57 protein-coding genes (2 of these 57 cut by a window edge) are annotated in these 55,165 nt (G+C 67.1%); 34 read left to right on the top strand and 23 right to left on the bottom strand.

Annotated elements, in window-relative coordinates; all coding sequences use genetic code 11:
- Both purN and purM read right to left on the bottom strand, forming a co-directional pair.
- On the bottom strand, window positions 1-170 hold the 5' portion of the coding sequence (gene purN, locus ACZLZY_RS00800; RefSeq protein WP_472931502.1) for a phosphoribosylglycinamide formyltransferase. It extends 448 nt beyond the left edge of the window; the window shows 170 of its 618 coding nt (coding positions 1-170); its start codon is at window positions 168-170; its stop codon lies beyond the left edge, outside the window.
- A gap of 25 nt (window positions 171-195) precedes the next feature.
- Window positions 196-1,263 (bottom strand): phosphoribosylformylglycinamidine cyclo-ligase, encoded by a 1,068-nt coding sequence (gene purM, locus ACZLZY_RS00805; RefSeq protein WP_472931503.1) that lies wholly within the window; start codon window positions 1,261-1,263, stop codon window positions 196-198.
- Between the two features lie 226 nt (window positions 1,264-1,489).
- Between purM and ACZLZY_RS00810 the strand changes: the two genes are divergently transcribed.
- The 5 genes from ACZLZY_RS00810 to ACZLZY_RS00830 all read left to right on the top strand — a co-directional run bounded on the left by ACZLZY_RS00810 (window position 1,490) and on the right by ACZLZY_RS00830 (window position 7,905).
- Window positions 1,490-2,659, top strand: a complete 1,170-nt coding sequence (locus ACZLZY_RS00810; RefSeq protein WP_472931504.1) for an AI-2E family transporter — start codon at window positions 1,490-1,492, stop codon at window positions 2,657-2,659.
- Window positions 2,660-2,823: 164 nt separating this feature from the next.
- Window positions 2,824-3,570: a P-loop NTPase family protein gene (locus ACZLZY_RS00815; protein ID WP_472931505.1), complete on the top strand. Its 747-nt coding sequence runs from the start codon at window positions 2,824-2,826 to the stop codon at window positions 3,568-3,570.
- 393 nt (window positions 3,571-3,963) lie between these two features.
- Window positions 3,964-6,135 carry an RNA degradosome polyphosphate kinase gene (locus tag ACZLZY_RS00820; protein ID WP_472931934.1) on the top strand — a complete coding sequence of 724 codons (2,172 nt, stop codon included), beginning with the start codon at window positions 3,964-3,966 and terminating at the stop codon, window positions 6,133-6,135.
- On the top strand, window positions 6,128-7,645 hold the full coding sequence (locus ACZLZY_RS00825; RefSeq protein ID WP_472931506.1) for a Ppx/GppA family phosphatase: 1,518 nt from the start codon (window positions 6,128-6,130) through the stop codon (window positions 7,643-7,645). Before ACZLZY_RS00820 ends, ACZLZY_RS00825 begins: the two co-directional genes overlap by 8 nt.
- Window positions 7,646-7,662: 17 nt before the next feature.
- Complete coding sequence (locus tag ACZLZY_RS00830) at window positions 7,663-7,905, top strand: hypothetical protein (protein ID WP_472931508.1); 243 nt, start codon at window positions 7,663-7,665, stop codon at window positions 7,903-7,905.
- Between the two features lie 213 nt (window positions 7,906-8,118).
- Here ACZLZY_RS00830 and rnd read toward each other — a convergent pair whose 3' ends face one another.
- Window positions 8,119-9,273: a ribonuclease D gene (gene rnd, locus ACZLZY_RS00835; RefSeq protein ID WP_472931509.1), complete on the bottom strand. Its 1,155-nt coding sequence runs from the start codon at window positions 9,271-9,273 to the stop codon at window positions 8,119-8,121.
- 196 nt (window positions 9,274-9,469) lie between these two features.
- On the opposite strand from rnd, the gene aspS reads away from it, so the two are divergent.
- Both aspS and ACZLZY_RS00845 read left to right on the top strand, forming a co-directional pair.
- Window positions 9,470-11,254, top strand: a complete 1,785-nt coding sequence (aspS, locus tag ACZLZY_RS00840; RefSeq protein ID WP_472931510.1) for an aspartate--tRNA ligase — start codon at window positions 9,470-9,472, stop codon at window positions 11,252-11,254.
- Between the two features lie 137 nt (window positions 11,255-11,391).
- On the top strand, window positions 11,392-12,909 hold the full coding sequence (locus ACZLZY_RS00845) for a sensor domain-containing diguanylate cyclase (RefSeq protein WP_472931511.1): 1,518 nt from the start codon (window positions 11,392-11,394) through the stop codon (window positions 12,907-12,909).
- Window positions 12,910-13,000: 91 nt separating this feature from the next.
- On the opposite strand, the gene ACZLZY_RS00850 is transcribed toward ACZLZY_RS00845, so the two are convergent.
- Window positions 13,001-14,191, bottom strand: a complete 1,191-nt coding sequence (locus tag ACZLZY_RS00850) for an aq_1923 C-terminal domain (RefSeq protein WP_472931512.1) — start codon at window positions 14,189-14,191, stop codon at window positions 13,001-13,003.
- Between the two features lie 320 nt (window positions 14,192-14,511).
- Between ACZLZY_RS00850 and parC the strand changes: the two genes are divergently transcribed.
- Window positions 14,512-16,758 (top strand): DNA topoisomerase IV subunit A, encoded by a 2,247-nt coding sequence (gene parC / locus ACZLZY_RS00855; RefSeq protein ID WP_472931514.1) that lies wholly within the window; start codon window positions 14,512-14,514, stop codon window positions 16,756-16,758.
- A gap of 172 nt (window positions 16,759-16,930) precedes the next feature.
- On the opposite strand, the gene ACZLZY_RS00860 is transcribed toward parC, so the two are convergent.
- Window positions 16,931-19,114: a lytic transglycosylase domain-containing protein gene (locus tag ACZLZY_RS00860; protein WP_472931515.1), complete on the bottom strand. Its 2,184-nt coding sequence runs from the start codon at window positions 19,112-19,114 to the stop codon at window positions 16,931-16,933.
- A 314-nt stretch (window positions 19,115-19,428) separates the two neighbouring features.
- On the opposite strand from ACZLZY_RS00860, the gene dapA reads away from it, so the two are divergent.
- From dapA to ACZLZY_RS00875, 3 genes are all read left to right on the top strand, one after another.
- Entirely contained in the window at window positions 19,429-20,310 is an 882-nt protein-coding gene (gene dapA, locus ACZLZY_RS00865; RefSeq protein WP_472931516.1) for a 4-hydroxy-tetrahydrodipicolinate synthase, read from the top strand.
- Window positions 20,311-20,448: 138 nt separating this feature from the next.
- Complete coding sequence (gene smpB, locus ACZLZY_RS00870; protein ID WP_472931517.1) at window positions 20,449-20,925, top strand: SsrA-binding protein SmpB; 477 nt, start codon at window positions 20,449-20,451, stop codon at window positions 20,923-20,925.
- Window positions 20,926-21,043: 118 nt separating this feature from the next.
- Window positions 21,044-21,607 carry a peroxiredoxin gene (locus tag ACZLZY_RS00875; RefSeq protein WP_472931518.1) on the top strand — a complete coding sequence of 188 codons (564 nt, stop codon included), beginning with the start codon at window positions 21,044-21,046 and terminating at the stop codon, window positions 21,605-21,607.
- A gap of 68 nt (window positions 21,608-21,675) precedes the next feature.
- Here the strand turns inward: ACZLZY_RS00875 and ACZLZY_RS00880 are convergent, their stop codons facing one another.
- Window positions 21,676-22,335: a uracil-DNA glycosylase gene (locus ACZLZY_RS00880; RefSeq protein WP_472931519.1), complete on the bottom strand. Its 660-nt coding sequence runs from the start codon at window positions 22,333-22,335 to the stop codon at window positions 21,676-21,678.
- A complete protein-coding gene (locus ACZLZY_RS00885) occupies window positions 22,310-22,906 on the bottom strand; it encodes a LabA-like NYN domain-containing protein (RefSeq protein ID WP_472931520.1) in 597 nt (198 codons plus the stop codon). The genes ACZLZY_RS00880 and ACZLZY_RS00885 overlap by 26 nt, the downstream gene beginning before the upstream one ends.
- A 301-nt stretch (window positions 22,907-23,207) precedes the next feature.
- On the opposite strand from ACZLZY_RS00885, the gene rpoZ reads away from it, so the two are divergent.
- The 11 genes from rpoZ to panB all read left to right on the top strand — a co-directional run bounded on the left by rpoZ (window position 23,208) and on the right by panB (window position 33,310).
- Window positions 23,208-23,594, top strand: coding sequence for a DNA-directed RNA polymerase subunit omega (gene rpoZ / locus ACZLZY_RS00890; protein WP_472931522.1), 387 nt, complete (start codon window positions 23,208-23,210; stop codon window positions 23,592-23,594).
- 125 nt (window positions 23,595-23,719) lie between these two features.
- Complete coding sequence (locus tag ACZLZY_RS00895) at window positions 23,720-25,942, top strand: RelA/SpoT family protein (protein WP_472931523.1); 2,223 nt, start codon at window positions 23,720-23,722, stop codon at window positions 25,940-25,942.
- 49 nt (window positions 25,943-25,991) lie between these two features.
- Window positions 25,992-26,570, top strand: a complete 579-nt coding sequence (gene pyrE / locus ACZLZY_RS00900) for an orotate phosphoribosyltransferase (RefSeq protein WP_472931935.1) — start codon at window positions 25,992-25,994, stop codon at window positions 26,568-26,570.
- A 117-nt stretch (window positions 26,571-26,687) separates the two neighbouring features.
- Entirely contained in the window at window positions 26,688-27,278 is a 591-nt protein-coding gene (locus ACZLZY_RS00905) for a DUF2062 domain-containing protein (protein ID WP_472931524.1), read from the top strand.
- Window positions 27,275-27,700 carry a holo-ACP synthase gene (acpS, locus tag ACZLZY_RS00910; RefSeq protein WP_472931525.1) on the top strand — a complete coding sequence of 142 codons (426 nt, stop codon included), beginning with the start codon at window positions 27,275-27,277 and terminating at the stop codon, window positions 27,698-27,700. Before ACZLZY_RS00905 ends, acpS begins: the two co-directional genes overlap by 4 nt.
- Before the next feature lie 153 nt (window positions 27,701-27,853).
- The gene (gene lepB, locus ACZLZY_RS00915; RefSeq protein WP_472931526.1) at window positions 27,854-28,603 is read left to right on the top strand and encodes a signal peptidase I; all 750 of its coding nucleotides are present in this window, start codon (window positions 27,854-27,856) and stop codon (window positions 28,601-28,603) included.
- The gene (gene rnc, locus ACZLZY_RS00920) at window positions 28,591-29,298 is read left to right on the top strand and encodes a ribonuclease III (protein WP_472931528.1); all 708 of its coding nucleotides are present in this window, start codon (window positions 28,591-28,593) and stop codon (window positions 29,296-29,298) included. Before lepB ends, rnc begins: the two co-directional genes overlap by 13 nt.
- Complete coding sequence (era, locus tag ACZLZY_RS00925; protein WP_472931529.1) at window positions 29,295-30,335, top strand: GTPase Era; 1,041 nt, start codon at window positions 29,295-29,297, stop codon at window positions 30,333-30,335. The genes rnc and era overlap by 4 nt, the downstream gene beginning before the upstream one ends.
- A gap of 75 nt (window positions 30,336-30,410) precedes the next feature.
- Window positions 30,411-31,151: a DNA repair protein RecO gene (gene recO / locus ACZLZY_RS00930; RefSeq protein WP_472931530.1), complete on the top strand. Its 741-nt coding sequence runs from the start codon at window positions 30,411-30,413 to the stop codon at window positions 31,149-31,151.
- Between the two features lie 453 nt (window positions 31,152-31,604).
- Window positions 31,605-32,495, top strand: a complete 891-nt coding sequence (gene panC / locus ACZLZY_RS00935) for a pantoate--beta-alanine ligase (RefSeq protein WP_472931531.1) — start codon at window positions 31,605-31,607, stop codon at window positions 32,493-32,495.
- Entirely contained in the window at window positions 32,492-33,310 is an 819-nt protein-coding gene (panB, locus tag ACZLZY_RS00940; protein ID WP_472931532.1) for a 3-methyl-2-oxobutanoate hydroxymethyltransferase, read from the top strand. The genes panC and panB overlap by 4 nt, the downstream gene beginning before the upstream one ends.
- Before the next feature lie 240 nt (window positions 33,311-33,550).
- Here the strand turns inward: panB and ACZLZY_RS00945 are convergent, their stop codons facing one another.
- Genes ACZLZY_RS00945 through ygfZ form a run of 3 tightly spaced genes read right to left on the bottom strand, consistent with a single transcriptional unit; the run spans window position 33,551 to window position 35,609 of the window.
- Window positions 33,551-34,105: a tyrosine phosphatase family protein gene (locus ACZLZY_RS00945; protein WP_472931533.1), complete on the bottom strand. Its 555-nt coding sequence runs from the start codon at window positions 34,103-34,105 to the stop codon at window positions 33,551-33,553.
- A complete protein-coding gene (locus ACZLZY_RS00950) occupies window positions 34,102-34,746 on the bottom strand; it encodes an HD domain-containing protein (protein ID WP_472931534.1) in 645 nt (214 codons plus the stop codon). Before ACZLZY_RS00950 ends, ACZLZY_RS00945 begins: the two co-directional genes overlap by 4 nt.
- Complete coding sequence (gene ygfZ, locus ACZLZY_RS00955) at window positions 34,743-35,609, bottom strand: CAF17-like 4Fe-4S cluster assembly/insertion protein YgfZ (protein ID WP_472931535.1); 867 nt, start codon at window positions 35,607-35,609, stop codon at window positions 34,743-34,745. Before ygfZ ends, ACZLZY_RS00950 begins: the two co-directional genes overlap by 4 nt.
- Window positions 35,610-35,691: 82 nt before the next feature.
- On the opposite strand from ygfZ, the gene ACZLZY_RS00960 reads away from it, so the two are divergent.
- The gene (locus tag ACZLZY_RS00960) at window positions 35,692-37,032 is read left to right on the top strand and encodes a dihydroorotase (RefSeq protein WP_472931536.1); all 1,341 of its coding nucleotides are present in this window, start codon (window positions 35,692-35,694) and stop codon (window positions 37,030-37,032) included.
- A 324-nt stretch (window positions 37,033-37,356) separates the two neighbouring features.
- Here the strand turns inward: ACZLZY_RS00960 and cysS are convergent, their stop codons facing one another.
- Entirely contained in the window at window positions 37,357-38,787 is a 1,431-nt protein-coding gene (gene cysS, locus ACZLZY_RS00965; protein ID WP_472931537.1) for a cysteine--tRNA ligase, read from the bottom strand.
- A 275-nt stretch (window positions 38,788-39,062) separates the two neighbouring features.
- Between cysS and ACZLZY_RS00970 the strand changes: the two genes are divergently transcribed.
- A complete protein-coding gene (locus ACZLZY_RS00970; protein WP_472931538.1) occupies window positions 39,063-39,239 on the top strand; it encodes a hypothetical protein in 177 nt (58 codons plus the stop codon).
- 57 nt (window positions 39,240-39,296) lie between these two features.
- Here ACZLZY_RS00970 and ACZLZY_RS00975 read toward each other — a convergent pair whose 3' ends face one another.
- The 3 genes from ACZLZY_RS00975 to ACZLZY_RS00985 form a co-directional block, all read right to left on the bottom strand.
- Window positions 39,297-39,908 (bottom strand): LysE/ArgO family amino acid transporter, encoded by a 612-nt coding sequence (locus ACZLZY_RS00975; protein WP_472931539.1) that lies wholly within the window; start codon window positions 39,906-39,908, stop codon window positions 39,297-39,299.
- A gap of 212 nt (window positions 39,909-40,120) precedes the next feature.
- Window positions 40,121-41,158, bottom strand: coding sequence for a M42 family metallopeptidase (locus ACZLZY_RS00980; RefSeq protein WP_472931540.1), 1,038 nt, complete (start codon window positions 41,156-41,158; stop codon window positions 40,121-40,123).
- A gap of 21 nt (window positions 41,159-41,179) precedes the next feature.
- The gene (locus ACZLZY_RS00985; protein ID WP_472931936.1) at window positions 41,180-41,962 is read right to left on the bottom strand and encodes an SOS response-associated peptidase; all 783 of its coding nucleotides are present in this window, start codon (window positions 41,960-41,962) and stop codon (window positions 41,180-41,182) included.
- Window positions 41,963-42,121: 159 nt separating this feature from the next.
- On the opposite strand from ACZLZY_RS00985, the gene ACZLZY_RS00990 reads away from it, so the two are divergent.
- Entirely contained in the window at window positions 42,122-42,550 is a 429-nt protein-coding gene (locus ACZLZY_RS00990) for an NUDIX hydrolase (protein WP_472931541.1), read from the top strand.
- A gap of 6 nt (window positions 42,551-42,556) precedes the next feature.
- Here ACZLZY_RS00990 and ACZLZY_RS00995 read toward each other — a convergent pair whose 3' ends face one another.
- A complete protein-coding gene (locus tag ACZLZY_RS00995) occupies window positions 42,557-42,946 on the bottom strand; it encodes a hypothetical protein (protein WP_472931953.1) in 390 nt (129 codons plus the stop codon).
- Here ACZLZY_RS00995 and ACZLZY_RS01000 point away from each other — a divergent pair.
- The 7 genes from ACZLZY_RS01000 to rarD all read left to right on the top strand — a co-directional run bounded on the left by ACZLZY_RS01000 (window position 42,852) and on the right by rarD (window position 48,096).
- Window positions 42,852-43,142: a TIGR02301 family protein gene (locus ACZLZY_RS01000; RefSeq protein WP_472931937.1), complete on the top strand. Its 291-nt coding sequence runs from the start codon at window positions 42,852-42,854 to the stop codon at window positions 43,140-43,142. The genes ACZLZY_RS00995 and ACZLZY_RS01000 overlap by 95 nt on opposite strands.
- A gap of 103 nt (window positions 43,143-43,245) precedes the next feature.
- Window positions 43,246-43,506, top strand: coding sequence for a hypothetical protein (locus tag ACZLZY_RS01005; protein WP_472931542.1), 261 nt, complete (start codon window positions 43,246-43,248; stop codon window positions 43,504-43,506).
- Window positions 43,507-43,554: 48 nt separating this feature from the next.
- Window positions 43,555-44,580, top strand: a complete 1,026-nt coding sequence (locus ACZLZY_RS01010) for a hypothetical protein (protein ID WP_472931543.1) — start codon at window positions 43,555-43,557, stop codon at window positions 44,578-44,580.
- 87 nt (window positions 44,581-44,667) lie between these two features.
- Window positions 44,668-45,618, top strand: a complete 951-nt coding sequence (gene pip, locus ACZLZY_RS01015; protein ID WP_472931544.1) for a prolyl aminopeptidase — start codon at window positions 44,668-44,670, stop codon at window positions 45,616-45,618.
- 1 nt (window position 45,619) lies between these two features.
- Window positions 45,620-46,117, top strand: coding sequence for a GFA family protein (locus ACZLZY_RS01020; RefSeq protein ID WP_472931545.1), 498 nt, complete (start codon window positions 45,620-45,622; stop codon window positions 46,115-46,117).
- The gene (gene pip, locus ACZLZY_RS01025) at window positions 46,114-47,079 is read left to right on the top strand and encodes a prolyl aminopeptidase (protein WP_472931546.1); all 966 of its coding nucleotides are present in this window, start codon (window positions 46,114-46,116) and stop codon (window positions 47,077-47,079) included. Before ACZLZY_RS01020 ends, pip (ACZLZY_RS01025) begins: the two co-directional genes overlap by 4 nt.
- A gap of 84 nt (window positions 47,080-47,163) precedes the next feature.
- Window positions 47,164-48,096 (top strand): EamA family transporter RarD, encoded by a 933-nt coding sequence (rarD, locus tag ACZLZY_RS01030; RefSeq protein WP_472931547.1) that lies wholly within the window; start codon window positions 47,164-47,166, stop codon window positions 48,094-48,096.
- Between the two features lie 53 nt (window positions 48,097-48,149).
- Here the strand turns inward: rarD and ACZLZY_RS01035 are convergent, their stop codons facing one another.
- Window positions 48,150-48,755 carry an LOG family protein gene (locus tag ACZLZY_RS01035; RefSeq protein WP_472931548.1) on the bottom strand — a complete coding sequence of 202 codons (606 nt, stop codon included), beginning with the start codon at window positions 48,753-48,755 and terminating at the stop codon, window positions 48,150-48,152.
- A 294-nt stretch (window positions 48,756-49,049) separates the two neighbouring features.
- Between ACZLZY_RS01035 and ACZLZY_RS01040 the strand changes: the two genes are divergently transcribed.
- Window positions 49,050-49,649, top strand: a complete 600-nt coding sequence (locus ACZLZY_RS01040; protein WP_472931549.1) for an LGFP repeat-containing protein — start codon at window positions 49,050-49,052, stop codon at window positions 49,647-49,649.
- Window positions 49,625-49,882 (top strand): hypothetical protein, encoded by a 258-nt coding sequence (locus ACZLZY_RS01045; RefSeq protein ID WP_472931550.1) that lies wholly within the window; start codon window positions 49,625-49,627, stop codon window positions 49,880-49,882. Before ACZLZY_RS01040 ends, ACZLZY_RS01045 begins: the two co-directional genes overlap by 25 nt.
- 74 nt (window positions 49,883-49,956) lie before the next feature.
- Here the strand turns inward: ACZLZY_RS01045 and ACZLZY_RS01050 are convergent, their stop codons facing one another.
- The 7 genes from ACZLZY_RS01050 to glpK all read right to left on the bottom strand — a co-directional run.
- Window positions 49,957-50,673, bottom strand: a complete 717-nt coding sequence (locus ACZLZY_RS01050) for an ABC transporter ATP-binding protein (protein WP_472931551.1) — start codon at window positions 50,671-50,673, stop codon at window positions 49,957-49,959.
- Window positions 50,666-51,448 (bottom strand): ABC transporter permease, encoded by a 783-nt coding sequence (locus ACZLZY_RS01055; protein WP_472931552.1) that lies wholly within the window; start codon window positions 51,446-51,448, stop codon window positions 50,666-50,668. Before ACZLZY_RS01055 ends, ACZLZY_RS01050 begins: the two co-directional genes overlap by 8 nt.
- Before the next feature lies 1 nt (window position 51,449).
- Window positions 51,450-52,436, bottom strand: a complete 987-nt coding sequence (locus tag ACZLZY_RS01060; protein WP_472931553.1) for an ABC transporter substrate-binding protein — start codon at window positions 52,434-52,436, stop codon at window positions 51,450-51,452.
- A gap of 88 nt (window positions 52,437-52,524) precedes the next feature.
- Window positions 52,525-53,115, bottom strand: a complete 591-nt coding sequence (locus ACZLZY_RS01065; protein ID WP_472931554.1) for an energy-coupling factor transporter transmembrane component T family protein — start codon at window positions 53,113-53,115, stop codon at window positions 52,525-52,527.
- The gene (locus tag ACZLZY_RS01070; protein WP_472931555.1) at window positions 53,112-53,786 is read right to left on the bottom strand and encodes an energy-coupling factor ABC transporter ATP-binding protein; all 675 of its coding nucleotides are present in this window, start codon (window positions 53,784-53,786) and stop codon (window positions 53,112-53,114) included. Before ACZLZY_RS01070 ends, ACZLZY_RS01065 begins: the two co-directional genes overlap by 4 nt.
- 28 nt (window positions 53,787-53,814) lie before the next feature.
- Complete coding sequence (locus tag ACZLZY_RS01075) at window positions 53,815-54,396, bottom strand: biotin transporter BioY (RefSeq protein WP_472931556.1); 582 nt, start codon at window positions 54,394-54,396, stop codon at window positions 53,815-53,817.
- Between the two features lie 94 nt (window positions 54,397-54,490).
- Window positions 54,491-55,165, bottom strand: partial view of a glycerol kinase GlpK gene (glpK, locus tag ACZLZY_RS01080; RefSeq protein ID WP_472931557.1) — the final stretch only. The gene runs 816 nt beyond the window's last position; 675 of the gene's 1,491 nt are visible here — the last part of the coding sequence; its start codon lies off the right edge, out of view; the stop codon is at window positions 54,491-54,493.

Consider the following 55,165-nt stretch of genomic DNA (forward strand, 5'->3'; position numbering starts at 1 on the left):
TAAATGCCGGCAGCGCGCGCCGTCTCGAGGCCGCCAGCATCGGCGCGGTCGGAGAGGACGGCGACGATCTCGCCGGGATAGTTTTCCGCCTTCGTCGCCGCGAGAAGGGCGCCCATGTTGGAGCCGCGGCCGGACAGGAGGACAACGACGCGCTTGCGGGTCTGGCTCATTGCGGCATCACAGCGCGCGCCAGCCTCACAGCGCGAGGTCGCCATTGAAGGTCACGGCGGCGCCGTCGCGGGAGAGGATGCGGCCGAGCGGCACGACCTCTTCGCCCTCGCTCTGCAGGATCGCCGACACCATCGCCGCCTCCGCCTCCGAGACGACGACGATCATGCCGATGCCGCAGTTGAAAGTCCGCAGCATTTCGTGCGCCTCAACGCCGCCGGCCTTGGCGAGCCAGCGGAACACCGGCGGGGTGTCGATGGCGAACAGGTCGATGTCGGCGGCGAGATGCTCCGGCAGGACGCGCGGAATGTTCTCGACGAAGCCGCCGCCGGTGATGTGCGCCAGCGCCTTGATGCCGCCGGACTGGCGGATCGCGGCGAGGAGCGGCTTCACGTAGATGCGGGTCGGGGCGATCAGCGCCTCGGCGAGGCTCGCCTTGTCGGTATCGAACGGGGCGGGGGCGTTGTAGGTGGCGCCCGAGAGCTCGACGATCCGCCGCACCAGCGAATAGCCGTTGGAATGGACGCCGGAGGAGGCAAGGCCGAGGATCATGTCGCCGACCGCGAGCTCCGCGCTCGGCAGCAGCTGGCCGCGCTCGGCAGCGCCGACGGCGAAGCCCGCGAGGTCGTAGTCCTTCTCGGCGTAGAGGCCGGGCATTTCGGCGGTCTCGCCGCCGATCAGCGCGCAGCCGGCCTGGCGGCAGCCCTCGGCGATGCCCTTGACGATGGCCTCGCCTTGCGCCGGGTCGAGCTTGCCGGTGGCGAAGTAGTCGAGGAAGAACAGCGGCTCGGCGCCCTGCACAACGAGATCGTTGACGCACATGGCGACGAGGTCGATGCCGATGGTGTCGTGGATGCCGGTGTCGATGGCGATCTTCAGCTTGGTGCCGACGCCGTCGTTTGCCGCCACCAGCACCGGGTCGGTGAAGCCCGCGGCCTTGAGGTCGAACAGGCCGCCGAAGCCGCCGATCTCGCCGTCGGCGCCGGGCCGGCGGGTCGAGCGCACGTGCGGCTTGATCCGCTGCACCAGCTCATTGCCCGCATCGATGTCGACGCCGGCATCGCGGTAGGTCAGGTTGTTGGTCTTGTCGCTCATCGCCGTCATTCCCCTGGAAGCCCGCGAACTGACACGGATCGCCCCAAGCGGGCAAGGGGGAGCCCCGCCATTTGGCGGATGGCGGGGGAGCCGTCGCGTCCCTGGCGGCCGCCATCGGGTGCTGTGCGCGGAACCCTTGACCGCAAGGTGTTCGGCTGACTATCTCCCTTGCTGCCGCCGCGTGCGACAGGCCTGTAACTGATGAATAGCAGCGGAGTCGCCTGAGATGACAACGGATCGGGGCCGGCTGCTGCGACGTCAGATCATGTTCTGGGGCCTGGCCTTTCTCTTCGCCATCGCCTTGCTGGTGGTGTTTTCCAGCATTCTCCTGCCGTTCGTCTTCGGCATGTCCATCGCCTATTTCCTCGACCCCGTCGCCGACTGGTTGGAGCGGCGCGGCCTGTCGCGGATGATGGCGAGCGTCGTCATCCTCGTGCTCTTCGTCGTCGTCTTCACCGCGGTCATCCTGATCGTGGTACCGGTCGTCGGCGGGCAGATCGGGTCCTTCCTGCAGCGTCTGCCGGAATATCTCGACAAGCTGCAGTCGCTCGCCGCGCAGGCGCGGAGCGGGCCGCTCGCCTGGATGTTCGCCGGAGACGAGCAGTCGATGCGCGACGATTTCGGCAAGCTGGTGAGCCAGGGCTCGGCCTTCCTCACCACGCTCGCCGGCTCGCTGTGGACGTCGAGCCTTGCGGTGGTGAACTTCATCTCGATCTTCGTGGTGACGCCGGTGGTCGCCTTCTACCTGCTGCTCGACTGGGACCGGATGATCAGCAGGATCGACGAGTGGACGCCGCGCCAGCACGTCGACACCGTCAGGCGCCTCGCCCGCGAAATCGACCGCGCAGTCGCCGGCTTCATCCGCGGGCAGGGGAGCCTCTGCCTGATCCTCGGCAGCTATTATGCCATCGGCCTGTCGCTGATCGGGCTGAATTTCGGCCTGCTGATCGGCCTGTTCGCCGGGCTGATCTCGTTCATCCCCTATGTCGGCTCGACGCTCGGCCTCGTGCTCGCGGTTGGCGTAGCGCTGGTCCAGTTCTGGCCGGACTATGGCTGGATCATCGCGACCGTCGCGGTGTTCATGACCGGCCAGTTCATCGAGGGCAACATCCTGCAGCCCAAGCTCGTCGGCGCCTCGGTTGGCTTGCACCCGGTCTGGCTGATGTTCGCGCTCTTTGCCTTCGGCGCACTGTTCGGCTTTGTCGGCTTGCTGATTGCGGTCCCTGCGGCGGCCGCCATCGGCGTCCTCGTCCGCTTCGCCATCACCAAGTACCTGCAGAGCGAGCTCTATTACGGCCGCACCATCGGCCAGCCCGGCACCCGGATCGAGACGGTCGAGGGCAAGCCGATGCAGGAAATGCTGGAATCGGGTTTCCGTCCGGCGCCGAAGGAATAGCGGGCAAATCGCCGGTTCTGCGCTTGGCGGTGGCGGCGCCGACGGTTAGCCTTGCGATGCTGCCCAATGAATGAGCGCACGGGATGCGCTTTTTTGTGACAAAGGGCCGTGTTAGCCAAGCCTTCGCCGCGAGCCCGCCGCGAGTCCCAAGGATCGACCCCCGCGTGAACCCCGCCCAGCTTCCCTTCGATCTGCCGCACCGCGCCTCGCTGGCCCGGGACGATCTCATCGTCACCGACGCCAACCGGCTGGCCGTCGCCGCGATCGACAGCTGGCCGAACTGGCATCATCCGGTGCTGCTTGTCGTCGGCCCGCCCGGCTCGGGCAAGTCGCATCTGGCCGCCGCCTGGCAGGAGATGACGGGCGCGGTGCCGTTGCCGACGGAACTGTCGCGCCGCTTTGCCGTGGTGATCGACGATATCGACAGCGGCGCGCTGCCGGAGATCGAGATCTTCAAGGCGGTCAATGCCGCCCGCCTCGGCGGCGGCACGGTGCTGGCAACGGCGCGCACGCTGGCGCCGGCCATGGACCTCAAGCTTGCCGATCTCCGCTCGCGTCTGCGGGCCGCCACCACCGTGATGACCGGCACGCCCGACGAGGCGCTTCTTTCTGGCGTCCTGACCAAGCTGTTCTCCGACCGGCAGATCGCCGTCGATCCGCGTCTGGTGCAGTTCCTGGTGCTGCGGATGGAGCGCTCGCTGGAGGCGGCGAGCCGCCTGGTGGCCGCGATCGACCGCGAGGCGCTGGCGTCGCGCGAGAAGATCTCGCGGGTTCTGGTGCAGCGGGTGCTCGACCGGGCGGAGTTTGCCGCAGGCCAGCGCTACATCGCCGAAACGCCGTTGGACCGGGCGAGCGAAGGCGGGCACGATGCCGTGGCGCTGCCCCGCGACATTCCGCGAATGGAGGACTGAGCCTTGGACGATCCCGTGACGCCCCCTGTCCCCAGACCCCGCATCCGTCGCCCGAGGGCTGCGACGCCCACCGTGAAACCAATAGCGGCCAAGCCGGCGCTCGGCGTCAAGCCGCGCGCCGCCGCGCGCGCCAAGGCCAAGGTGGTCGCCACCGCCAAGCGCGTCGCAGCCGCGCCGAAGGCGCCGAAAGCCGAGAAGCCAGCCGCGCCGCCCCTGACGGCCTCCGCCGAGATCCGTCCGGAGGATGACGCGACCGAGACGCCGAGCCCGATCGAGGTGCTGGCCGCCGTGACGGTGCCGGAGCCGGAGAAGGCGGCAGCCGAGCGGCCGCGCGCCAAGCCCAACTCGGTCGCGCGGATTGCCGAGCGGCTGGAAGCCAATTCTGCCGACGCGCTGCCGCTGATTGAGACCATCGTCTCGGCGCAGGACGAGGCGCTGCCGGCCGACCGTTTCATCAACCGCGAGATCTCCTGGTTGCAGTTCAACCGGCGGGTGCTCGACGAGTCGCAGAACACGGCCCATCCGCTGCTGGAGCGCGTGCGCTTCCTGTCGATCTCGGCCGGCAATCTCGACGAGTTCTTCATGGTGCGCGTCGCCGCGATCGCCGCCCAGGTGCGCGAGAAGATCACGCTGCGCAGCGACGACGGCCTGACCCCGCAGGAGCAGCTCGACCATATCCTGCAGGAGGTCGGCCGGCTGCAGGAGGAGCAGCAGGCCTCGCTCGCCGATCTCGTCAAGGAACTGCGCGCCGAGAAGATCCTGATCGTCGGGGCGGGTGATCTGAAGAAGGACGACCGCGCCTGGCTGGAACAGCACTTCGCCGACTCCATCTTCCCGGTGCTGACGCCGCTGTCGATCGACCCGGCGCACCCGTTCCCCTTCATTCCGAACCTCGGCTTCTCGATCGCCCTGGCGCTGGTGCGCGAGCGCGACTCGCAGCGGATGAATGCGCTGCTGCGCCTGCCGGTCGCGCTGCCGCGCTTCGTCGAGCTGCCGCCGAACGATCTCGGCCTGCGCTTCGTGCCGCTGGAAAGCGTCGTGGCGCTGTTCATCGGCCGGCTCTTCCCGGGCTACCGCGTGCGCGGCGCCGGCACCTTCCGGCTGATCCGCGACAGCGACATCGAGGTCGAGGAGGAGGCGGAAGACCTCGTGCGGCTGTTCGAATCCGCTCTGAAGCGCCGCCGCCGCGGCCAGGTGATCCGCATCGAGTTCGACTCGATCATGCCGGAGGACCTGCGCGCCTTCGTCGCCAACCAGCTGGAGGTTCCGGACAACCGCGTCTCGGTGATGGACGGCATGCTGGCGCTGGATTCGGTGTCGCAGATCGTCCGCTGCCCGCGCGAGGACCTGAAGTTCACGCCCTACATCCCGCGCTTTCCCGAGCGCATCCGCGAGCACAATGGCGACTGCTTCGCGGCCATCCGCGAGAAGGACATCATCGTCCACCACCCCTACGAGTCCTTCGACGTGGTGGCGCAGTTCCTGCGGCAGGCGGCGCTCGACCCGAACGTCATCGCCATCAAGCAGACGCTCTACCGCACCTCGAACGACAGCCCGATCGTGCGGGCGCTGATCGATGCGGCCGAGTCCGGCAAGTCGGTGACGGCGCTGGTCGAGCTGAAGGCGCGCTTCGACGAGGAGGCCAACATCAAGTGGGCGCGCGATCTCGAACGCGCCGGCGTCCAGGTCGTCTTCGGCTTCATCGAGAAGAAGACGCACGCGAAGCTCTCGCTCGTCGTGCGGCGCGAGGAGGGCAAGCTCGTCAACTTCGTCCACATCGGCACCGGCAACTACCACCCGATCACGGCGAAGATCTACACCGACCTCTCCTACTTCACGACCGACGCCGACATCGCGCACGACGTCCTTCTCGTGTTCAACTACATCACCGGCTATGCCGAGCCGCAGGACCTGCACAAGCTCGCGGTCTCGCCGCTCAACATGCGCAAGCGCATCCTCGACGGCATTGCCGCGGAGGTCGCGCATGTGAAGGCGGGGCGGACCGGCCAAATCTGGATGAAGATGAACTCGCTGGTCGATGCCAAGATCATCGACGCGCTCTACCGGGCGAGCCAGGCCGGCGTCGAGATCGACCTCATCGTGCGCGGCATCTGTTGCCTGCGGCCGCGCGTGCCGGGCCTCTCCGACAACATCCGCGTCAAGTCGATCGTCGGCCGTTTCCTCGAGCACAGCCGCATCTTTTGCTTCGGCAACGGCTTCGGCTTGCCGTCCGAACAGGCCCTCGTCTATATGGGCTCGGCCGACATGATGCCGCGCAACCTCGACCGGCGGGTCGAGACCATGGTGCCGATCACCAATCCAACGGTGCACAGCCAGATCCTGTCGCAGATCATGCTGGGCAACATCCTTGACAACCAGCAGAGCTGGTCGGTCCTGTCCGATGGAACCTCCCGCCGCATCGCCGTCGCCGATGGCGAGCAGCCCTTCAACACCCAGCGTTACTTCATGACCAATCCGAGCCTGTCCGGGCGCGGCAAGGCCTTGAAGTCGGACGCCCCGAGATTGATTGCCAGACAGCGTGCGGAACATTCCCGATTTGACTGATACCCCCGTCCAGGGCCGGCTTGCAGGGCGTGAGCCCGTGGGCGTGGTCGACATCGGCTCGAACTCCGTTCGCCTCGTGATCTACGAGGGCAACACCCGCTCGCTGACCGTGCTGTTCAACGAGAAGGTGCTTTCGGGGCTCGGCAAGGGCCTGGCGCAGAGCAAGCGGCTCGACGAGAAGTCGGTCGCGAGCGCCCTGTCGGCGCTGTCGCGCTTCCGCGCGCTGGCGGCACAGGCGGGCGTCACCGCGCTCTATCCGATCGCCACCGCCGCGGCGCGCGAGGCGACCAATGGGCCGGACTTCATCGCCGCGGCGGAGGCGGCGATCGGCTGCCCGATCCGCATCCTCTCGGGTGCCGACGAGGCGCATTTCGCCGCCGAGGGCGTTATCGCCGGCTTCCACGCGCCGGATGGCATTGCCGGCGATCTTGGCGGCGGCAGCCTCGAACTCGTCGACGTCGCCAATGGCGCGATCGGCAAGGGCCTGACGCTGCCGCTCGGCGGCCTTCGCCTGCAGGACCTCTCGGGCAACGACATCGCCAAGGCCCGCCGCATCGCCGACAAGGAGGTCGGCAACTCTGCGCTGGCCGGGGCCGGTGAGGGGCGTCCGTTCTTCGCCGTCGGCGGGACCTGGCGCAACCTCGCGAAACTCCACATGGAGCAGGCCCGCTATCCGCTGCACGTCATGCACGGCTACGAGATTCCGAGCGCCGACTGGACCAGCTTCCTCGAGGCCGTCGCCAAGGGAGACCCGGAGGCGCTGCCGGGCATCGCCGCCGTCTCGCGCAGCCGCCGCGCGCTGCTCGCTTTCGGCGCGGTGACGCTGCAGAGCGTCATCAAATACGTGAAGCCGTCGAGCATCATCCTGTCGGCGCTCGGCGTGCGCGAGGGTTTTCTGCATTCGCTGCTGCCGGATGCCGAGCGTTCCAAGGATCCGCTGATCGAGGCGGCGCTGGAGCTCGCGATCCTGCGCTCTCGCTCGCCGCGCCATTCCGTCGAGCTCGTCGAATGGAGCCGTCGCAGCTTCGAGACGCTCGGCATCGACGAGACGCCGCAGGAGGAACGCTTGCGCGAGGCGGCGTGCCTCCTCGCCGACATCGGCTGGCGGGCGCATCCCGACTACCGCGGCAAGCAGAGCCTGTCGATCATCGCCCACGCCGCCTTTCCGGCGATCGACCACCAGGGCCGCGCCTTCCTCGGCCTCACCAACTACTACCGCCACGAGGGCAATTTCGGCCCGCCCGGCATGCAGGAAATCGAGAACCTCCTGACGCCGCGGCTGCTGCAGCGCGCCCGCGTCCTCGCCGCGCTGTTCCGCGTGACCTACCTCCTCACCGCCTCGATGCCGGGCCTCCTGCCACGGCTGAACTGGACCCAGGATCCGCGTGGCGGCTTCGCGCTGATGCTGCCGGAAGACCTTGCCGGCCTGACCGGCGAGCGTCCTGAAGCGCGCCTCGATCACTTCGCCAAGGTCGTCGAGCGCACGCTCCGGCTCGACGTCCTGCGCTAGATCAGGGGGAGGGCGACGTGCTGAAGTTCCTGTCGCTAGCCGTCGGGGTGGGGATCGGCGTCGCGGTGTTCATGACCGCGCAGTGGTACTGGTACGTCACGCGCGGCGCGAACCCGCACGACGATACCGGAACGATGCTGAACGAGCTGATGCCGGGGCCGATGAACGAATGGGGGTGCGCGCAGCTGCAGCTGCGGTTTCCGCAGACGACGGCGCCGAAGGGGTGCCGGGCGGGTGATGGGGTGAGCTGGCGGGGGTAGTCTCGCGACGGCTTTCACGGTGAAGTTCGTCATCCTCGGCCGCAGGCCGGGGGCCCATGCCGCAACTTTATTTGAGCCTCGTTCGGAGCCGGAATTGCCTTCACCATCGCATCGGCATGGGTCCCCGCGCTGCGCGCGAGGATGACGACGGGAGGGGCCTTGGCACCTCAAAGGTCAGCGTGGTGCCCCAAAGCCCAACCGTAAGTCCGCATTCTACCTCAGCGCGACCACCGCCACCTTGCGGTCCCGGAAGCAAAGCGCGGCCTTGCCATCCAGCAGCTCGAGCGCGCGATCGCCGAAGATCTTGCGGCGCCAGCCGGACATGGCGGGGATGTCGGCGTCGGCGCCCTTGGCAGCGAGATGCTCGAGGTCGTCGCCCGAGGCGATCATCTTGCCGGCCACGCCCTCCTGCTCGACGACGATTTTCAGCAGCACTTTCAGGAACTCGACCGCGGCGGCTGTGCCTTCCGGCAGGTTCGGCATCTTCGGCAGCGGCGGCAGGTCGGCTTTCGGGATCGCCATCGCCCGCTCGATCGCGGCGAGGATTTCCTTGCCGTTCGACGAGCGCTCGAAGCCTTTCGGGATGGTGCGCAAGCGGGCGAGCGTCTGCTCGTCGCGAGGCTGCTGCTGCGCGATCTCGAAGATCGTGTCGTCCTTCAGGATTCGCCCGCGCGGCTGGTCGCGGTTGCGCGCCTCGCGCTCGCGCCAGGCGGCAACTTCCTTCAGCACCGCGAGCTCGATCGGCTTGCGGACCCGTAGCTTCAGGCGGCGCCAGGCGTCGTCCGGGTGGAGGTCGTAGGTCTCGGGGTTCGACAGCACCGCCATTTCCTCGTCGGCCCAGCGCTCGCGCCCTTCGGCGGTGATGCGGGCGACCAGCACCTTGTAGACGTCGCGGAGATAGGTGACGTCGGCCAGGGCATAGTGCAGTTGCTGCTCGGACAGCGGCCGGCGGCGCCAGTCGGTGAAGCGGGAAGTCTTGTCGATCCGCCCGTCGCTGGTGCGCGCCACCAGCTGGTCGTAGGCGATCGATTCGCCGAAGCCGCAGACCATGGCGGCGATCTGGGTGTCGAACAGCGGCTTCGGCAGGAGGCCGCCGAGCTTGTAGACGATTTCCAGATCCTGCCGCGCGGCGTGGAACACCTTGATGACGCGCTCGTCCCGCATCAGATCGAAGAACGGCGCGAGATCGATGCCGGGCGCCAGGGGGTCGACGATCACGGCCAGCGTGTCGGACGCCATCTGGATCAGGCAGAGCTCCGGCCAGAACGTCGTCTCCCGGATGAACTCGGTGTCGACGGTGACGAAGGGGGCTTCGGCAAGGATGCGGCAGGCCTCAGCAAGGCCCTCGGTCGTGGTAATAGGCTCCATGATCCTTGCATAGCCGAAGTGCGGGCAAAGGCGAACCGATTCCGCGCGGTCATCCCGCCGCATGCCGGCGGCGCAAATCTTGACAGCGCGGGGGTGCCGTGCGCTTTTCCGCCGAAATCAGGACAAGCCCCCGATCGGGTCCGCCAGCGGCGGCGCAATGGCGCCCCCGTTCGGCAAAAGCCAGGAAGAACACGCCATGCACCGCTACCGCAGCCACACCTGCGCCGCCCTCCGCGAGGAGAATGTCGGCCAGACGGTCCGGCTCTCCGGCTGGGCTCACCGCGTCCGCGACCATGGCGGCCTGCTGTTCATCGACCTGCGCGACCATTACGGCCTGACCCAGATCGTCATTGATCCCGATTCGCCGGCCTTCGCCGTTGCCGAGACGATTCGCGCCGAATGGGTGGTGCGGGTGACCGGCACGGTGATGGCGCGCAGCCCGGAGACGGCCAACGCGAAACTCCCGACCGGCCAGGTCGAGCTCTTCGCCGAGGACATCGAGGTGCTGTCGACCTCGAAGGAACTGCCGCTGCCGGTGTTCGGCGACCAGGATTACCCGGAAGACGTGCGCCTGAAGTACCGCTTCCTCGACCTCCGCCGCGAGACGCTGCACCGGAACATCATGCGCCGGACCCAGATCATCGCCGCCATGCGCCGGCGGATGACGGAGCAGGCTTTCACCGAATTCTCGACGCCGATCCTCACGGCCTCCTCGCCGGAGGGCGCGCGCGATTTCCTGGTGCCGAGCCGTATCCACCAGGGCAAGTTCTACGCGCTGCCGCAGGCACCGCAGCAGTACAAGCAGCTTATCATGATGTCGGGCTTCGACCGCTACTTCCAGATCGCCCCGTGCTTCCGCGACGAGGACCCGCGCGCCGACCGTCTGCCGGGCGAGTTCTACCAGCTCGACGTCGAGATGAGCTTCGTCGAGCAGGAGGACATCTTCCAGACCATGGAGCCGGTGATCCGCGGCGTGTTCGAGGATTTCGCCGACGGCAAGCCGGTGACCCAGACCTTCGAGCGCATCCCCTATGCCGAGGCCATCCGCAAATACGGCTCCGACAAGCCGGACCTGCGCAACCCGATCGAGATGTCGGCCGTCACCGAGCATTTCGCCGGCTCCGGCTTCAAGGTGTTCGCCGGCATGATCGCCGCCGATCCGGAAGTCGAGATCTGGGCGATCCCGGCCAAGACCGGCGGCAGCCGCGCCTTCTGCGACCGGATGAACTCCTGGGCGCAGGGCCAGGGCCAGCCGGGCCTCGGCTACATCTTCTGGCGCGAGGAAGAAGGCAAGATCAACGGCGCCGGCCCGCTCGCCAAGAACATCGGCGAGGAGCGCACCGAGGCGCTGCGCGTCCAGCTCGGCCTTGGCGCAGGCGACGCCTGCTTCTTCGTTGCCGGCAAGCCGAAGACCTTTGCAAGTTTTGCGGGCGCGGCGCGCACGCAGGTTGGCGAAGAGCTGAACCTTGTCGACCGCGACCAGTTCAAGCTCGCCTGGATCATCGACTTCCCGTTCTACGAATGGGACGAGGAGCTGAAGAAGGTCGACTTTGCGCACAACCCGTTCTCGATGCCGCAGGGCGGCATGGAGGCGCTGGAGACGCAGGAGCCGCTGAGCCTGAAAGCCTTCCAGTACGATATCGTCTGCAACGGCTTCGAGATCGCGTCGGGCGGCATCCGCAACCAGCAGACCGAGACCATGGTCAAGGCTTTCGAGATCGCCGGCTACAGCAGGGCCGAGGTCGAGGAGCGCTTCGGCGGCCTCTACCGCGCCTTCCAGTACGGCGCCCCGCCGCATGGCGGCATGGCGGCCGGTGTCGACCGCATTGTCATGCTGCTCTGCGGGGTCAAGAACCTTCGCGAGATCACCATGTTCCCGATGAATCAGCAGGCCTACGACCTCCTGATGAACGCGCCGAACGAAGCCTCGCCCACCCAATTGCGCGAGCTCGGCCTGCGTGTGACGGCGCCGGCGAAGTAGGCATCGACGGCGCCACCGTGAGAGAGGTTCAGCGACCGGAAAGGGTGTGACCGCTTCCTTAACAATAAGGATGATAGTTGTTCAGTGCGCCTTGCTGCGGCGCACAACGGCGACAACAGCGGGTGATGGACAGGGGCATGACGGCATTCCGGCAGGATGAAGGACAGGTGGTGCCCGAGGCACCCGACCTCAGCTTCATGGACATGACGCCGGTGCCCCTGTGGCTGGAGGACTTCTCCAAGGTCCGCGCGCTGTTCGACACCTGGCGCGCGGAGGGCGTCGAGGATCTCGCGGCCTTCCTCGCCGAGGATCTCGACCGTGTCCGGCGCTGCATGGGGCTGATCGAGGTCGTCACCGTGAACCGGCGCACGCTCCAGTTGTTCGGCGCGCGGGATCTGCCGCACCTTGTCGAGAACCTTGCGAAAGTCTTTGCCGACGAGCATCCGGAGGTCCACATCCAGGAGCTTCAGCAACTCTGGAGCGGCGAGACCGACTTCATCAGCCGGGCCGTCAACTACACGCTCTCGGGACGGCGCCTGGACATCCAGCTGAAGGGGCAGATCCTCTCCGGTCACGAACGCGACTGGCGCCGCATCCTCATTGCCACCGAGGACGTCACCGAGCGGGAAGAGGCGCGCCGTCTCGCCGACCTCAGCAAGAATTACGCGCGCGGCCTGTTCGATCATTCGCCGGTGTCGCTCTGGGTCGAGGACTTCTCCTCGGTGAAGAGCCTGATCGAGGGCGTGCGCGACCAGGGCGTCACCGACTTCCGCACCTTCGTCGACGTGCACCCGGAATTCATCACCCGCTGCCTCAGCGAAATCCGCGTCATCGACGTCAACCGCCACACGCTCGAGCTGTTTCGCGCGCCCGACAGGGCAACGCTCTACAAGCGCCTCGGCGACGTCTTTCGCGACGCGATGACGCAACACTTCAAGGAGCAGCTGGTCGACCTCTGGCAAGGCAAGCTGTTCCAGCAGCGCGAGGTGGTGGACTACTCGCTGGATGGCGATGAGCTCTACCTCCACATGCAGTTCTCGGTGCTGCCGGGGCGCGAGCGCGACTGGTCGCAGGTGCAGGTGGCGCTGACCGACATCACCGCGCGCAAGAAGGCCGAGGCCTATCTCGAATATCTCGGCAAGCACGAGGTGCTGACGAAGCTCTTTAACCGCTCCTTCTTCGTCGACGAGATGAACCGTCTCGAGCGCATCGGGCCCTATCCCGTGACCGTCCTCATCGCCGACATGAACGGGCTGAAGACGGTGAACGACGAGCTCGGGCACGCCGCCGGCGACGCCATGCTGCGCCGCGCCGGCGAGGTGCTGAACGAACTGGTGAAGAAGCCGCAGCATGCCTGCCGCATCGGCGGCGACGAGTTCGCCATTCTCATGCCGGGCTGCGACGAGAATGATGGGCAGACGATGATCGAGAACATCGAGAAGCTCGTTGCCGTCAACAACCAGTTCTATACCGGTGGCACGCTCTCCTTCGCCATCGGCGCGGCGACCGCCAAGGCCGGCGAGCGGCTGGAGGAGGCGGTCAAGCGCGCCGATCTCGAAATGTACCGGCAGAAGCGCGAATTCTATTCCACCGAGGCAAGTGACCGGCGGAGCGGGGACGCGCCGAGAAGCCCGGGCATCGGTCTCATCCCCTGACGGTTGGCCGTCCTGTCGGACCCATCAGAATGAAGAAGGCCGCCGCGGATCACCGCGGCGGCCTTCTTCGTTTCAGGTCTGCGTCGGACCTTTACTCGTCGACGCCGTTGGCGACGACGCCGAGCGACAGCACGGTCGGCAGCGTCTGCGGCGCGCCCATGGCGGCACCCATGATCTGCGTGGCGGGGACCGGTGCATCCGGATCGACCGAGATCGTCAGCGACTTCGGATCCTTCAAGAAGGTCGTGACGGCGGTCGTCACCTCGTTCTGGAATTCCGGGTTCTGCAGCGAGGCGAGCACGGCCGGCATCATGCCGCTGATCCCGTCGATCAGCTGCTCCTTGGTCTGCCCGTTCTGCTTGGCGTAGTAGTCGAGCAGCTTGTTGGTCAGCGAATCATCGGTGAAATCGAGCTGCATCGAGGCGATGCTGAGTTGCGAGACGAGGCCGATGATCGCCATGCCGGAGTTCTGGGCGCCGGCCGGATCGGCCGCCATCTGCTCCTGGATCTGCTGCAGCGACTTCGAAAAGGCCGAGGTGTAGCCGTTCAGCTGGAAGGCGAAGGACAGCTTGCCGGCATTCTCGACGGTCAGCTCGAACGGGTCGAGGCTCAGCTCGCCGGTCTTCGGATCCCAGGAGCTGTCGGTCGAGCCATTGCCGCTGAGCTGCGAATAGCCGATCGCCTGCATCGTGCGGGTCGTATCGTCCGCCGGCATTCCGGCGAAGTCGATCATGAAGTCGCCGAGGGTGAACGACGAGGCGATCTCGCCGCTGCCCGCGGTCACCGAATTGGTGATGTCGGTGCCGCTCAGCGAGAACAGGTTGTTGCCGCCCTCGGTGACCTTGACCGACTGGATCGACGCGCTGTCGAAATAGTACTGCGCTTCGCCCGGCAGCTTCGAAACACCCTCGCTGCCGGCGAGCTGCAGGCCCTCGACCACCATGCCGGTGACCGCTGCTTCCTTGCTGCCCTCGGCCTTCTTGAAGTCGGCGAAGGGAACGCGCGCGACGGTCCAGCCCTCGGCGGAAGAGCCGGTGACGCTCTCGAAGGTGATGTCGCCGACATTGGCGGCGTCCGCGCCGGCGCCGAGCGTCACGCCCTTCAAGACGACATTCTCGCCGACCGACTCTGCCCCGGCGAAGTTGATCGGCGCACCGGTCTTGGCGGCGATCGCCTGAAGCCGGTCGGCGAAGGCCTGCGCGTCGGCGGCCAGAACGCTGGTCGAGCCCGCGAGCACGAGCGCGAGGCTGGCGATGAGCCGCTTGGAATGGGTGGCGATCATGGAAAACCTCTACATCGTTTGGGTTGGATGGGCTTCTGGGCGCCGATCGTGTCGGAGTGGCGGCATTGGCACGGCAAATGGCCGTCTGCGGGCAGGCGGCAAGGTTGTAAGGCGAAATCGCCGTCCTGACCATCGCGGCCACTGCGGCTATCGTGGGTTGTCGAACTCCGGAACTGCTGCTTCACCGGACCACCCTCGAACCGTCAAGGCGCGATCCGTCTGCATGGCTAATTCTTTCAAACCGACTTGGCAGCAACCGACGGTGGATATTCGCTGTTCCGTTCTTGTTCTTGTCCGGCCGCTGCTCTAAAGGCGATGGCATGGGCAAGGCAGCGGATCCGCCAGCGGGCGGCGGCGATATCGAACCGGTCGACCTGAAGGTCGCTCTCGAGGAGCGGTACCTCGCCTATGCGCTGTCGACCATCATGGGCCGCGCGCTGCCGGACGTGCGCGATGGGCTGAAGCCGGTGCACCGCCGCATCGTCCACGCCATGCGCGTTCTGCGGCTCGACCCAGGCCAAGGCTACAAGAAGTCGGCGCGCATCGTCGGCGACGTCATGGGCAAGTTCCACCCGCACGGCGACGCCTCGATCTACGACGCGCTGGTGCGGCTCAGCCAGGATTTCGCGATCCGCTACCCGCTGATCGACGGTCAGGGCAATTTCGGCAATATCGACGGCGATAGCGCGGCGGCCATGCGCTACACCGAGGCGCGGATGACCGACGTTGCGATGCTGCTGCTGCGTGGCATCGACGAGAACGCCGTCGACTTCCGCCCGACCTACAACGAGGAGGACCAGGAGCCGATCGTGCTGCCGGGCGCCTTCCCGAACCTCCTCGCCAACGGCTCGGCCGGCATCGCCGTCGGCATGGCGACCTCGATCCCGCCGCATAACGCCGCCGAACTCTGCGAGGCGGCGCTGCGGCTGATCGACAAGCCCGATAGCGACATCGACGATCTCATGCGCTTTGTCGAGGGGCCGGACTTCCCGACCGGCGGCATCATCGTCGACAGCCGGGCCTCGATCCGTGAGGCCTACGCCACCGGTCGCGGCTCGTTCCGGGTGCGCGCCCGCTGGGAGAAGGAAGACCAGGGCAGGGGCGGCTACGTCATCGTCGTCACCGAGATCCCCTACCAGGTGCAGAAGTCGCGGCTGATCGAGAAGATCGCCGACCTCCTGATGGCCAAGAAACTGCCGCTCCTCGGCGACATCCGCGACGAGTCGGCAGAAGATGTGCGCGTCGTCATCGAGCCGAAGAGCCGCGGCGTGCCGCCCGAGCTTCTGATGGAATCGCTGTTCCGCCTCACCGATCTCGAGGCGCGCATTCCGCTGAACATGAACGTCCTCTCCGGCGGCAAGATTCCGCGGGTGATGAGTCTCCGCGACGTCTTGGTCGAGTGGCTGGCGCACCAGCGCGAGGTGCTGCTACGGCGCGCGCGCTTCCGGCTGGACCAGATCGAGCGGCGGCTGGAGATCCTCTCCGGCTACCTCATCGCCTTCCTCAACCTCGACGAGGTCATCCGCATCATCCGGACCGAGGACGAGCCGAAGCCGGTGCTGATCCAGACGTTCACGCTGACCGAGGTACAGGCCGAGGCGATCCTCAACATGCGCCTGCGCTCGCTGCGCAAGCTCGAGGAGTTCGAGCTGAAGCGCGAATACGACGTGCTGGCCGAGGAGAAGGCGGCGAAGGAAGCGCTGCTCGCCTCGCCCGAGCAGCAGTGGTCGGCGATCGCCGGGGAAGTGCGCGAGGTCGGCAAGACCTTCTCGAAGCGCACCAAGCTCGGCAAGCGCCGCACCACCTTCGCCGACGCGCCGGTCCACAATCTCGATGACCTCAACGTCGCCTTCATCGAGCGCGAGCCGGTGACCGTCGTCCTCTCGAAGAAGGGCTTTCTGCGCAGCCTGAAGGGGCACGTCAGCGATCTGTCGACGCTGACCTTCAAGGAAGGCGACGGGCTGAAGCTCGGCTTCCCTGCGCAGACGACGGACAAGATCGTGTTCCTGTCGACCGACGGGCGCGCCTACACGATCGGCGCCGACAAGCTCGCCGGCGGCCGCGGACAGGGCGAGCCGATCCGCCTCGCGTTCGAGCTGGAGGATGCCGCCGACATCGCCCTCGGCTTCGTCTCCGTCGCCAACCGCAACCGCTTGATGGTCTCGTCCGACGGCTACGGCTTCGTGGTGGCGGAGGGCGACATGCTGTCCTCGACCCGCAAGGGCAAGCAGCTCCTGAACCTCGCCGCGCCCGCGACCCTGGTGATGGCGCCGCCGGCCGAGGGCGACACGGTCGCGGTCGTCGGCGAGAACCGCAAGATGATCGTCTTCCCGTTGATCCAGGTGCCGGCCATGGTCCGCGGCAAGGGCGTCCGGCTACAGCGCTACAAGGAGGGCGGCCTCTCGGACCTGCGCGTCTTTACCCTCGCCGACGGCCTCACCTGGCAAGGTGCCGGCGGCCGCAGCTTCACCCGCACGGCGGAAGAGCTGTTCGAATGGCGCACCGACCGGGCGCTGGCGGGGCGGCTGGTGCCGAACGGGTTCCCGAAGAGCAATAAGTTCGGGTAGGCTTCCAAACGTCATTTTCGCGAAGGCTGGCGAGGCCCACCCCCCTCTGCCTGCCGGCATCTCCCCCTCAAGGGGGGAGATCGAGCACGTCACGGTTTCCGGTCACCGATCTCCCCACTTGAGGGGGAGATGCCCGGCAGGGCAGAGGGGGGCAGCTACCCCCGCTGCCTGCTTACCCCCGCCGTCCCATCACAAGATCCCGCTCGATGCTGGCATCGGCACCGAGCCGCATCTTGTAGACCTGGTAGTTCTCCATCACGCGCTGGACGTAGTTGCGTGTCTCGGTGAAGGGGATGCGCTCGACCCAGTCGACGACCTCGTCGATCGACTTGCCGCGGGGGTCGCCGAAGCGCTCGACCCATTCGCGGGCTCGCCGTGGGCCGGCATTGTAGGCGATGAAGGTGAGGACGTAGGAGCCGGAGAAGTTGTCGATCTGCTCGCCGAGGAAGCGCGCGCCGAGCGTTGCGTTGTAGCCGGGGTCGGAGGTCAGCCGGGCGAGCGAGAAGCCGAGGCCGGCCTTGGCGGCAACGGACTTCGCCGTTCCCGGCATCAGCTGGAGGAGGCCGAGCGCGCCGGCGCCGGACCGGGCACCGGGGTTGAACTCGCTCTCCTGCCGCGCGATCGCATAGGCCAGCGCCTTGCCGGAGGCCGAGATGTTGGCGGTCTGCGGGATGACGCCGATCGGGAAGGCGAGCGCCGGCGCATCGACGCCGCGGTTGTTGGCTTGCTTGCCGACCTTCAGCGCCATGTAGTAGTCGCCGCGGCGCTCTGCCATCGCGGCCAGCATCGCCAGCTCGCCCGGGCTGTCCAGCTCGTCGGCAAGCGCGCGGTAGAGGACGTTGGCGCGGCTCTCGAGGTCGAGCTGCTCCAGCCGCTTGATCGCCCGCACCGGCTCGCGGCTCTCGAAGCGCTGGCGCTCGGCGCCGGACGGCTTGGGATAGGACACCTGCTGCGGGCGCGCGCCGATCTTGGCGGTGGCGAGCTGGCCGTAATAGGTGCTGGGGTAGCTCGCCGCACGGCCGTAATACTTCGCGGCATTGCCGGAGCCGGCGGCTTCGGCGGTGCGGCCGAGCCAGTAATAGGCGCGCGACTGCGACAGCGGCCGATTGGACATTTCGGCGATGCGGGCGAAATGCTTGCCGGCGGTGCGGGTGTCTTTCAGGAAGCTGAGGGCGATCCAGCCGGCGTGGAACTCGGCTTCCGCCGCATCGGCGGGATTCTCGGCCGAATGCGCCGAGGCAACGCGGTAGGCGTCCTTGGTGCGGCCGAGGTCGAGGAGATCGCGGGCGACGATGCGCCGCTCGTTCCACCAGGCGTCGGGATCAACCAGCGAGGCACTGTCCTGCGGTGCCGACAGCATGGTCGCGGCAGCCTGCTCGACCTTGCCTTGCTTCCGCAGCACCTCGACCAGGGCGTAGATATAGCCGGGATCGGAGCGCTGGCCGGCGGGAACTGCGGCCAGGAGCTTGCTGGCATTGGCGTCGCCGCGCACCGCAGCGGCGCGGGCGGCGAACAGCCGCTCGGAATTGGCCAGCGTCTTCATTCGCTCGGCGTCGGAGATCCACTCCTTGTAGAGCAGCATGTCCATGCGGCGCTTGTGGTCGGTCCGCGTCAGCAGCGGCCCGAACTGCGTCATGATCCGCCCTTCGAGGTTGCGGTCGAGACGCTCGGTCTGCCAGACGCGGGCGATGATCTTCTTGGCGTCGCCCGGACGGCCGGTCTCGATCAGCGCGCGGGCGATCGCCATGGCGCCTTCCGGCGTCTCCGGCTGGCTGCCGGCGAAGGCGTTGATGACGTTCGAGGCGGGGGGCTGCTCGCGGTAGAGCGCGCGCTCGGAATTGGCGCGCAGCTTCTTCATGCCCGGCCAGCCCTTGAGCTCGGCCGAGGCACGGGCGATGTCGGCGGCCGGCACGTCCTTGCCGCCGTTCAGCGCGATCGCCCAGGTCAGGATCTGGCGGTCGAGCGCGCGGGCGGGCATGCCCTCGCGGATCGAACGCGCCTTGCGCAGATCGCCCGACGAGACCGCCGTGAGGCCGTCCTTCAGCTCGCCATTGATGGCACGGATGTCGCTCGGGCGGGCCGAGATCGCGGAGATCGAGGCCGTGAAGGCGCTGGCGCTGGTGTCGACGTTCTCCGGTGTCGCCGAGGGACGCGGCGCCAGCACTGGGTTGGGCGCGCGGGCCGGGGTTCCGCCAAAGCGGGACGGATCCATCGCGACGCCGCTGTCGCGCCCCATCGGGCGCAGCGTCGGCATCGGACCGGCCGGCGGCAAGGTCTGGGCGACCGCCGCCTCGCAGAGCAGCGTGAGCATCAGCCCCTTGAGGATCAAGCTCTTGGCGAATGCCTGCGCGGTCATGGCAACCTTTCGAAGGGCGATCCTGTCAGGATCGGCCCCATCCCCGGGGGAGTAATGTTATGGTTGGTAAATCTCTCACGGACACGATGAAACAATCGTAAAGGCTTAGATCAAACGAAGGACGGTTTTCCTCGGCCGTCCGCGCGTCGGCTTGTCTCCCCAACGCCCGTTCACTATGATACCGGGCTTCGTGCGGGCGGATGCAGCCTATTTCGTGGCCGATTGGCCGACCGCACGATGACGTTATCTCAGCGACAAACGGGCAGGACGTCCGGCGCGGCGAAAAGCCGACATGACGGACGGCGGGAGTGGGAATGTTCAAGGGTTCAATGCCGGCGTTGGTCACGCCCTTCACTGCTGACGGGTCGCTCGACGAGGCGGCGTTCCGCGCTTTCGTCGAATGGCAGATCGGCGAGGGCTCGCATGGCCTCGTGCCGGTCGGCACCACCGGCGAGAGCCCGACGCTGACGCATGCCGAGCACAAGCATATCGTCGAGCTCTGCGTCGAGGTGTCCAACAAGCGCGTGCCAGTGATCGCCGGCGCTGGCTCGAACAACACGGCCGAGGCGATCGACCTCGCGCAGTTCGCCGAGAAGGCCGGGGCCGACGGCCTGCTGGTGGTCACGCCCTACTACAACAAGCCAAGCCAGAAGGGCCTCTACGCCCATTATTCGGCGATCGCCCAAGCGGTGTCGCTGCCGATCTTCATCTACAACATCCCGCCGCGCTCGGTGATCGACATGTCAGTCGAGACCATGGCGCGGCTGGCGGCGGACTTTCCGAACATCGTCGGCGTCAAGGATGCGACGGCCAAGCTCGACCGCGTCTCGGAGCAGCGCATGCTCTGCGGCAAGGACTTCATTCAGCTTTCCGGCGAGGACGCCACCGCGCTCGGCTTCAACGCGCATGGCGGGTCCGGTTGCATCTCTGTGACGGCCAACGTCGCGCCGCGCCTCTGCGCCGACTTCCAGGCCGCCAGCCTCTCCGGCGATTTCGCCGCGGCGCTGGAAATTCAGGACCGCTTGATGCCGCTGCACAAGGCGATGTTCATCGAGCCGAACCCGGGCGGCCCGAAATACGCGCTGTCGCGCCTCGGGCATATGGCGAACCACCTGCGCTCGCCACTGACGACCATCGACAAGTCGACCGAGGAGGCGATCGACAGCGCGCTTCGCCATGCCGGCCTGCTGAACTAGGTCGGGCCTTTCCGCAAGCGGCCGGTGAGGTTTCGCCGGCCGGGCGCTTGAACTGACGCGCACAATCCTCATTTCGGGGATCACCACAGCCGATGCCCGCCGCCCATGATGGCGGGCGCACAGGATCGTCCGACCCCGATGGCATCGATACCCCTCAGAACCAATTCCGGCATCGTCGCGGAAAACCGCAAGGCGCGGCACAATTACGCGATCATCGACACGCTGGAGACCGGCATCGTCCTGACCGGCACCGAGGTGAAGGCGCTCCGGCTCGGCCGCTCGACCATTGCCGAATCCTACGCGACGGAGGAGGGGGGCGAGCTCTGGCTGATCAACTCCTACGTCCCGGAATATCTGCAGGCCAACCGCAACAACCATGAGCCGCGTCGCCGCCGGAAACTTCTGGTGCGTGCGACGCAGCTGAACCGGCTGGCAGGCGCCATCCAGCGCGACGGCATGACGCTGGTGCCGCTGAAGATCTATTTCAACGATCGCGGCATGGCCAAGCTCGAGCTCGCGGTCGCCAAGGGCAAGAACGCGCCGGACAAGCGCGAGGCCGAGAAGCAGAAGGACTGGAACCGCCAGAAGGAGCGGCTCCTCAAGGACAACCGCTAGCGCAGACTGTCTGCCAGCGGCGTGACGGAAGCCGGCAAGGTCAATCTCGAACGATTGCCGGCTTGCGTTTGCCGGTCTTTTTGCGTTCCATGGAACGAGCGATGCTGGGAGGCTTGCGATGTCCTTTGAAAACACACGACTGCCGGAAGGACTGCCGCCGGCGCAGGATGATGGTGGCGCGCAGCATCTGACGGGGATGCGCCTGCCGCATGTCGTCTTGCCCGCGACGCAAGGCGGCGCCGTCGATCTCGCCCAGCTGCGGGGGACCCTGGTGGTCTTCGCCTATCCCATGACCGGCCGGCCCGGCCATCCCCTGCCTGGCGGATGGGACGAGATTCCCGGTGCCCGCGGGTGCACCCCGCAAGCCTGCGGTTTTCGCGATCTCTTCGCCGAGCTTCGGGCTCTCGGTGTGGCTGGTGTCTTCGGCGTTTCCACCCAGACCACCGCCTACCAGAAGGAGGCGGCCGAACGCCTGCATCTGCCGTTCCCCTTGCTGTCGGATGCGAAGGGCGAGCTGACCGAGATGCTGGATCTTCCGACCTTCGAAGCCGATGGCGACTTGCTGCTCAAGCGGCTGACGCTCGTGGCGCGGGACGGGATGATCGAGAAGGTGTTCTATCCCGTCTTCCCGCCGGACCGGAATGCGGCGGACGTTTCGGACTATCTCGCCAGCCGCCGATAGCCGAGCCGCCGCCGATCACGCCGCTGGCACTGTTCAGCGGCCGAGATGCTCGGCGCCGCTGGCCGCTTTCAGCGGCCGAGGTGCTCGGCGACGCCGCGGAAGACGTCGACGAACATCGCCTCCGTCAGGACCCCGGTATTGGTGTTGTAGCGCGAGCAGTGATAGCTCGACGTCACCCGGATGCCGCCGATCTCGTGCGTACCGCCATGCGAGAACGGCGCGGCTTTCAGCTTCAACCCGAGCGCCCGCACGGTCGACTCATGCGCGATGCGGCCAAGGGTGACGATCGCACGCAGGTTTGGCAGGCCGGAAAGGGTCGGCGTCAGGAACTGCCGGCAGGTGTTGATCTCGAGCGGCACCGGCTTGTTTTGCGGCGGCACGCAGCGAACGGCGTTGATGATCGCCGTCCCGAAGAGCTCTAGCCCGTCGTCCGGGCGGGCCGCGAAACGGTCGTTGGCGAAGCCGAAGCTGTTCAGCGTCTTGTAGAGGAGGTCGCCGGCGAAATCGCCGGTGAACGGCCGTCCGGTCCTGTTGGCACCGCGCACGCCGGGCGCCAGCCCGACGACGAGAAGCTCCACCGCATCGGGGCCGCCGGCGGGAAAGAAGGTGGGGACGGGCGCGTTGTGCCAGCCGGGCTCACGCAGCCGCCACTCCTCACGGAAGGCGACGAGGCGGGGGCAGAGCGGGCAGTCGCGCGACGGCTCAATAATCTTCGTCGGCATCCGCATCCGTATCCGCCTCGGCGCGCCGGGCGAGCCGTGCCTCGCGCTCGGCCGGGCTGCGGCCGATCTCGGTGCGCAGGCTGACGAGATCGATGAAATGATCCGCTTGGCGGCGCAGGTCGTCGGCGATCATCGGCGGGTTGGTCGACAGCGTCGACACCACCGACACCTTCCGGCCCTTGCGCTGCAAAGCCTCGACCAGCGAGCGGAAGTCGCCATCGCCGGAAAACAGCACGAAGTGGTCGACCGTGTCGGACAGCTCCATCGCATCGACTGCCAGCTCGATGTCCATGTTGCCCTTCACCTTGCGCCGACCGCTGGCGTCGGTGAACTCCTTCGCCGGCTTGGTGACGAGGGTGTAGCCGTTATAGTCGAGCCAATCGATCAGCGGGCGGATCGACGAGTATTCCTGATCCTCGAGCAGCGCCGTGTAGTAGTAGGCCCGCAAGAGGTAGCCGCGCTTCTGGAAGGCGGAGAGCAGCTTCTTGTAGTCGATGTCGAAGCCGAGGCTGCGGGAGGCGGCGTAGAGATTGGCGCCGTCAATGAAGAGCGCGATCTTTTCGCGGGAATCGAACATGAACCTCTTTCGAACGGGGACTGAAAAGAGCTGCTTGAAAATCTGTCGCCCGCAGTCGTCCGCTGCAATGCTGGCTCGTTCGGGGCTTGGCCTACGATACGTGCCCGCCAGGCAATTGCCAACGGTGCATATGACGACAGGAAGAACGGTGCGGTAGCGGTGGATAAGCTTTCCAGACCCGCTTTTTGTTTCCAAAGCCGCAGCTCTTTCAAAACCTTCCGCGTTGTGCCCTTGTGCCAGTGGGATGAAACGGTTATGGAGCGCACTTCATAGCTTGCAAAGTCGTTGTTAGGAGACAGGCATGGCCCGCGTCACCGTGGAAGATTGCGTCGATAAGATCGAAAACCGTTTCGAGCTTGTCCTGCTTGCCAGTCATCGCGCCCGCCAGATCGCGCAGGGCCAGCAGATCACCATCGATCGCGACAACGACAAGAATCCCGTCGTCGCGCTGCGCGAGATCGCCGACGAGACGCTGTCGCCGGGCGACCTCAAGGAAGACCTGATCCACTCGCTGCAGAAGCATGTCGAGGTCGACGAGCCGGAGCCGCAGGCACCGCCCGCCGGCGCCATCGACGACAAGAGCGGCGACGACAGCGACGACAACGTCTCGTTCGACCGGATGAACGAGGACGAACTCCTCGCCGGCATCGAAGGCCTCATCGCCCCGGAAAAGAACGACGATTTCTGATGCCGCATCGCAGTCCGGCCTTTCGGTCGGACGCTTTACGTACTTATATGCAAAGGGCGCTTCGCAAGCTGCGAGGCGCCCTTTCTTTTGGCCGATGATCTCCCGAGAGGCCGGTTCCTGATCCCATGATGCGACAATATGAACTCGTCGAGCGCGTGGCGAGCTACAAGCCCGATGTCGATGAGGCGCTTCTCAACCGCGCCTATGTCTACGCCATGCAGAAGCATGGTGCGCAGAAGCGCGCCTCGGGCGACCCCTACTTCTCGCATCCGCTCGAAGTGGCGGCGATCCTCACCAACATGCGCCTCGACGAGGCAACCATCGCCGTCGCGCTGCTACACGACACGATCGAGGACACCGACGCTACCCGCAAGGAGATCGACCACCTCTTCGGCGCCAAGATCGGCCAGCTGGTCGAGGGCCTGACCAAGCTGAAGCGGCTCGACCTTGTCTCGAAGAAGGCCGAGCAGGCGGAGAACCTGCGCAAGCTGCTGCTGGCCATCGCCGACGATATTCGTGTGCTCCTCGTCAAGCTCGCCGACCGGCTGCACAACATGCGCACGCTTGGCCACATGCGCTCCGACAAGCAGGAGCGCATCGCCCAGGAGACGATGGACATCTATGCGCCGCTCGCCGGGCGCATGGGCATGCAGGACATGCGCGAGGAGCTGGAGGACCTGTCCTTCCGCTATGTCAACGGCGAGGCCTACCAGACCATCACCATGCGTCTTGCCGAACTGCGCGACAAACATGCCGGCACCATCGCCAAGATCGAGAGCGATCTGGCCGACCGGCTGCGCGAAAAGGGCATCGACGCCATCGTCAAGGGACGGCAGAAGAAGCCCTATTCGGTGTTCTCCAAGATGCAGCGCAAGGCGCTCTCGCTGGAGCAGCTGTCCGACATCTTCGGCTTCCGGGTGCTCGTGCCCACCGAGGACGACTGCTACCGCACGCTCGGCATCGTCCACCGCACCTGGCCGCTCGTGCCCGGCCGGTTCAAGGACTACATCTCGATCCCCAAGCAGAACGACTACCGCTCGATCCACACCACGATAGTCGGACCGTCCCGCCAGCGCGTCGAGCTGCAGATCCGCACCAAGGAAATGCACCAGATCGCCGAGCAAGGCGTCGCCGCGCACGCGCTCTACAAAGACGGCGCCTTCGCCGAGGAGGGGCATGACGGGCGGGTGGTGCTTTCGGCCGAAAGCAATGCCTATGGCTGGCTCCGGCGCACCATCGATCTTCTGGCCGAGGGCGACAATCCCGAAGAGTTCCTCGAGCACACCAAGCTTGAGCTATTCCAGGACCAGGTGTTCTGCTTCACCCCGAAAGGCCGCCTGATCGCCTTGCCGCGCGGCGCGACGCCGATCGACTTTGCCTATGCCGTGCACACCGACGTCGGCGATACCTGCGTCGGCGCCAAGATCGACGGCCGCATCATGCCGGTGGTGACCGAGCTGACCAATGGCGACGAGGTCGAGATCATCCGCTCCAAGGGCGCGACGCCGCCGGCGTCCTGGGAGACGGTCGCCGTCACCGGCAAGGCGCGCTCGGCGATCCGGCGTGCCACCCGCCTCGCCATCCGCCGGCAGTATGCAGGTCTCGGCCAGCAGATGCTGGCACGCAGCTTCACCCGCTCCGGCAAGACCTTCAGCCGCGAGGGTCTGAAGCCCTATCTCGGCAAGCTCGGGCAGAAGGACGTCGACGATGCGATGGCCGCCGTCGGGCGCGGCGAGCTTGCGGCCGCCGACGTGCTGAAGGCGGTGCATCCGGACTTCCAGGACAGCCGGGTCACCAAGATCTCCAAGCGGACCGACGAGGAGGGCTGGTTCAACCTGCGCACCGGCATCGGCATGATGTTCCGCATTCCGAGCATCGCCGAAGCCGAGAAGCGCGGCCTTGCCATCCCCATCCGCGGCGCCGGCATCGACACGCCCGTGCAGTTCGGGCCGGATGGCGCTGTGCCGGGCGACCGAATCGTCGGCATCCTCGAGCCGGGCAAGGGCATCACCATTTACCCGATTCAGGCGCCAGCGCTGATGGCCTTCGACGACGAGCCGGATCGCTGGGTCGACGTGCGCTGGGAGATCGACGCGGAGATGAACGTCCGCTTTCCCGCCCGCATCCTCGTCGCCGTCTCGAACGAGCCCGGCACGCTTGCCGAGATTGCCGAGACGATCGCCGCGAACGACGCCAATATCCACAGCCTTTCGACCGTCAAGACGGCGCCGGACATCACCACCATGGTCATCGACCTCGAGGTGTGGGACCTCCAGCACCTGACCCGCATCCTCAACCAGCTGCGCGCCAAGACCTGCGTGTCCGAAGCCGTGCGGATGAACGGCTGAGCTTTTCCCCCTTCCGGCCCCGATGGATCCCGAGATGACCGACACCGCGATGACCAGCCAGGACGTGCTCGACGTGTTCCGCGAGGCCGGCGCCTATCTCGAAGGCCATTTCATCCTGACCTCCGGCCTGCGCAGCCCGATCTTCCTGCAGAAGGCGCGCGTCTTCATGCATGCGGACCTGACCGAGAAGCTCTGCCGCGCGCTGGCGGCGCGGATCGCGGCCGAGGTGCCGGGGGACATCGACTACGTCGTCGGCCCTGCCGTCGGCGGGCTGATCCCGGCCTACGAGACGTCGCGCCACCTCAAGGTGCCGGCGATCTGGGTCGAGCGCGAGAACGGCCAGTTCCGCTTGCGCCGCTTCGAGGTGGAGCCGGGCGCGCGCGTCGTGATCGTCGAGGACATCGTCACCACCGGCCTGTCGATCCGCGAGACCATCGTCTGCATGCGCGAGCTCGGCGCCGAGGTCGTGGCGGCGGCTTGCCTGATCGACCGCTCGGCGGGGAAGGCCGATGTCGGCGTGCCGCTGATTGCGCTGGCGGAAGTCGCGGTTCCCGCCTATCCCGCCGACGCCTTGCCACCGGAGCTCGCCGCAATTCCGCCGATCAAACCGGGTAGCCGCTCTCTCTGATCGGGCTGCCGTTTTCTCCGCGAGTCATAGTGGCCCCGAACGTCTTCCGCACGGCGCCGGGACGTCCCATTTACCGAGCATGCAACCCCCGCCGGGCCGGCGCACTGAAGGATCGACATGCTGTTTCGCCGGCGGGAAAAGCTCGGCTTCATCGCCCGGATGCGCAGCCTCTGGCCGCGCCGGTCCTGGAGCCGTTCGCTGCGGTACCTGCAGAAGCGCGTGCTGCGGCTGCGGGCGAGCCCGCATGCGATCGCCGCCGGCTTTGCCGCGGGCATCTTCGCCTCGTTCACGCCCTTCCTTGGCTTCCACATCATCCTCGCCTTCGCCATCGCCTACCTCATCGCCGGCAATCTCGCCGCGGTGGTGCTGGGCTGCACGGTCTGCGGCAATCCTTTGACCTACCCGTTCATCTGGGCCTCGACCTACGAGCTCGGCCGCTACTTCGTGCAAGCGCCGGCGCTCGGTGGCCCGCCGCCGGCATCGCTCGGTCATGCGCTGGAGCACATGAACCTCGCGGCGATCTGGGAGCCGGTGCTGAAGCCGATGCTGATCGGCTCGCTGCCGCTCGGCATCGCGTTCGCGCTGGCCGGCTACGGGCTCGTCTTCGCCACCGCGCGCAGCTTCCAGCAGCGCCGCGCACGCCAGCTGCTGCAGCGGGTCGAGGCGGCCCATGCCGGCCGGGCCGGTGCGGCCGGGGAGGCATCATGATCATCGGCGTCGGCAGCGACCTTATTGACATCCGCCGCATCGAGAAGACGCTGGAGCGCCACGGCGCCCGCTTCATCGACCGCATCTATACGCCGATCGAGAAGGCGAAGTCCGAGCGACGCAACCAGCGCGCGGCCTCCTACGCCAAGCGCTTCGCCGCGAAGGAAGCCTGCGCCAAGGCGCTGGGGACGGGCCTTGCCCAGGGCGTTTTCTGGCGCGACATGGGCGTCGTCAACCTGCCGAGCGGCGCGCCGACTATGGCGCTGAGCGGCGGTGCCGCCGCGCGCCTCGCCAGGCTGATGCCGGCCGGCCATCAGCCGTATATTCACGTGACCATCACCGACGACTACCCGCTCGCCCAAGCCTTCGTGATCATCGAGGCGCGCCCAGGCGCGGCGCCAGCGGCCGGCGCCTTGCCCTGACAAGCCGCTGGCAGAGGGCGTCCGGCTTGGGGTTCGGTCTTTGTTCGCCCGGGCCAATTGCTCCGGCGGGGCATAGCCGCTAGTAAGGCCGCTGCGGTCCCGGCCGCGCATTTCCAGACACACTGCGTTTTCGCGATCTCTGAAGGAACGGGCATGGGCGATCGGGCCGAAGCAAAGGCAAGCGGCGGTTTCGGCGAAACGGTCAAGGTCATCGTGCAGGCGCTGCTGCTGGCGCTGGTGATCCGCACCGTGCTGTTCCAGCCGTTCTCGATCCCCTCGGGCTCGATGATGCCGACGCTGGTCGAGGGCGACTACCTCTTCGTGTCGAAGTGGAGCTACGGCTACAGCAAGTATTCGCTGCCCTCGCTGCCGCCCTATGTCGGCTACCTCCCGACCGAGGGAAGGGTGCTCGCCTTCACGCCGACCCGTGGCGACGTCGTCGTCTTCCGCAAGCCGCACGAGGAAGAGACAGACTACATCAAGCGCCTGATCGGCCTTCCGGGCGACCGCATCCAGGTCCGGGACGGCGTCCTCTTCATCAACGACGTCGCCGTGCCGCGCGTGCCGGAGGGCGACTTCACCGCCGAGGACGGCAGCAAGGTGCCGCAGTTCCGAGAGACGCTGCCGAACGGCGTGACCTACCTGACCCTCGACCTCAACCCGAACTCCTCCGGCGACAACACCCGCGAGTTCGTGGTGCCGCCGGACCATTACTTCATGATGGGCGACAACCGCGACAACTCGCTGGATAGCCGCTTCGACGTCGGCTACGTGCCCGCGGAGAACCTCGTCGGCAAGGCGCAGGTGATCTTCTTCTCGATCGGCGGCGGCGAGTCGCCCCTGAAGATCTGGCGCTGGCCGACGGAGCTTCGGCTGGACCGCGTCGCCACATGGCTAAGCTAAGGCCGGACCGCTCGCTCGACGAACTCGAACGCCGCATCGGGGTGAAGCTTTCCGACCGCGCGCGGCTCGAGCGGGCGGTGACCCATTCGAGCCTCCGCGGCGGCGGCACGGCGTCGAGCTACGAGCGGCTCGAATTCCTCGGCGACCGCGTTCTCGGACTGGTCATCGCCGAGAAGCTGTTCGAGATGTTTCCGAAAGCCAGTGAGGGCGAGATGTCGCTGCGGCTGAACTCGCTGGTCTCGGCCGAGGCCTGCGCCGAGATCGCCGACGAGATCGGCCTTGCCGACTTCATCCGCCACGGCGGCGACGTCAAGAAGGTCAAGGACGAGAAGAGCCGCAACATCCGCGCCGATGTGATAGAATCGCTGATCGCCGCGATCTATCTCGGCAACGGGCTGTCGGATGCGCGCGACTTCATCCACCGGCTCTGGGGCGACAAGCTGGGCAGCGCCGTCTCCGCACGCCGCGACGCCAAGACCGCCCTGCAGGAATGGGTGCACACCCGCACCACTGTGGCGCCGCGCTACGAGATCGTCGAGCGCACCGGCCCCGACCACGACCCGGTCTTCACCGTGCGCGCGGTGATCGAGAATGTTGAGCCCGCCGAGGGCACCGGCCGCTCCAAGCGGCTGGCGGAGCAGGAGGCGGCAAGCGCGGTCCTCCTGCGCGAAGGTATCTGGAAGGACGAGAGTTGAGCGACGAGACCCCCAAGGGGGATAACCCCGAGATCGAGATCGAAACGGCAAAGACGGCTAAGACGGCTGAGACTCCCGAAACGAGCGAGAGCCCTGCCGTCGAGACGCGGGCAGACGCAGCCAATGCCGCGGCCGTCGAGGCCGGCACCCGCTCGGGCTTCGTCTCGCTGCTCGGCGCGCCGAATGCGGGCAAGTCGACGCTGGTCAACAAGCTCGTCGGCACCAAGGTCTCGATCGTCACCCACAAGGTCCAGACGACCCGGGCGCTGGTGCGTGGCATCGCCATCGAGGACCGCACCCAGATCGTCTTCGTCGACACCCCCGGCGTCTTCGCCCCGAAGCGCCGGCTCGACCGCGCCATGGTGAAGACCGCCTGGACCGGCGCGCGCGACGCCGACGTGGTGCTCGCCATCATCGACGTCGAGCGGGGCCTGACCGAGGAGGTCGAGGCGATTCTCGAACGTTTGAAGGAGAGCCCGCTGCCGGTGGTTCTCCTCCTCAACAAGGTGGATCTCATCCAGCGCGACAGGCTGCTTGGCCTCACCAAGGACATCACCGAGCGCGGCATCGCCTTCGAGAAGGTGTTCATGATCTCGGCGCTGAAGGGCTCGGGCTGTCCCGACCTGATGGAATGGCTCGCGCAGCGCCTGCCGGCCGGTCCCTGGTACTATCCCGAGGACCAGATCACCGACCTGCCGATCCGCCAGCTCGCCGCCGAGATCACCCGCGAGAAGCTGTTCCTGCGCCTGCACCAGGAACTGCCCTATGCCAGCCATGTCGAGACGGAGCTCTGGAAGAAGCGCGAGGACGGCTCGATCCGCATCGAGCAGACCATCTTCGTCGAGCGCGAGAGCCAGAAGAAGATCGTCATTGGCCACAAGGGCGAGACCATCAAGGCGATCGGCCAGTCCGCCCGCCGCGAGATCTCCGAGGCCGCCGAGGAGACCTGCCACCTCTTCCTGTTCGTGAAGGTCCGACAGAACTGGGGCGACGACCCCGAGCGCTACCGCGAGATGGGCCTCGACTTTTCCAGCTGATCCCGGAGACCGCGTGCCGCCGCGCCATTCCGCCATTCCGTCCGCCACGGCACCGACGTCGATCGGAGCCGGCTGATGGAGTGGCGCGAGGAAGGCATCGTGCTCGGCGTGCGCCGGCACGGCGAGACCTCGGCGATGGTCGAGCTGGTCACGCGCGACCGCGGCCGGCAGATGGGCATCGTCCGCGGCGGCCGCTCGCGCAAGCAGCAGCCGGTGCTGCAGCCCGGCAACCAGGTCGAGGTGACCTGCCGCGCCCGGCTCGACGAGCACATGGGCACGATGACGCTGGAGCCGGTCGAGCTGCGCGCCGCCCGGCTGATGGAGAGCCCGGTCGGCCTGCACGGCATCCAGCTGCTCGCCGCCTACATCCGCCTCCTGCCGGAACGCGACCCGCATCCCCGGCTCTATGACGGCCTGAAGATCATCGTCTCGCACTTCAGCGACCCGCTCACCGCCGGCGAACTGGTGCTGCGCTTCGAGATCGCGCTGCTCGAAGAGCTCGGCTTCGGCCTCGACCTCGACACCTGCGTCGCCACCGGCGTGCGCGAGAACCTTGTCTACGTCTCCCCGAAATCCGGCCGCGCCGTCAGCGCCGCGGCGGGGCTTCCCTGGCACGACAAGATGCTGGCCTTGCCCGCCTTCCTCGGCACCCTTGGCGCCCGTGCCGACGAAGCCGCGCTTGCCGACGGCTTTCGCCTGACGCGCTATTTCCTCGCCCGCCACGTCTGGTCGCCACGCGGCCTCGAAGAGCCCGCCGCCCGTGAGGGGATGATTGCGGCGATCGCGAGAGGGTTAGGGGAGGGTGCCGCACGTTGAGGACATTGCGCTGCGCTCACCTCTGCGGTTCGTCATCCCGGACTTGATCCGGTCCACTTGGCTCTTCGTCATCCCGGGCTTGACCTCTGCGAAACCCTTGGTTTCGCTGGGATCCATTCCTCAGCGTCGAGGTTTGCAGTCCGTTTCCGGCATGGCGGCCGTGGTCGGCCTGAGTTGATTTCTGCAGCGATTTGGAATGGATCCCAGCGAAACCAGCGGTTTCGCAGAAATCAAGTCCGGGATGACGACCCGCAGAAGTGGCACCACGATGAAGCGCGACCAGGCTACGCCGCACTCCATACATCCTAATTACCCCAACCACCCCATACAACCCAACAACCCCATGCACCCCGCGCATATCACCTTGCGACCCGCACCGGAGACCGCCATTTTTCCGTGACCTCCGCCGGTAAAAGTGGCAAAGCGTGCGCAAGACATGGGCAGGTGGGCACCTTGAAACTGATCCGTACGATTTCCGACCTCCGCCAGGCGCTCGGACCGGAGCGGCGCGCCGGACGCTCGATCGGCCTGGTGCCGACCATGGGCTATCTGCACGGCGGCCACATGGCGCTGGTGGACCGCGCCAAGGCGGTGTGCGATCTCGTCGTCGTCAGCATCTTTGTCAACCCGACGCAGTTCGGCCCGAACGAGGATCTCGCCAGCTATCCGCGCGATCTCGACGCCGACCTCGCGCTGTGCCGCACGCACGGCGTCGACGTCGTCTTCGCGCCGGATGTCGCGGAAATGTACCCCGAAACAATGCAGACCACGATCGAGGTCTCGTCGCTGTCGTCGATTCTCATCGGCATCGATCGTCCCGGCCATTTCCAAGGCGTTGCGACCGTCGTCGCCAAGCTCCTGAACATCGCCCAGCCCGATCGCGCCTTCTTCGGCAAGAAGGATTTCCAGCAGCTCGCGGTCGTCCGCCGGATGGTGCAGGACCTTTCGCTGCCGGTCGAAATCGTCGGCGTCGAGACCGTGCGCGAGGACGACGGCCTTGCCGCGTCGTCGCGCAATGTTCGCCTGTCGCCGGAGGACCGCGCCGCCGCCGCGGTCATCTCGCAGGCGCTGGACAAGGCGGAGGCGATGGTCGCGGCCGGGGAGGGGGATCCGCGCAAGGTGGTGGCGATGGTGCGGGAGATCATCTCGGACGAGCCGCGTGCCACCGTCCGCTCGGTTGATCTCCGCAGGTCCGCAACGCTCGGCACGGTCGATCGCATTGACGCGGATACGCTCGCCGGCTCGCCGGTCGTGGTCCTCGTCACCGTTCGTTTCGGCGAGGTTCTCCTCATCGACCAGCGCGAGATCACCGGCACCCCGCTTGTATCAGGAGATCGCCGATGAGCGCCCAGACCAGCATCAAGCGGATGACCGCCCCCGGAATCCTCGCCCGCAAGGGTGGCGATCCGATTGTCGCGCTGACGGCCTATAGCGCGCTGACGGCGCGGCTGGTTGATCCACATGCCGACTTCCTGCTGGTCGGCGACAGCCTCGCCATGGTCGAGCACGGCATGGACTCGACGGTCGGCGCGACGCTGGACATGATGATCCTGCATGGCGCGAGCGTCGTGCGCGGCTCCTCGACAGCGCTCGTCGTCGTCGACCTTCCTTTCGGCAGCTATGAGGAGAGCCCCGCCGTCGCCTTTCGCAACGCGGCAAGGCTGATGGCCGAGACCGGCTGCGGCGCGGTGAAGCTCGAGGGCGGCGTCCTGATGGCCGAGACCATCGCCTTCCTCACCAGCCGCGGCATTCCGGTAATGGCGCATATCGGCCTGACGCCGCAGGCGGTGAACACGTTCGGCGGCTTCAAGACGCAAGGCCGCGAGCGCGCCGGCTGGGACGCTATCAAGGCCGATGCCGTCGCCGTCGCCGAGGCCGGCGCCTTTGCCGTCGTGGTCGAGGGCGTCGTCGAGCCGCTGAGCGTCGAACTCACGGCCGCCATCGCCGTGCCCACCATCGGCATCGGCGCCTCGGCAAAGTGCGACGGCCAGATCCTGGTGCTGGAAGACATGCTCGGCTTCTCGCCGCGGGTGCCGCGCTTTGTTCGGAAATTCGGCGATCTGGGGCAAGGTGTAACGGACGCGGTGGCGGCCTATGCGGCGGCGGTGAAAGACCGGTCGTTTCCGGGGGCGGAGAACGTGTACCAGCCGAGGGACTGAGGGGATCGAGCGACTAGCCGGCGACGACTACTGCCGACATAGAGCTCAGCTGCCCAGCCGGCTCGCAGTTTGTCCCATGGATCGCGGCAGCTCACCCCCCTCTGCCTGCCAGCATCTCCCCCTCAAGGGGGGAGATCGAAGGTTGCGGCGCTGGCGACTTGCCGATCTCCCCACCCGAGGGGGAGATGGCCGGCAGGCCAAAGGGGGACGCCATAGGGTGCCGCTTCTGCCCAAGCTCTCTTACACGGACGTCGAGTGAACCGCGTCGCCACTGCTCGTCTCGAGCGTCAGGGGCAGCACGAACGGCGTGCCGGCGAAAGCGTCGGCGCCGCGGCCGATCGCCTTGATGGCGGAGACCATGCGCCCGCCGCGGCCGAGCTTTTCATCGGCCAGCGCGACCAGCCGGGCGTTGGGCGTCGCCGAGGGCGCCCGGCGCCTCAGCTCGTTCGCCAGAGCCGCCTCGTCGAGCTCGGGATTGATCGCGATGGCGAGGATATAGGCGGCGGCGGTCGAGCGGCTGATGCCGGCCCAGCAGTGGATGGCGAGCGGCGTCTGGCGGTCCCAGCGGGCGCCGAAGGCGAGGAGCTCATCGAGATGCGTCTCGGCGGGCGCGACCATGCCGTCGAGCTCGGCGACGATGTCGTTCATCCCAAGGAACAGGTGCCGGTCGGCCGCGACGTCGGCGGGGCGCTCGACCACGGTGTTGACGTTGATCAGCGTGATGAGATCCCGCGCGCCATGCGCGGCGACGGTGACCGGAAGTTCGGCAAGGGAGGAGACGACGAGATAGCTCATGCCGGACTTTCGGGCGCGTTCTTCGATGGGGTGGAAGGGTGGAGCAGGCGGTCGAGTTCCTCGAACCGGGCGATGAACAGGCGTTCCACCTCGCCAGCCGGCCAGGGCTGGAACACCGCTGCGTCGGTCACGTCGCTCGTCGGCGCGCCAAAGAAGGCGGCAGCCTCTGCCGGCTTAAAGCCCGCCAGCAACGTCGCCTCGCGATAGGCCGACAGGCGGTCAGCGGCCTTGATCGCCTTCTCCACCGGCTTCGGCAGGTCCGCGGGCAAGCCGAAACGCCGGTGGATCGCCGTCTGCAGGCGCTTCTCCACCAGTCTGTAGTCGCCGCCCATCACGCTCTTAAACGGCGAGATCATGTCGCCGATGACGTATTCCGGCCCGTCATGCAGCAGCGCCGCCATCCGCCAGCGTGGGTCCGGCTCGCTCGCCGCCACCACCGCCTCGACGATCAGCGAATGCTGCGCCACCGAGAAGGCGTGCTCGCCCGAGGTCTGGCCGTTCCAGCGGGCGACGCGGGCAAGGCCGTGCGCGATGTCCTCGATCTCGACGTCGAGCGGCGAGGGGTCGAGGAGGTCAAGCCGGCGCCCGGACAGCATGCGCTGCCAGACGCGGGGCGGTGCCGCCGCCTTGGTGCGGCTCATTCGCCGTCCTCCGCCACCGCCGTGACCTCGGGCAGCGCATAGCCGGCCCAGGCGGGGATGGTGACGTCCACCGGCACGCCGTCGACCGAGAGCACGGCATCCTGGGAAAGGGCGAGGGCCAGCCGGTCGATCCGCACCAGCGCCATGCCGTCGCCACCGTCGCCGGCAAGGCCCGGAATCGCCGACAGTACGGTGCCGATCAGCTTGTCGCCGGCCATTAGGGTTGCGCCCGGCGACAAATGGCCGTCCGCTTGCACCAGCACGATCCGCCGCCGCGCGGTGCCGCGGTGCTGCATGCGCGAGACGACCTCCTGGCCGACATAGCAGCCCTTCTTGAACGAGACGCCGCCGTTCTGGTCGAGCAGGACGTCGTGCGGGAAGACGTCCGAGGCCGGAAAGTCCTTCTCCGCCTCGGCGATCCCTGCGCGAATCCGCAGCCCGTCGAAGGCTGCCGCGGGCGCCTCTTCGCCGTCGGGCGGGGTTGCGCCATAGGCCCGGCGGACGGTCTCGTCGGAAAACCGCCGGTCGATCGGCCAGTCGCCTTGAAGTGCGCGGTCGACGATGGTGAAGACCCTGTCCGGGCTAGCGGTAACCGTCACCTTGGCCCGCAGCTTGTAGAGCGCCAGTCGCTTGGCGAGGGCACCGCGCGCCGCTGCTGCCACGTCGAGCCGGAGACCGCCCTCGATGCGGCTGACGAGGAAGTCGAACAGGATTTTTCCCTGCGGCGTCAGCAGCGCGGAGGGGCGCGCCTCGCCGGGGCCGAGCAGATCGAGATCGGAGGTGACGAGGTTCTGCAGAAAGCTCTCGGCGTCCGCGCCCGTCACGTCGAGGACGGACCGGTCGGTCAGGCTGATATAGGACATGCCGCTCGCTTTCGATCGCTTGTCAGGGGCGTCAGGGTTACGTAAGCCGCAAGCCATGCAGGAACAAGCGAGGAGCCGCCTCTTGTCCACCACCCCCACCTACGATCTCGTTCTCAAGGGCGGCACCGTCGTCAATCAGGATGGCGAGGGCCTGCGCGACGTCGGCGTCATCGCCGGCCGCATCGCCTTCATCGGGTCGATCGACGCCGCCTCGGCCGGCGAGGTCGTCGACTGCACCGGTCTCCACATCCTGCCGGGCGTCATCGACAGCCAGGTGCATTTTCGCGAGCCTGGCCCGACCCACAAGGAAGACCTCGAATCGGGCTCGCGCGCGGCCGTGCTCGGCGGCGTCACCGCGGTGTTCGAGATGCCGAACACCGATCCGCTGACGACGAGCGAGGCGGCGCTCGCCGACAAGGTGGCGCGCGGCCATCACCGAATGCACTGCGACTTCGCCTTCTGGGTCGGCGGCACGCGCGAGAACGCCGCGGATGTCGCCGAGCTCGAGCGCCTGCCCGGCGCTGCCGGCATCAAGGTGTTCATGGGCTCCTCCACCGGCTCCCTGCTGGTCGAGGACGATTCGGGCGTGCGCGAGATCCTGAAGCGCACCCGCCGGCGCGCCGCCTTCCACTCCGAGGACGAGTTCCGGCTGCGCGAGCGGATGGATTTCCGCATTCCGGGCGATCCGTCCTCGCACCCGGTCTGGCGCGACGCCGAGGCGGCGCTCCTGTGCACGCAGCGCCTCGTCGGGATCGCCGAAGAGGTCGGCGCGCGCATCCACGTCCTCCACATCTCGACCGCCGCGGAGATCGACTACCTTCAGGCGCACAAGGACGTCGCCACCGCCGAGGCGACGCCGCATCACCTAACCATGACCGCCGACGACTACGCCCGCCTCGGCACCCTCCTGCAGATGAACCCGCCGGTGCGCTCGGCCGAGCACCGCGACCGGATCTGGCATGGCATTGCGCAAGGCGTGATCGACGTCCTCGGCTCCGACCATGCGCCGCATACGCTGGAGGAAAAGGCAAAACCCTATCCGGCTTCGCCCTCCGGCATGACCGGCGTGCAGACATTGGTGCCGATCATGCTCGACCACGTCGCCAACGGCCGCCTGTCGCTGCATCGCTTCGTCGATCTCACCTCCGCCGGCCCGCAGCGCATCTTCGGCATCGCCAACAAAGGCCGCATCGCCTGCGGCTACGACGCCGACTTCACCGTCGTCGACTTGAAGCGCAACACGACCATCGAAAACGCCTGGATCGGCTCGAAGTCGCAGTGGACGCCCTATGACGGCAAGGCCGTCACCGGCTGGCCGGTCGGCACGGTGGTGCGCGGGCGGCGGGTGATGTGGGAGGGGGAGATTCTCGCCGCCAGCACGGGCGAGGCGGTGCGGTTCGGCGAGGCGCTGCGGCGCAAGTAAGATTGTATCCAGGGATTGGATACAATCGCCTACGCAAGTGCTCGAGGAAGACGGGCGCCACCTTCGAGTTTTGTCATCCCGGACTTGATCTCGGCGAAACCAAAGGTTTTGCCGGGGATCCATGCGTAGTCGCTGAACGAACGGGGTAACGGGCGACATTCCCCATTCTGAAGCGGATCGACGTTGACCCGTTGAGGAATGGATCCCGGCTTAAGGCCGGGATGACGACGCTGGAGGGACGTTCGCGGCGGACACAATGTCGCTGCAGGAGGCGTTGCGGCGGCCGCGCCGTCGCTGCAGGCGAGGACGCCTTTTTTGGGCCTCCTACCGTTTAACCTCCCACGTCGTCACGCGCTCGCCAGCGGCGTCCTTGCCGTCCTTGAGCTGGATGCCCTCGGCGAGCAGTTCCGCCCGGATCGCATCGGCGCCGGCGAAATCCTTCGTCTTCAATAGCGCCAGACGATCGGCCACACGGGCCGCGATCGCCGGCTCTGGCGCTGCGGTCTCCGTCGGCGCGACCGACAGCTCCAGGCCGATCAGCTCGGCCGAGGCCCGGAGCGCTGCCGGGTCGGATTTGCGCAGGGCGTGAAGTTCGGCGATGGCGGCCGAGCCGCCAAGATCGTCGGACCAAGCGTCGATGAAGCGCTGCGAGGGCTGGCTCGGGGTGACGCCGTCGGCGGCGCGGCTCCAGGCGGCCAGCGATTCTTCGGCCTCCTCCAGCCGCCTCACGGAGAAGTCGATCGGCTCCTTGTAGTGGGTCATCAGCATGGCGAGGCGCAGCACCGCGCCGTCCCACTTCCGGCCGCCGAAGGTCTCGGTCTCCAGAAGCTCGGAGATGGTGATGAAGTTGCCGTCGGACTTCGACATCTTCTTGCCCTCGAGCTGCAGGAAGCCGTTGTGCATCCAGATCGACGCCATCTCGTGGGTGCCGTGGGCGCAGCGCGACTGGGCGATCTCGTTCTCGTGGTGCGGGAAGATCAGGTCAAGACCGCCGCCATGTATGTCGAAGACCTCGCCGAGATAGGCCTCCGACATCACGGAGCACTCGATGTGCCAGCCCGGCCGGCCGCGGCCCCAAGGGCTGTCCCAGCCGGGCTCGTTGTCGTCCGAGAGCTTCCAGAGGACGAAGTCGCCGGGGCTCTTCTTGTGGCTCTCGACCGCGACGCGGGCGCCGGCTTGCTGGTCCTCGAGCTTGCGGTTGGAGAGCTTGCCGTAGTCCGGCATCGAGGTGACGTCGAACAGCACCTCGCCCCCCGCGACATAGGCGTGGCCGTGGGCGATGAGGGTGGAGATCATCGACACCATGTCCGGCTTGCCGTCGCTGCGGGCGCCGACGAAGTCGGTGGCGCGGGGCTGGTGCGTCGGGGGCAGGGCGCCGAGCGCCGTCGCGTCCTTCTGGAACTGCGCGGCGGTCGTTTCGGTGACCCGGCGAATCGCCTCGTTCAGCGGCAGGCCGGGAAAGTCGCGCGCGGCCCGCGCGTTGATCTTGTCGTCGACGTCGGTGATGTTCCGGACATAGGTCACGTGTTCGGCGCCGTAGAGATGGCGCAGCAGCCGGAACAGGACGTCAAACACGATCACCGGCCGCGCATTGCCGATATGCGCGAAGTCGTAGACCGTCGGCCCACAGACATACATGCGGACCTTTTTTTCCGCGTCGGGAATGGCGGGGTTCGACCAGTCGAGCGGGCGGAATTCCTGCCTGGCGCGGGTCATGGTGTTGGTGAGCCGGAGGCCTTTGTATCCGTCGTCCATCGCGTGTCCTTCCCGTCTGCCGGGCATCATTCCGTCAATGCTGCAGTGCAGCGGGTACCTGCAATTTACCGCCAAGACAAATCAGGGTGTTCGCATAGGTGAAGCAAGTTAAGCTTTGGTTTACCATGCTGCAGTGCATCTTGTGTCTTCTCCGCCACTTCTGTGGAGTAATACCGAATGATAAGAAACGTGTTTAAGTTTGGGTTAGGTTCGGTCGCTAAACTGACTCAATCGCGGCTATCTTCCAGCTTGCATCGAGCCTCACAGGAAACACCATGTCCGAGAATTCCGCCAAGTTCCGTTCCAAGAGCGACCGCGCCAACGAAGTCGACCTGCTCGCCAAGTACCGCGAGATCGGCATTGCCGCCATCGCTGCCGCGAACCAGACCTTCCGTAAGAAGACCCAGAAGACCGAGCCGCGCCGCCAGCAGATCGTCGCCTACGCCGACTAAGTTGCCATCCGCCGGCCCGCTCGAGGATTGCCTCGACAGGACGCTGGCGCGCCAGCGTCACACGAGGCTGGCGAGAAGGCTGAGTGACAGGGCTGCCATCACGGCCGCGATAAGCCCATCGAGAACACGCCAGGCTGCGGGTCTGGCGAACAGCGGCGCAAGAAGCCTTGCGCCGTAGCCAAGCGCGAAGAACCAGACGAACGAGGCCAGCATCGCCCCGCCGGCATAGGCGACGCGTTGATCGAGCCCGTCATAGCGCGCCGACAGGCTGCCGAGCAGCACCACGGTGTCGAGATAGACATGCGGGTTGAGAAAGGTCAGCCCGAGGACCGTGCCGAGCGCTGCCTTCAGCGACAGCTGCCGGTCGCCGCGCACCGCCATCGCCGCCGGCCTCAGCGCCCGCCGCAGGGCGATCACCACATAGGTCGCCAGGAACACCGCGCCGGCCAGCGTCACCACCAAGATTAGCGTCGGATGTGCCGAGATCGCGGCGCCGAGACCCGCGACGCCCGCCGCGATCAGCAGCGCGTCGCTGAGCGCGCAGACCAGGCACAGAACGAAGACGTGATTGCGCACCAGTCCGCGTTCGAGGATGAATGCGTTCTGCGCGCCGATCGCGACGATGAGGCTGAGGCCAAGGGCAAAGCCGCGAAGGGCGGGTTCGATCATGTCAGGTGTTCCGTGGTCGCGCGGGCTGCGGATGGGGGGCAGCACTTCTCGGGGAGGGGGCTCCCACCTCCCTCTGTCCTGCCGGACATCTCCCCCTCAAGGGGGGAGATCGGCTGATCGCGAACCTGAGCGTGCTTGATCTCCCCCCTTGAGGGGGAGATGCCGGCAGGCAGAGGGGGGTGGGAGCCCCGCCGAGCCCGCGACTGTGCGCCTCAGTGCTTGGCGATGAACGCCGCCAGCAGATCGCGCGCCGCTTTCAAATCGGTCTTGTCGATCATCTCGGCGACGGTGTGGATGTAGCGGGTGCCGACGACGATGCCGATGGCGCGCGCGCCCGAGGCTGCCTGCTGCAGCGCCGCGCCGTCCTGGCCGCCGCTGGCGAGCACGGTGCGCTGGAACGGGATCTCCTTGGCGGTGGCGATCGCCTCGAACTCGGCGACGAGGCCCCGGTCGGAGATGAAGGAGCCGTCCTTCAGGTGGATGCCGACGCCGGCGCCCTGCACGGTGGTGCGATCCTTTTCCGGCACGCCGGGGGTGTCGCAGCAGAGTGTGGTGTCGACGCCGATGCCGATGTCGGGCTTCACCGCGAAGGCGACGGTGCGTGCGCCGCGCAGGCCGATCTCCTCCTGCACGGTGAAGGCGACGGTCAGCTCGCAATCGTGCGACCAACCCTTGTCGATCATCCGCCGGACGGCCTCGAGGCCGAGCCAGCAGGCGATGCGGTTGTCGAGCGCCTTCGAGACGATCTTGCCGCCCATCTCGGTGAACGGCTCGTCCATGACGACGCTGTCGCCGATCTTGAAGATGTCCTTGGCCGCCGCGCCGTGGCCGGTGTCGATGATGAAGTCGGCGGGCTCGGGCACCTTCTTGCGGTCTTCCGGCGACTGGATGTGGATCGGCTTGCCCTCGGCGTTCATCACGCCCTTGTGGTCGCCGGTCTCGCTGCAGACGAGGACGCGCCGCGAGAACAGGTTGCGCGGGTCGAAGCCGCCGAGCGGCTGGACGTGCAGGAAACCCTTGTCGGTGACGTGGCTGACGATGAAGCCGATCTCGTCCATGTGGCAGGCCAGCATGATCTTCTCGGGGTTCTTGCCCTTGCCTTTCCGGGTGCAGACGAGCGAGCCCATTGCGTCCACGGCGATCTCGTCGAACAGGAGTTTTGCCTCCGTCTCGATCAGCGCGCGCACGCGCTCCTCCCGGCCGGGAATGCCGGGCGTTTCGCACAGGCGCTTGAGAAGATCGAGGTTCACGGGCGAACTCCTGGGAAGGGATCAGAACAGGCTTTGCTGGGCCGGCCCCTCGTCGAGGTCCGGCGCAACGTTGTCGCCTCCCTTATCCCCGGGCCGGGGACGGGCCGCAAGCGCGATCGGCGCCTGGACGTCGGGCGTGACGTTCGCGACCTTATTGACCTTGTCGGAGACGGCGATGGCCTCGAACACGTCCTCGTTGGCGCGCCCCATCAGGCCGGCGACGTCTGGTGGTGGATAGTCGCGGCAGTTCAGCCACATCTCGAAGCCGCCTTCGGGAATCACCACCGGCATGCGGTCGTGGATCGGGCGCAGCGTCTGGTTGGCGGCCGTGGTGAGGATCGCGGCGGTGTCGATCTCCGAGCCGTCCGGAGCGTGCCAGGTTTCCATCACGCCGGCAAAGGCGATTGGCCGGCCGGAACGGGGTTTCAGGAAGTAGGTCTGCACCGGCTTGCCCTTGGCATCGCGCTGCCACTCGTAGAAGCCGCTCGCCGGGATGAGGCAGCGCCGGTACTTCATCGCCGCCTTGAACGCGTTCTTCTCCGCCGCGGTCTCGGCGCGGGCATTGTTGAGGAGCGGAAAGCCCTTCAGCTCCTTCACCCAGCTCGGGATGAAGCCCCAGCGCACCAGCCGCGCCTCGCGCCCCGGTCGGTTGGCGTCCGGCCGTGCCTCGGTGCCGCCGAGGGCGATGAGGATCGGCTGCGTCGGCGCGATGTTGTAGCGCGGCGGAAACTCCTCGAGATCGAGGAGGGCCAGCATGTCGGCGACCTCACGGGGCGCCGCCGTCAAGGTGAAGCGACCGCACATGGGCTGGATGAGCCCGAGCGCTTCGGCCATGTCAAGCACGGCGCGGAAAGCTGAAACGGTCCTTGTGGTGACCGGCGGGAAAGCCAAGAAGCGGCGCGGCCGCCGTTCACGGCGGGGAGGGCCTTGCCAAGCCCCGCCGGGATGTTAGGTCTCAACGCCATGAGCGATCTTCCCCTTCTCGCCGTCTCCGCCTGTCTTTTCCGCGCCGGCAAGGTGCTTCTCGTCGAACGCGGCCGGGAGCCGTTCGCCGGAAAGTTCTCGCTGCCCGGCGGCAAGGTGCGCTTCGGCGAGCAACTGGCCGAGGCAGTGGCGCGCGAGGTGCGGGAGGAGACCGGCCTTACGGTGCCGAGCTATCCTTTCTTCTGCCTGCACGAGGTGATCGAAGACGGGATGCACGTCGTCATCGCCGTTCATCGCGGGGTGCGGGAAGTGCCGGTGGGCGAGGATCCGGTAGCTTCGGACGACGTCAAATCCTGTCACTTCGTCGAGGTCTCCGACCTGCCAGGGCTCGCGGAGCAAGGTCTCCTGACGACGGGTCTCGTGCCGCTGGTGGAGAGCGCCCACCGGTCGCACCTTTTGGGACTCTGACCTTCGCTAATCCATCGCCGCGCGGAGGGCGAATCGGCGGGCGTGCTTGTTGCGGGAATGGCGCAGCGGAAAACCATTCCGGCGCTCACCCGCGCCGTTTCTTGCAATTTTCTTAACGTGCCGGCAGACCTGCGGCATGAAGTGCTCGATTCCCGCCCGCTTGCCCTTGTTCGGCGCGATGCTGCTGTGTGCCGCCGTCATCGGGAGCACCGGTGCTGTTGCGCAAAGCAAGGCGCCAGCGGCCGAGATCGCAGTGCCGGACACGGCGGCGACGCCGGGACGGGCGAGCGGCGCGGCTTTCATGAAGCCGCTCGGCCGGCTGTCGTCGATTCTGGGATCGGTGCATTTTCTGCGAAAGCTCTGCGGCGACGAGAACGCCAATGTCTGGCGCACCAAGATGAGCGACCTCCTGACGGCGCAGTCGCCGAGCCCAGCCGACCGGGAAATTCTGGTCGCCGCCTTCAACAGCGGGTACCGCGCGTTCGAATCGACCTACCGCAAATGCACCCCGGCGGCGCGCGTGGCGGTGGCCCGATATCAGGAAGAGGGTGCGACCCTCAGCCGCGAGATCAGCGCAAGGTACGGAAATTAACGATTTGCTAATGATGCAGCAGAAACCAGTGATTTGCCGCCAGCGGATCGTGTTAGGACCTTAACGACACGTGAAGCCGAAAGGCTAAATGAGAGGAATTGCGATGGTCGATTTGCCGAATGCCGAACTCGACGCGATGATCGAAGCCGAGAAGAAGCAGGTCGCGTTCGAGTATCACAATGAAGCTTGGGCAGACGGAATTTCCGACGGCATCGAAGCGGAAATCCTGGCTGAGACGGCGATCTCGACGGCGCTGACCGAACTCGTTCGGCTTCACGGCGAAGAGGAAGTCCTGCAGCTGCTCGACGGCCTGCGCGACCGCATCCGTTTCGGCGAGTTCCGTGCCGATCGCGGCCTTCACTAGGCCCATCTTCACCGCCATCGTCCGGCGGATGTCACGAGGACGCAAATCATGTCAGCTGACGCACTCCGGCGGCCCCGGCCGCATACCCTTTCCTTGCCGAGGCTGATTCGCCCGGCACGGTTTTCGGCAGGGCTTGCTGCCGCCGTCTGGCTGCTCGCGGCGCCCTTGCCGGCTGCCGCCTTCTCCCAGATCGGATCGCAGGACGGCTCCGATCGTCAGAAGGACGGGATCGTCTCCGTGCCGCTCCCGCCGCTGCCCGGTGCGCCGACTCCGCCCGTGGCGGAAAGCCCGGCCGTGACGCCGTCCAACGCCGCGCCGACGGGTGTCGCCCCGGCCGCCACCACCCCGGCGAGCCCTCAAGCGGTGAGCCCGGCCGCGCCGGCTGCGGCACCGACCGCGCCAGCGCCGCCGCCATCGACAGGCGCGCCGGCTGCCTCGCCGCTGACCGCGCCCGCACCATCCTCAGCCGAGCCCGCGCCGGACGACGGCACGACCGACGAGGGCGAGGCGCCAGCCGAGACCGACGATCCGGGAGAAGGCGCCGCTGATCCCGCCGCGGCGGCGCCGGACGGCGATCCGGCCGCTGCGGCCAGCGCCAACACGCCGCCGTCACAGATCTTCTACGGCGATGACGGCCTTCCGCCGGCGGTGCGCGATCTCCGCCAGAAGCTGATCGAGATCTGCCGCAGCGGCGATATCGAGGCGCTCCGCCCCTATCTGCAGACTGGGGAGGACGCGACGGTCCTGACGTTCGGCGGCGCCGAGGGCGACCCGATCACGCTGTTGAAGTCGGCCTCCGGCGACGGTGAGGGCGTCGAGATGCTGGCGATCCTGCTCGAGGTGCTGCAGGCGGGGCACGTGCACAGCGAGCCCGATAGTGATGGCGAGATCTTCGTCTGGCCGTATTTCACCGGCGTTCCCATCGACAAGCTGACCAATCCGCAGAAGGTCGAGCTGTTCGAGCTCGTCACCGCTGGCGACTATCAGGAAATGCTGGGCTTCGGCGCCTACAACTTCTACCGCGTCGGCATCTCTCCCGACGGCAAGCTGCAGTTCTTCGTCGCCGGCGATTGATCCGCGGGGCTGGTGCCTTGCCACCCGCCGCCTGATCCGCGAAGACAGCGGCATGATCCATGCTGCATCCTTCGCCCCGGCCCGTCCGTGAACCAGCCCTATCCCCCGATCGAGCCCTATGCCACCGGCCGCCTCGACGTCGGTGACGGCCATGAACTCTACTGGGAACTCTGCGGCAATCCCGACGGCCAGCCGGCGGTGTTCCTGCATGGCGGTCCCGGCAGCGGTTCGGGCGCGCACCATCGCCGCCTGTTCGATCCGGCCCGCTACAAGATCCTGCTCTTTGACCAGCGCGGCGCCGGCCGCTCGACGCCGCAAGGCGGGCTCGAGGCCAACACCACCTGGCACCTCGTCGCCGACCTCGAGCGGCTGCGCGCGATGATCGGCGCCGAGACCTGGCTGCTGTTCGGCGGGTCCTGGGGCGCGACGCTGGCGCTGGCCTATGCCGAGACCCATCCGGAACGGGTGTCGGCGATGATCCTGCGCGGCGTCTTTTCCGGCCGGCAGCGGGAGGTCGACTGGTTCTACCAAGGCGGCGCGAGCCTGCTGTTTCCCGACTGCTGGGAGGATTTCCTCCGCCCGATCCCCGAGGCCGAGCGCGGCGATCTCGTCACCGCCTTTCGGGCCCGGCTGACCGATCCCGACCGGGCGGTGCGCGCCCGCGCTGCCAGCGCCTGGGCCGGCTGGGAGGCGCGCACGGTGAGCCTGCGCGGCAGCGGCGGCTATGGCGGCGGGGACACGGCCAGCGACGGCACCATTGCCTTTGCCCGGATCGAGAACCACTACTTCCTGCACAAGCTCTGGCTCGAGGAGGGGCAGCTCATCCGCGACGCCGGACGGCTGAACGGCATCCCCGGCGTGATCATTCAGGGGCGCTACGACGTGGTGACGCCGGCACACACCAGTTGGGCCTTGCACAAGGCGTGGCACCAAGCCGACTATCGCCTCGTGGAGGGTGCGGGCCACGGCTTCTCCGAGCCCGGGATCCTCGTTGAACTCGTCGCGGCCACCAACCGCTTCGCCGATCCGGAGGTCTGACATGACGCTCGACAACAGGCCCGTCTACAGCGGCGGCTGCCAGTGTGGCGCGGTGCGCTTTCGCATCGAGGGCGCGCTCGGCCGCGCCTCCGTCTGCCATTGCCGCATGTGCCAGAAGGCTTTCGGCGGCCTCTACGCGCCACTGGTCTCGCTCGGCGACGCGACGCTCACCTGGACGCGCGGCGAGCGGGCGCTGTTCCAGTCATCGAACCATGTCCGCCGCGGCTTTTGCGCCGCCTGCGGCACGCCGTTGACTTACGAGGAGCCAACGGGCTCGGCGCTCGCCATCGGCGCCTTCGACGATCCCTCGGCGCTCGCCCCGATGATCCAGTTCGGCGTCGAGGGGAAGCTGCCCTATGCCGACCGGATCCCGTCCTTGCCGGTGCGCGAAACGCTGGAGGATGCGGGCAGCGCCGGATTCCTCGCGACGCTGATCTCCCACCAGCATCCCGACCACGACACCGACAACAGCGACTTCGCCAAAGAGTTTGCCCGATGACCGAAAACCGAAAGCTCTATCCCGAGATCGAGCCCTATGCCTCCGGCCATCTCGACGTCGGCGACGGGCACCGCGTCTACTGGGAACGCGTCGGCACGCCGGGCGGCAAGCCCGCGGTCTTCCTGCATGGCGGTCCGGGGGGCGGCTGCGCGCCGAGCCACCGCCGGCTGTTCGATCCAGCCCGCTACGACGTGCTGCTGTTCGACCAGCGCGGCTGTGGCCGCTCGACGCCGCATGCCGAGCTCGAGGCCAACACGACCTGGCACCTCGTCGCCGACATCGAACGGCTGCGGGACATGGCGGGCGTCGAGCAATGGCTGGTGTTCGGCGGCTCCTGGGGCTCGACGCTCGGTCTCGCCTATGCCGAGGCGCATCCGGCGCGGGTCAGCGAGATCGTGCTGCGCGGCATCTTCCTGCTGCGCGCGTTCGAGCTGCACTGGTACTATCAGGAAGGCGCCTCGCTGCTCTTTCCCGACAAGTGGGAGCGGTTTCTGGCGGCAATTCCCGAGGAAGAGCAAGGCGACCTCGTCACCGCCTACCGGAACCGGCTCGTCCATGAGGACCCGGCCGTCCGCATTGCCGCGGCGCGCGCCTGGAGCCAGTGGGAGGGCGAGACGATCACGCTGCTGCCGGAGCCCGCGACCAGCGACAAGTTCCACGAGGATGAGTTCGCGCTGGCCTTCGCCCGGATCGAGAATCACTACTTCGTTCATCAGGGCTGGCTGGAGGAGGCGCAGCTCCTGCGCGACGTCGGGCGGCTGCGCGGCATTCCCGCGGTGATCGTCCAGGGCCGCTACGATATCGCGACGCCCGCCGTCTCGGCGTGGGACCTGCACAAGGCTTGGCCGGAGGCCGAGTTCCACCTCGTCGAGGGCGCCGGCCACGCCTATTCGGAACCCGGCATCCTCGACCAGCTGCTGGCGGCGACGGACCGGTTTGCCGGGACACCGCCGACGGCTTGACCTCGGGGGAGGGAGGCTCCATGCCTCGGCGCCTCCAGCGCAGCGGCGATGACGGCGCCGCTCGCCCCTGACGGACGATACGCCATGGCACCCCACTCCCCCGAGACGTCCCGCGGCTTCGTCATGGCGACGTCCGCCTTCCTGATCTGGGGGCTGGTCCTGCCGGTCTACATGAAGCTTCTCGCCGGCGTGCCGGCGCTGGAGATCATCGCGCACCGGATCGTCTGGGCGGTGCCGTTCACCGCCGTGGTGCTGGCCTTTCTCGGCGGGTTCAAGGGCCTCGGGCCGGTGTTCCGCTCGCCGAAGACGCTGGCTTTCGCGGCGCTGACGGCCAGCATCATCTCGGTCAACTGGGGGCTCTACGTCTACGCCATCATCTCCGGCCACGCGATCGACGCGGCGCTCGGCTATTACATCAACCCGCTGGTCAACGTGCTGATGGGGGCGATCTTCCTCGGCGAGCGGCCGACCCGGGCGCAGATCGGCGCGATCCTGCTGGCGGTGCTGGCGGTGGCGGTGCTGACCTTCCAGGCCGGCGGCCTGCCGTGGATCTCGCTCGTTCTTGCCTTTTCGTTCGCGACCTACGGCCTCTTACGCAAGGTGCTGCCGATCGGCGCGGCGGAAGGCTTCTTCCTGGAAGTCGTGCTGCTGACGGCGCCGTGCCTTGCGGTGATCGCCTGGACCATCGCCCGGGGCACGCAGCATTTCGGCGTCGACCCGTCCGAGACTTGGCTGCTGATCGGCGCGGGTCCCTTGACCGCCATTCCGCTGATCCTGTTCGCCGCCGGCGCGCGCGCGCCCGACTATTCGACGATCGGCATCCTGCAGTACATCGCCCCGACCATGATCTTCGTCACCGCCGTCTTCTTCTTCGGCGAGCCGTTTTCGGCGGTCGACCTCGGCGCCTTTGCGCTGATCTGGCTGGCCGTTGGGATCTATGTCTGGTCGATGCTGCGCGAGAGCCGCGTGCGGCGCCGGCAGGCGGCCGTTGCTGCCGAAACCGGCTGCCTGTCATAGGCCAGCCGGGAGCGGGCGCTACGCCAGCTCCCGGCTCGCCGGAAGCACTCGCGCTAAAGCCGCTGGATGATCGCGGCCTGCCCGTCGTCGTTGTCGGCGGGCGCGTTGTGTCGCAGCTGCGGGATGATGTCCTCGGCCTGATCGATCACCAGCGGCCGAACCTGGTGGCCGGTGTGGATGTAGCCTTCGCCGCGCATATGATCGAGCAGCGCCGAGAGCGGGTCCCAGAAACCGGCGATGTTGGCGATGGCGATCGGCTTCACGTGGCGGCCGAGCTGGCCCCAGGTCATGATCTCGATCAGCTCCTCCAGCGTGCCGATGCCGCCGGGCAGCGCCACGAAGGCGTCCGAGCGCTCGAACATGATGTGCTTGCGCTGGTGCATGTCCTCGGTGACGATCAGCTCGTCCAGCCGCTTCAGCTCGCTCTCGGTCGCCTCCATGTCGATGAGGAAGCGCGGGATGACACCGGTAACCTTGCCGCCGGCGGCGATCACCGCGTCGGACACGGCACCCATGATGCCGCGCGTGCCGCCGCCGTAGATCAGCCGGATGCCGGCCTTTCCGATCGCGGTGCCGAGGATTTCGGCGGCCTGGAGATGGGAGGGATCGCGGCCGGGAGACGAACCGCAATAGACGCAGATGGATTGAATCGAGCTCATGGCCGCAAATTCGGCTGTGCGGGGCGGGAGGTCAAGCGTGAAGCGTGCAAGGCGGGTATGCGACGGCGGAGGGCTGTCGAAAAAATGGCAAGTGAACATAAGTCAGTAGTAGTTTCAAATTAACAACTCAGGGAAGGGATGTGAGTTATCTATTCGCCAAAATCGATATGCGATATTGGCAGTACATGTATCTTGACGGAATTTTTATTGCTTGTTTCAAGAATCATCAGTAAAGTTAAATATGATTTAGGCGTCTAAACTAAATTAGATAACTAATAATTTGTGGAGGCTTCGTTGACTAAAGCCGGCTGGTTGCGCGCCTGTGTGGCGCTGTCTGTGGTTTTGCTTCTATCAGGGTTTGCGGTGTACGGGGCGATCGGCGACAAGTACGCTGCGCTGCAACGCGAGGCGGGGCCGCTCGGGCCGCCATTGAGCGACGAGGCCGATGCGCCGGGCGGTGGTCGCTTCAATAACTTCAAGTGGGGCGCGATCTACTGGCATCCGTCGATTGGTGCCTTTGCTGTATACGGTGATATATTCTCCCTCTGGAATGCTATCGGCCGAACGAATTATGGGTATCCTCTAAACGACGAGACGGGAACGCCGGATGGACGCGGACGATACAATCATTTCCGCAGTCTAGATCTCCCAAACCATCCCGAAGCGTCGATCTATTGGACGCCGCAGACCGGCGCGCACGAAATCTACGGGGCCATTCGGGACACCTGGGCATCGCGGGGTTGGGAGCGTGGCCCGTTCGGCTACCCCGTCACCGGCGAGTTTCAGGACGGCCAATACCGCCGTTCGAACTTCGAGCGCGGGACGATTCGCTGTACCTCTCGGTGTGGTACAGAGGAATACCTGCAGGAGTGGCCAGCATCAAGCTGGCAATAAACGGAAATAAGATCAAAGTGTTTGGCGAAAACTTTAATCCAGACTCTTTTGTAAAACTAACTTTTCAAATCAAGGTTGCGGATACCTTTAGCGAGACGAGCGATACCTGGTTAGTCGTGTCGACTGGTGGATTTGCCGGAGAAAAAAGCACCAATCTGGTTGGAGGGATCAAGGAGGCGCGTGTCAAAGCTGAAGGCGTTGGATATTCAAAGTCTGCAATAGCGTGCATGTAAAATTTAGACGAAGCGGCGCCGGCACAATTTCGCTTCGACTCGAGGGCATGTAACGGCGAGTGCCATTGCCTTCCCTAGAGTACGCCCGGAAACAGCGCGTCCACCTCGGCCACCACGCGCATGCGCCAGGCGGCGTTGCGCTCGGCGCGGGGTGTCGGCAGGTCGAAGATGCCGCGGATGCGGGCGGGGCGGGGGGTCAGCAGCACCAAGCGGTCGGCGAGGTCGACGGCTTCGCGGAGATTGTGGGTGACCATGACCGCGGTCGTCGGCCTGGCCGACCAGACCTGCAGCAGCAGCGCCCGCAGCTTGGCGGCCGTCGTCTCGTCGAGCGAGACGAAGGGCTCGTCGAGAAGCAGCAGCGAGGGCTGGATGGCGAAGGCGCGGGCGAGCGCGACGCGGCGTGCAAGGCCGAGCGACAGCTCGCCGGGATAGCGCGTGCGCAGCTCGGACAGGCCGAGCGCTTCGAACAGCGGTGCGAGCTCAAGGTGCCGCAGCTCCAGCGGCAGCGCCAGCCGGACGTTGGTTTCCACGTCGCGCCAGGGCAGCAGCCGCGGCTCTTGGAACACCGCGGCGACGCGGCCTTCGGGCAGGCGGGCATGACCGTCGAAGTCGGTGTCGAGGCCGAGGAGGATGCGCAAAGTGGTCGTCTTGCCGCAGCCGGACGGGCCAATCAGCGCGGTGAAGCTGCCAGGCTGCGCGGAAAAGGCGATGTCGTCGATCGCCAGGAGCTCTTCCCCGTCGGCCGAGCGAAAGCGTTTCTGCCGGATGCTGACGTCGAGCCCCTCAGCCATGCCGCATCCGCCAGCGGGTGGCATGCGCCTCGATCGGCTGCACGAGGAGCACTTCGATCACCAGCATGACGGCGACGAAGGAGAGCGAGTAGGCGAGAATCGCCGCGACGTTGGAGAGCGAGAAGTAGAGCGCGATCTGGAAGCCGACGCCGCTCGACAGGCCGAACAGCTCCACCACCAGCGCGATCTTCCAGATCAGCGACAGGCCGGAGCGGGTGGCGGCGGCGAGATAGGGCTGCAGCTGCGGCAGGATCACATGGCGCAGCCGGTCGAGCCGGCTGAGGCGGTAGACGGTGGCCATCTCCGCCAGCGGTCGGTCGAGCGCCCGCGTGCCCTCGCGAAGGGTCACCACGACATTCGGGATCTTGTTGATGGCGATGGCGAGGATCGCCGCCGTCTCGTTGGTGCCGATCCAGATGAACAGGAGGAAGATCACCACCAGCGCCGGCAGGTTGAGGAAGAGGATGAGCCAGGGATCGAAGAAGCGGTTGGCGCCCCGGCTGGCGCCGAGAAGGATGCCGATCGCCGTGCCGATGCCCATCGCCAACACGAAGGCGGCGGCAACGCGCATCAGTGTCATCGCGAGGTGGTAGGGCAGCTCGCCCGTTCGCGCATCCTTCCAGAACGCCGCGAGGACCGCCGGCGGGCCCGGGAACAGGCGGGACCCCGCAAGGTCCGCCGCCAGCCACCAGAGGGCGAGGAGGCTCGCGATCGAGCCGGCGGTGACGAGGAAAGCCGATCGGTGCCCGCCTGCGCCGGCACGCTGTCTTTGCATGTCAGGTGCCACGCTTCAGGCCGGCCCAGTAGGTGCCGGGGTCGAGCGTCTTGCCCGGCCCGACCAGCTTCTCGCCGGCGAGCCTCTCCAGCACCCCGTAGAGCGTCGCGGCATCCTTCTCCTCGTCCTCGACGGGGCGCGCCGGAATGCCGTCGCGGTAGCGCTGGCGCAGGACCGCCAGCGTCTTGTCGTCCTCGGCCTGCACCAGCGGCTGCAGCGCCGTCCACTCGGCGTCGCTGTCCTTCAGCAGCGCCTTGGTCTCGCGGGAGGCTGCGAGGAAGCCTGTCGCGGCCGCGGGGTGCGCTGCGGCCCAGGCCTCGTCGAAGACATAGCCGATCGCTGCGATCGGTCCGCTTGCGCCGGCGGCCTTGGCGGCCTCCTCGCCGGAGACCAGCCGTCGGAACCCCTCGGCCTCAAGGCGGGCGGCATAGTTCCAGTAGATGAGGACGGCATCGAGTTCGCCGCCCCGCGCCTTTTCGGCGAGCAGCGGCGGCGCGCCATAGACGATGGTGGCATCGGTCGTGAGATCGAGCCCGGCATCGCGGGTGGCCAGCGCCCGGATCAGCAGGAAGTTCTTGTCCAGCGGCCCGCCGGCGACACCAAGCGACCGGCCCTTGAGGTCGGCGAGCGTCCTGATCGGGCTGTCCTTCGGCACCATGATCGCGCCAACCGAGGTGGAGTAGGGCGCGAAGACGTAGCGGCCGCCCTCAGCGCGCTGGCGCGAGACGAACAGCCAGTCGGAGACGATCATGTCGACACTGCCACCCTGCAAGGCGGTCGTCGTCGCGTTGTCGCCGGCGAAGGGCAGCATCTCGACCGCGACGCCGTGCTTCTTGTCGATGCCATGCCGCTGCATGGCATCGAGCTCCCAGCTGACGGTGCCGAACTTCAGGACGCCGATCCGCACGGTTTCCGTGGCCGACGCAACGCCCGTCCAGCCGGAAGCCATCGCCGCCGCGCACAGCGCTGCCCGCCAGATCCTGCCCATGCCGTTTCTCCCGAATCCGGTCGTCACGGCGCCCACCGGGCGAGCATAGCAGGTCTCGCACCGGCGTCACCGCCGGGGAAGCACTCCTTCACGAGCGGGCGTCGATCGCCTCGGCGATCTCGTCGGCCATCTTCAGCGTGCGCACGACCACCGGCACCGCTAGCCGGAACAGGCTGGCGTTCTGGCCGCGGGCCGACTGCGCCTCGCGCACCTCGGCGGCGACGCCCTGGATCACCGGGATGAAGCGGATCACCAGCGAGATGGCGAGGCTCAGCTTTTCCGCGTCGACGCCGAGAAAAGCGAAGCGGCGGAAGAAGCTTTCCAGCGCGGCGATCATCGCGCCCGTGCGCGTCGTCAGCGTCACCAGCGACGCCGCCAGAATCAGCGCGAGGAAGCGCAGGCTGACGAGCGTGGCCACCGTCCAGCCGCCGAACCAGAGCTGGAGAAGGAAGATCATGCCGATGGCGATCGCGGCCGGGCGCAGCTGGCGCAGGAGCACGGCGGCCGGGACTTTTGCCATAGCGAAGACGGCGAGCACCAGGAGAAGGCCAGCGGCCACCAGCCAGAGGTTTGCGGTGGCGAACAGCGCGGTGGCGAAGACCGGCAGCAGCAGGAGCTTCATGCCGGGCCGGAGCCGGTGAACGGGGCTGTCGACCGCGATGTAGAGCGCCTGGATCACCGGCAGAGATCGAGATAGGCGGCGATGGCCGCGTCTGGCAGCGCATCGGCCTTCAGCCGGCCGGCGTCGAAGACCAGCACCCGGTCGAAGTCCGAGAGGAGGCCGAGATCGTGGGTGACCATCACCACCTGGCTCTCGCTCGCCTCGACCGCGGCCATGATGCGGCGGGTATTGCGGAGGTCGAGGAGGGTCGTCGGCTCGTCGAGCACCAGCACCTCGGGCTGCATCACCATGACCCCGGCAAGCGCCACCAGCTGGCGTTCGCCGCCGGAGAGCTCGTGGATCAGGCGATCCTCGAAGCCCGCAAGGCCGAGGCGGGCGAGGGCGGCGGCGGTGCGGGCGGCGATCTCCGGCTTGCCGAGGCCGCGGTGCTTCAGGCCGAAAGCGATGTCCTCGCCGACGGTCGGGTAGACGATCTGGCTGTCGGGGTTCTGGAAGACGAAGCCGACCTTCCGCCGTACCGCTTTGGCATCAGTGCGGGTGTCGATGCCGTCGACGGTGACGTCTCCACCGGTCGGCAGGATCAGCCCGTTAAGGAGCCGCGCGAAGGTGCTTTTGCCAGAGCCATTGGCGCCGATGACGCCGATGCGCCGCTCGCCGAGTGCCAGCGTCAGGTCCGACAGCACCGCGCGTCCGCCGCGCGATACCGAGACCGCCGAGAGCGAGATCATTCCGGTCGGGCGATCGGGCGGCTGGCAGTCACGCCCGCTGCAGCCTGGGGGCGATCAGCGGATAGGCGCGCTTGACCGTGACGATGACGGCGGCGGCGATGCCGGCCTTGATGAGATCGCCGGGGATGAAGGCGATGCCGGAGGCGACGAAGGCATCGACGAGGCTCATCGTCGGCGCCGAGGCGTTCGCGGTCGACATCCACCAGAACCAGGGAACGCCGATGCCGTAGACGACGCCGATGCCGCCGACGAGCGCGATGGCGAAGGCCGAGACGAAGGAGAGGCGGGTCCAGAAGCGTTCGGTCAGCCAGCCGATGACGAAGGCCGAGGCGATCCAGCCGTAGATGAAGCCCGACCAAGGCCCGACCAGCGCGCCGATGCCGCCGCGCCCGCCCGACAGTAAGGGCAGACCGATCGCCACCAGCGCCACGAAGAGCAGCATCGACAGCCCGCCGCGCCGCGCGCCAAGGACGCCGCCGGCCAGCATCGGCCCCATCGACTGCGCGGTGATCGGCACGCCAAGGGCCGGGATGATCAGCGGCGGGAAGACTGCCAGCACCGCCATCACGGCGGCGAAGAGGGCGATGTAGACGATATCGCGTGTGGTCATGGACGGTTTTCCCGCATCGGCCTCGAAGTGTTTCCTGAAACCGCATCCGGCGGGAAAGGTCAATCGACCTCAGGCTGCGGGCTGGCGTTCCCGCTCACGCCGGGGTCAGCGTCCGCCGTACTGCATCGCGCCAGCCGGCGAGCTTGCGCGTGCGCTCGGCCGCGGTCATGTCCGGCTCGAAGCGGCGCTCCAGCCGCCAGCGTTCAGCAAAGCCTTCCTGGCCCGGCCAGACGCCGGCCTTGTGCCCGGCAAGCCATGCGGCGCCGAGCGCCGTCGTCTCCAGCACCACCGGCCGGTCGACCGGGGCGGCGAGGAGGTCGGCGAGGCGCTGCATCGTCCAGTCGGAGGCGACCATGCCGCCGTCGACGCGCAGCACGGTGCCGCCATCCGCCGTCCAGTCAAGGCGCATGGCCTCAAGGAGGTCCGCGGTCTGGAAGCACACCGCCTCCAAAGCCGCGCGGGCGATCTCGTTCGGGCCGGTATTGCGGGTAAGGCCGTACATCGCGCCGCGTGCCTCGGCATCCCACCAGGGCGCGCCGAGACCGGTGAAGGCGGGGACGAGATAGACCTCCTCGGCCGGGTTGGCCTGCGCGGCCATCGCGCCGGACACGTCGGCGCGGTCCATCAGCTTCAACCCGTCGCGCAGCCATTGCACGGCGGCGCCGGCGATGAAGATCGAGCCCTCCAGCGCATAGGTGGTGACGCCATCCAGCCGGTAGGCAATGGTGGTCAGCAGGCGGTTCTGCGACGTCACCTTGGTCGCGCCGGT

It is taken from the genome of Mesocryomonas lacus, from assembly GCF_055730135.2.

What these genes read in the sequence shown, in the direction of transcription:
- purM (WP_472931503.1), bottom strand. Translation starts at nt 1,263, where the DNA reads ATGAGCGACAAGACCAACAACCTGACCTACCGCGATGCCGGCGTCGAC.
- ACZLZY_RS00810 (WP_472931504.1), top strand. Translation starts at nt 1,490, where the DNA reads ATGACAACGGATCGGGGCCGGCTGCTGCGACGTCAGATCATGTTCTGG.
- rnd (WP_472931509.1), bottom strand. Translation starts at nt 9,273, where the DNA reads ATGGAGCCTATTACCACGACCGAGGGCCTTGCTGAGGCCTGCCGCATC.
- aspS (WP_472931510.1), top strand. Translation starts at nt 9,470, where the DNA reads ATGCACCGCTACCGCAGCCACACCTGCGCCGCCCTCCGCGAGGAGAAT.
- ACZLZY_RS00845 (WP_472931511.1), top strand. Translation starts at nt 11,392, where the DNA reads ATGACGGCATTCCGGCAGGATGAAGGACAGGTGGTGCCCGAGGCACCC.
- ACZLZY_RS00850 (WP_472931512.1), bottom strand. Translation starts at nt 14,191, where the DNA reads ATGATCGCCACCCATTCCAAGCGGCTCATCGCCAGCCTCGCGCTCGTG.
- parC (WP_472931514.1), top strand. Translation starts at nt 14,512, where the DNA reads ATGGGCAAGGCAGCGGATCCGCCAGCGGGCGGCGGCGATATCGAACCG.
- ACZLZY_RS00860 (WP_472931515.1), bottom strand. Translation starts at nt 19,114, where the DNA reads ATGACCGCGCAGGCATTCGCCAAGAGCTTGATCCTCAAGGGGCTGATG.
- dapA (WP_472931516.1), top strand. Translation starts at nt 19,429, where the DNA reads ATGTTCAAGGGTTCAATGCCGGCGTTGGTCACGCCCTTCACTGCTGAC.
- smpB (WP_472931517.1), top strand. Translation starts at nt 20,449, where the DNA reads ATGGCATCGATACCCCTCAGAACCAATTCCGGCATCGTCGCGGAAAAC.
- ACZLZY_RS00875 (WP_472931518.1), top strand. Translation starts at nt 21,044, where the DNA reads ATGTCCTTTGAAAACACACGACTGCCGGAAGGACTGCCGCCGGCGCAG.
- ACZLZY_RS00880 (WP_472931519.1), bottom strand. Translation starts at nt 22,335, where the DNA reads ATGCGGATGCCGACGAAGATTATTGAGCCGTCGCGCGACTGCCCGCTC.
- ACZLZY_RS00885 (WP_472931520.1), bottom strand. Translation starts at nt 22,906, where the DNA reads ATGTTCGATTCCCGCGAAAAGATCGCGCTCTTCATTGACGGCGCCAAT.
- rpoZ (WP_472931522.1), top strand. Translation starts at nt 23,208, where the DNA reads ATGGCCCGCGTCACCGTGGAAGATTGCGTCGATAAGATCGAAAACCGT.
- ACZLZY_RS00895 (WP_472931523.1), top strand. Translation starts at nt 23,720, where the DNA reads ATGATGCGACAATATGAACTCGTCGAGCGCGTGGCGAGCTACAAGCCC.
- pyrE (WP_472931935.1), top strand. Translation starts at nt 25,992, where the DNA reads ATGACCAGCCAGGACGTGCTCGACGTGTTCCGCGAGGCCGGCGCCTAT.
- ACZLZY_RS00905 (WP_472931524.1), top strand. Translation starts at nt 26,688, where the DNA reads ATGCTGTTTCGCCGGCGGGAAAAGCTCGGCTTCATCGCCCGGATGCGC.
- acpS (WP_472931525.1), top strand. Translation starts at nt 27,275, where the DNA reads ATGATCATCGGCGTCGGCAGCGACCTTATTGACATCCGCCGCATCGAG.
- lepB (WP_472931526.1), top strand. Translation starts at nt 27,854, where the DNA reads ATGGGCGATCGGGCCGAAGCAAAGGCAAGCGGCGGTTTCGGCGAAACG.
- rnc (WP_472931528.1), top strand. Translation starts at nt 28,591, where the DNA reads ATGGCTAAGCTAAGGCCGGACCGCTCGCTCGACGAACTCGAACGCCGC.
- recO (WP_472931530.1), top strand. Translation starts at nt 30,411, where the DNA reads ATGGAGTGGCGCGAGGAAGGCATCGTGCTCGGCGTGCGCCGGCACGGC.
- panB (WP_472931532.1), top strand. Translation starts at nt 32,492, where the DNA reads ATGAGCGCCCAGACCAGCATCAAGCGGATGACCGCCCCCGGAATCCTC.
- ACZLZY_RS00945 (WP_472931533.1), bottom strand. Translation starts at nt 34,105, where the DNA reads ATGAGCTATCTCGTCGTCTCCTCCCTTGCCGAACTTCCGGTCACCGTC.
- ACZLZY_RS00950 (WP_472931534.1), bottom strand. Translation starts at nt 34,746, where the DNA reads ATGAGCCGCACCAAGGCGGCGGCACCGCCCCGCGTCTGGCAGCGCATG.
- ygfZ (WP_472931535.1), bottom strand. Translation starts at nt 35,609, where the DNA reads ATGTCCTATATCAGCCTGACCGACCGGTCCGTCCTCGACGTGACGGGC.
- cysS (WP_472931537.1), bottom strand. Translation starts at nt 38,787, where the DNA reads ATGGACGACGGATACAAAGGCCTCCGGCTCACCAACACCATGACCCGC.
- ACZLZY_RS00970 (WP_472931538.1), top strand. Translation starts at nt 39,063, where the DNA reads ATGTCCGAGAATTCCGCCAAGTTCCGTTCCAAGAGCGACCGCGCCAAC.
- ACZLZY_RS00975 (WP_472931539.1), bottom strand. Translation starts at nt 39,908, where the DNA reads ATGATCGAACCCGCCCTTCGCGGCTTTGCCCTTGGCCTCAGCCTCATC.
- ACZLZY_RS00985 (WP_472931936.1), bottom strand. Translation starts at nt 41,962, where the DNA reads ATGTGCGGTCGCTTCACCTTGACGGCGGCGCCCCGTGAGGTCGCCGAC.
- ACZLZY_RS00990 (WP_472931541.1), top strand. Translation starts at nt 42,122, where the DNA reads ATGAGCGATCTTCCCCTTCTCGCCGTCTCCGCCTGTCTTTTCCGCGCC.
- ACZLZY_RS01000 (WP_472931937.1), top strand. Translation starts at nt 42,852, where the DNA reads ATGAAGCCGCTCGGCCGGCTGTCGTCGATTCTGGGATCGGTGCATTTT.
- ACZLZY_RS01005 (WP_472931542.1), top strand. Translation starts at nt 43,246, where the DNA reads ATGGTCGATTTGCCGAATGCCGAACTCGACGCGATGATCGAAGCCGAG.
- ACZLZY_RS01010 (WP_472931543.1), top strand. Translation starts at nt 43,555, where the DNA reads ATGTCAGCTGACGCACTCCGGCGGCCCCGGCCGCATACCCTTTCCTTG.
- ACZLZY_RS01020 (WP_472931545.1), top strand. Translation starts at nt 45,620, where the DNA reads ATGACGCTCGACAACAGGCCCGTCTACAGCGGCGGCTGCCAGTGTGGC.
- pip (WP_472931546.1), top strand. Translation starts at nt 46,114, where the DNA reads ATGACCGAAAACCGAAAGCTCTATCCCGAGATCGAGCCCTATGCCTCC.
- rarD (WP_472931547.1), top strand. Translation starts at nt 47,164, where the DNA reads ATGGCACCCCACTCCCCCGAGACGTCCCGCGGCTTCGTCATGGCGACG.
- ACZLZY_RS01035 (WP_472931548.1), bottom strand. Translation starts at nt 48,755, where the DNA reads ATGAGCTCGATTCAATCCATCTGCGTCTATTGCGGTTCGTCTCCCGGC.
- ACZLZY_RS01050 (WP_472931551.1), bottom strand. Translation starts at nt 50,673, where the DNA reads ATGGCTGAGGGGCTCGACGTCAGCATCCGGCAGAAACGCTTTCGCTCG.
- ACZLZY_RS01055 (WP_472931552.1), bottom strand. Translation starts at nt 51,448, where the DNA reads ATGCAAAGACAGCGTGCCGGCGCAGGCGGGCACCGATCGGCTTTCCTC.
- ACZLZY_RS01060 (WP_472931553.1), bottom strand. Translation starts at nt 52,436, where the DNA reads ATGGGCAGGATCTGGCGGGCAGCGCTGTGCGCGGCGGCGATGGCTTCC.
- ACZLZY_RS01070 (WP_472931555.1), bottom strand. Translation starts at nt 53,786, where the DNA reads ATGATCTCGCTCTCGGCGGTCTCGGTATCGCGCGGCGGACGCGCGGTG.
- ACZLZY_RS01075 (WP_472931556.1), bottom strand. Translation starts at nt 54,396, where the DNA reads ATGACCACACGCGATATCGTCTACATCGCCCTCTTCGCCGCCGTGATG.